This is a genomic window from Methylotuvimicrobium sp. (assembly GCF_050611805.1).
Lineage (GTDB): Bacteria > Pseudomonadota > Gammaproteobacteria > Methylococcales > Methylomonadaceae > Methylotuvimicrobium.
In genome coordinates, this window is the sequence record NZ_JBNGHF010000025.1 from 1 (window position 1) to 57,671 (window position 57,671).

The 57,671-nt window shown below is 48.8% G+C and carries 54 protein-coding genes, 1 pseudogene and 1 riboswitch (1 of these 56 running past the window's edge); of the genes and pseudogenes, 30 read left to right on the top strand and 25 right to left on the bottom strand.

What is annotated here, in order from left to right; genetic code table 11:
* From ACRJJO_RS13060 to ACRJJO_RS13080, 5 genes and pseudogenes are all read left to right on the top strand, one after another.
* Positions 1 to 343: hypothetical protein (locus ACRJJO_RS13060; RefSeq protein WP_431066161.1), on the top strand; the 343-nt coding region annotated here is incomplete at its 5' end.
* A 224-nt stretch (positions 344 to 567) separates the two neighbouring features.
* Positions 568 to 1,784: pseudogene (locus tag ACRJJO_RS13065) on the top strand (transposase); the annotation flags it as partial.
* 530 nt (positions 1,785 to 2,314) lie between these two features.
* Positions 2,315 to 3,907, top strand: coding sequence for an ABC-F family ATPase (locus ACRJJO_RS13070; protein WP_431066162.1), 1,593 nt, complete (start codon positions 2,315 to 2,317; stop codon positions 3,905 to 3,907).
* A gap of 1,165 nt (positions 3,908 to 5,072) precedes the next feature.
* Complete coding sequence (gene yidD, locus ACRJJO_RS13075) at positions 5,073 to 5,327, top strand: membrane protein insertion efficiency factor YidD (protein WP_431066163.1); 255 nt, start codon at positions 5,073 to 5,075, stop codon at positions 5,325 to 5,327.
* Between the two features lie 408 nt (positions 5,328 to 5,735).
* Positions 5,736 to 7,031, top strand: a complete 1,296-nt coding sequence (locus tag ACRJJO_RS13080) for a DUF3754 domain-containing protein (RefSeq protein ID WP_431066164.1) — start codon at positions 5,736 to 5,738, stop codon at positions 7,029 to 7,031.
* Positions 7,032 to 7,232: 201 nt separating this feature from the next.
* Here ACRJJO_RS13080 and ACRJJO_RS13085 read toward each other — a convergent pair whose 3' ends face one another.
* Positions 7,233 to 7,622, bottom strand: coding sequence for a hypothetical protein (locus ACRJJO_RS13085; RefSeq protein ID WP_404357852.1), 390 nt, complete (start codon positions 7,620 to 7,622; stop codon positions 7,233 to 7,235).
* A 379-nt stretch (positions 7,623 to 8,001) separates the two neighbouring features.
* On the opposite strand from ACRJJO_RS13085, the gene ACRJJO_RS13090 reads away from it, so the two are divergent.
* The 13 genes from ACRJJO_RS13090 (at position 8,002) to ACRJJO_RS13150 (ending at position 21,263) form a co-directional block, all read left to right on the top strand.
* Complete coding sequence (locus ACRJJO_RS13090; protein WP_431066200.1) at positions 8,002 to 10,134, top strand: HAD-IIB family hydrolase; 2,133 nt, start codon at positions 8,002 to 8,004, stop codon at positions 10,132 to 10,134.
* 18 nt (positions 10,135 to 10,152) lie between these two features.
* Entirely contained in the window at positions 10,153 to 11,001 is an 849-nt protein-coding gene (locus ACRJJO_RS13095; RefSeq protein ID WP_431066165.1) for an HAD-IIB family hydrolase, read from the top strand.
* Positions 10,994 to 11,881, top strand: coding sequence for a PfkB family carbohydrate kinase (locus ACRJJO_RS13100; RefSeq protein WP_431066166.1), 888 nt, complete (start codon positions 10,994 to 10,996; stop codon positions 11,879 to 11,881). The genes ACRJJO_RS13095 and ACRJJO_RS13100 overlap by 8 nt, the downstream gene beginning before the upstream one ends.
* A 240-nt stretch (positions 11,882 to 12,121) precedes the next feature.
* On the top strand, positions 12,122 to 14,077 hold the full coding sequence (locus ACRJJO_RS13105; RefSeq protein ID WP_431066167.1) for an amylosucrase: 1,956 nt from the start codon (positions 12,122 to 12,124) through the stop codon (positions 14,075 to 14,077).
* Between the two features lie 78 nt (positions 14,078 to 14,155).
* On the top strand, positions 14,156 to 14,818 hold the full coding sequence (locus ACRJJO_RS13110) for an ABC transporter ATP-binding protein (protein WP_431066168.1): 663 nt from the start codon (positions 14,156 to 14,158) through the stop codon (positions 14,816 to 14,818).
* Positions 14,805 to 15,599 carry an ABC transporter permease gene (locus ACRJJO_RS13115; RefSeq protein WP_431066169.1) on the top strand — a complete coding sequence of 265 codons (795 nt, stop codon included), beginning with the start codon at positions 14,805 to 14,807 and terminating at the stop codon, positions 15,597 to 15,599. Before ACRJJO_RS13110 ends, ACRJJO_RS13115 begins: the two co-directional genes overlap by 14 nt.
* Before the next feature lie 209 nt (positions 15,600 to 15,808).
* Complete coding sequence (locus tag ACRJJO_RS13120; protein ID WP_431066170.1) at positions 15,809 to 16,207, top strand: YjfI family protein; 399 nt, start codon at positions 15,809 to 15,811, stop codon at positions 16,205 to 16,207.
* 3 nt (positions 16,208 to 16,210) lie between these two features.
* A complete protein-coding gene (locus ACRJJO_RS13125; RefSeq protein WP_404357838.1) occupies positions 16,211 to 16,894 on the top strand; it encodes a PspA/IM30 family protein in 684 nt (227 codons plus the stop codon).
* Positions 16,895 to 17,268: 374 nt separating this feature from the next.
* Positions 17,269 to 18,315 (top strand): ion channel, encoded by a 1,047-nt coding sequence (locus ACRJJO_RS13130; RefSeq protein ID WP_431066171.1) that lies wholly within the window; start codon positions 17,269 to 17,271, stop codon positions 18,313 to 18,315.
* The gene (locus ACRJJO_RS13135; protein WP_431066172.1) at positions 18,308 to 18,955 is read left to right on the top strand and encodes a YjfK family protein; all 648 of its coding nucleotides are present in this window, start codon (positions 18,308 to 18,310) and stop codon (positions 18,953 to 18,955) included. The genes ACRJJO_RS13130 and ACRJJO_RS13135 overlap by 8 nt, the downstream gene beginning before the upstream one ends.
* A 76-nt stretch (positions 18,956 to 19,031) precedes the next feature.
* The gene (locus ACRJJO_RS13140) at positions 19,032 to 19,448 is read left to right on the top strand and encodes a DUF350 domain-containing protein (protein WP_431066173.1); all 417 of its coding nucleotides are present in this window, start codon (positions 19,032 to 19,034) and stop codon (positions 19,446 to 19,448) included.
* 11 nt (positions 19,449 to 19,459) lie between these two features.
* A complete protein-coding gene (locus ACRJJO_RS13145; protein WP_014147126.1) occupies positions 19,460 to 20,095 on the top strand; it encodes a DUF1190 family protein in 636 nt (211 codons plus the stop codon).
* A gap of 4 nt (positions 20,096 to 20,099) precedes the next feature.
* Positions 20,100 to 21,263, top strand: coding sequence for a glutathionylspermidine synthase family protein (locus ACRJJO_RS13150; RefSeq protein WP_431066174.1), 1,164 nt, complete (start codon positions 20,100 to 20,102; stop codon positions 21,261 to 21,263).
* 184 nt (positions 21,264 to 21,447) lie between these two features.
* Here the strand turns inward: ACRJJO_RS13150 and ACRJJO_RS13155 are convergent, their stop codons facing one another.
* The gene (locus ACRJJO_RS13155) at positions 21,448 to 21,891 is read right to left on the bottom strand and encodes a YtoQ family protein (RefSeq protein ID WP_404357830.1); all 444 of its coding nucleotides are present in this window, start codon (positions 21,889 to 21,891) and stop codon (positions 21,448 to 21,450) included.
* A gap of 346 nt (positions 21,892 to 22,237) precedes the next feature.
* On the opposite strand from ACRJJO_RS13155, the gene ACRJJO_RS13160 reads away from it, so the two are divergent.
* Positions 22,238 to 22,567: a DUF1820 family protein gene (locus tag ACRJJO_RS13160; protein WP_431066175.1), complete on the top strand. Its 330-nt coding sequence runs from the start codon at positions 22,238 to 22,240 to the stop codon at positions 22,565 to 22,567.
* Between the two features lie 663 nt (positions 22,568 to 23,230).
* On the opposite strand, the gene ACRJJO_RS13165 is transcribed toward ACRJJO_RS13160, so the two are convergent.
* The 13 genes from ACRJJO_RS13165 to ACRJJO_RS13225 all read right to left on the bottom strand — a co-directional run bounded on the left by ACRJJO_RS13165 (position 23,231) and on the right by ACRJJO_RS13225 (position 35,361).
* Positions 23,231 to 23,608 carry a ClpXP protease specificity-enhancing factor gene (locus ACRJJO_RS13165; protein ID WP_431066176.1) on the bottom strand — a complete coding sequence of 126 codons (378 nt, stop codon included), beginning with the start codon at positions 23,606 to 23,608 and terminating at the stop codon, positions 23,231 to 23,233.
* Positions 23,605 to 24,210: a glutathione S-transferase N-terminal domain-containing protein gene (locus ACRJJO_RS13170; protein ID WP_431066177.1), complete on the bottom strand. Its 606-nt coding sequence runs from the start codon at positions 24,208 to 24,210 to the stop codon at positions 23,605 to 23,607. Before ACRJJO_RS13170 ends, ACRJJO_RS13165 begins: the two co-directional genes overlap by 4 nt.
* A 641-nt stretch (positions 24,211 to 24,851) precedes the next feature.
* Complete coding sequence (locus tag ACRJJO_RS13175; protein ID WP_404357826.1) at positions 24,852 to 25,574, bottom strand: cytochrome c1; 723 nt, start codon at positions 25,572 to 25,574, stop codon at positions 24,852 to 24,854.
* Positions 25,575 to 25,579: 5 nt separating this feature from the next.
* Positions 25,580 to 26,968, bottom strand: coding sequence for a cytochrome b (locus tag ACRJJO_RS13180; RefSeq protein ID WP_404357824.1), 1,389 nt, complete (start codon positions 26,966 to 26,968; stop codon positions 25,580 to 25,582).
* Positions 26,965 to 27,564 (bottom strand): ubiquinol-cytochrome c reductase iron-sulfur subunit, encoded by a 600-nt coding sequence (gene petA, locus ACRJJO_RS13185; protein ID WP_404357822.1) that lies wholly within the window; start codon positions 27,562 to 27,564, stop codon positions 26,965 to 26,967. The genes ACRJJO_RS13180 and petA overlap by 4 nt, the downstream gene beginning before the upstream one ends.
* A 517-nt stretch (positions 27,565 to 28,081) precedes the next feature.
* A complete protein-coding gene (hisC, locus tag ACRJJO_RS13190) occupies positions 28,082 to 29,179 on the bottom strand; it encodes a histidinol-phosphate transaminase (protein WP_431066178.1) in 1,098 nt (365 codons plus the stop codon).
* A gap of 142 nt (positions 29,180 to 29,321) precedes the next feature.
* Positions 29,322 to 30,629 (bottom strand): histidinol dehydrogenase, encoded by a 1,308-nt coding sequence (gene hisD / locus ACRJJO_RS13195; RefSeq protein ID WP_431066179.1) that lies wholly within the window; start codon positions 30,627 to 30,629, stop codon positions 29,322 to 29,324.
* A 4-nt stretch (positions 30,630 to 30,633) separates the two neighbouring features.
* Positions 30,634 to 31,260, bottom strand: a complete 627-nt coding sequence (hisG, locus tag ACRJJO_RS13200; protein ID WP_431066180.1) for an ATP phosphoribosyltransferase — start codon at positions 31,258 to 31,260, stop codon at positions 30,634 to 30,636.
* 295 nt (positions 31,261 to 31,555) lie between these two features.
* A complete protein-coding gene (gene murA / locus ACRJJO_RS13205) occupies positions 31,556 to 32,821 on the bottom strand; it encodes a UDP-N-acetylglucosamine 1-carboxyvinyltransferase (RefSeq protein ID WP_431066181.1) in 1,266 nt (421 codons plus the stop codon).
* A 33-nt stretch (positions 32,822 to 32,854) separates the two neighbouring features.
* Complete coding sequence (locus ACRJJO_RS13210; RefSeq protein WP_431066182.1) at positions 32,855 to 33,169, bottom strand: STAS domain-containing protein; 315 nt, start codon at positions 33,167 to 33,169, stop codon at positions 32,855 to 32,857.
* 3 nt (positions 33,170 to 33,172) lie between these two features.
* The gene (gene mlaD / locus ACRJJO_RS13215) at positions 33,173 to 33,634 is read right to left on the bottom strand and encodes an outer membrane lipid asymmetry maintenance protein MlaD (RefSeq protein WP_341327563.1); all 462 of its coding nucleotides are present in this window, start codon (positions 33,632 to 33,634) and stop codon (positions 33,173 to 33,175) included.
* A 1-nt stretch (position 33,635) separates the two neighbouring features.
* Entirely contained in the window at positions 33,636 to 34,418 is a 783-nt protein-coding gene (mlaE, locus tag ACRJJO_RS13220; RefSeq protein WP_431066183.1) for a lipid asymmetry maintenance ABC transporter permease subunit MlaE, read from the bottom strand.
* 1 nt (position 34,419) lies between these two features.
* Complete coding sequence (locus tag ACRJJO_RS13225; RefSeq protein ID WP_431066201.1) at positions 34,420 to 35,361, bottom strand: ABC transporter ATP-binding protein; 942 nt, start codon at positions 35,359 to 35,361, stop codon at positions 34,420 to 34,422.
* Positions 35,362 to 36,087: 726 nt separating this feature from the next.
* Between ACRJJO_RS13225 and ACRJJO_RS13230 the strand changes: the two genes are divergently transcribed.
* From ACRJJO_RS13230 to rapZ, 9 genes are all read left to right on the top strand, one after another.
* Positions 36,088 to 37,053 carry a calcium/sodium antiporter gene (locus tag ACRJJO_RS13230; RefSeq protein WP_404357807.1) on the top strand — a complete coding sequence of 322 codons (966 nt, stop codon included), beginning with the start codon at positions 36,088 to 36,090 and terminating at the stop codon, positions 37,051 to 37,053.
* 27 nt (positions 37,054 to 37,080) lie between these two features.
* Positions 37,081 to 38,058 (top strand): KpsF/GutQ family sugar-phosphate isomerase, encoded by a 978-nt coding sequence (locus ACRJJO_RS13235; RefSeq protein WP_431066184.1) that lies wholly within the window; start codon positions 37,081 to 37,083, stop codon positions 38,056 to 38,058.
* 16 nt (positions 38,059 to 38,074) lie between these two features.
* Positions 38,075 to 38,599, top strand: a complete 525-nt coding sequence (gene kdsC / locus ACRJJO_RS13240) for a 3-deoxy-manno-octulosonate-8-phosphatase KdsC (protein WP_431066185.1) — start codon at positions 38,075 to 38,077, stop codon at positions 38,597 to 38,599.
* Positions 38,600 to 38,601: 2 nt separating this feature from the next.
* Positions 38,602 to 39,171, top strand: a complete 570-nt coding sequence (gene lptC / locus ACRJJO_RS13245; protein ID WP_431066186.1) for an LPS export ABC transporter periplasmic protein LptC — start codon at positions 38,602 to 38,604, stop codon at positions 39,169 to 39,171.
* Positions 39,158 to 39,670 carry a lipopolysaccharide transport periplasmic protein LptA gene (gene lptA, locus ACRJJO_RS13250; protein WP_404357799.1) on the top strand — a complete coding sequence of 171 codons (513 nt, stop codon included), beginning with the start codon at positions 39,158 to 39,160 and terminating at the stop codon, positions 39,668 to 39,670. The genes lptC and lptA overlap by 14 nt, the downstream gene beginning before the upstream one ends.
* A 7-nt stretch (positions 39,671 to 39,677) precedes the next feature.
* Positions 39,678 to 40,403, top strand: coding sequence for an LPS export ABC transporter ATP-binding protein (gene lptB, locus ACRJJO_RS13255; RefSeq protein ID WP_404357797.1), 726 nt, complete (start codon positions 39,678 to 39,680; stop codon positions 40,401 to 40,403).
* Positions 40,404 to 40,871: 468 nt separating this feature from the next.
* Positions 40,872 to 42,317, top strand: coding sequence for an RNA polymerase factor sigma-54 (locus tag ACRJJO_RS13260; protein WP_431066187.1), 1,446 nt, complete (start codon positions 40,872 to 40,874; stop codon positions 42,315 to 42,317).
* 40 nt (positions 42,318 to 42,357) lie between these two features.
* Positions 42,358 to 42,648, top strand: a complete 291-nt coding sequence (hpf, locus tag ACRJJO_RS13265) for a ribosome hibernation-promoting factor, HPF/YfiA family (RefSeq protein ID WP_017840886.1) — start codon at positions 42,358 to 42,360, stop codon at positions 42,646 to 42,648.
* 375 nt (positions 42,649 to 43,023) lie between these two features.
* Positions 43,024 to 43,881, top strand: coding sequence for an RNase adapter RapZ (gene rapZ / locus ACRJJO_RS13270; protein ID WP_404357793.1), 858 nt, complete (start codon positions 43,024 to 43,026; stop codon positions 43,879 to 43,881).
* Between the two features lie 61 nt (positions 43,882 to 43,942).
* Here rapZ and ACRJJO_RS13275 read toward each other — a convergent pair whose 3' ends face one another.
* From ACRJJO_RS13275 to ACRJJO_RS13295, 5 genes are all read right to left on the bottom strand, one after another.
* Positions 43,943 to 44,146, bottom strand: a complete 204-nt coding sequence (locus ACRJJO_RS13275; protein WP_125217103.1) for a winged helix-turn-helix domain-containing protein — start codon at positions 44,144 to 44,146, stop codon at positions 43,943 to 43,945.
* Positions 44,147 to 44,165: 19 nt separating this feature from the next.
* Positions 44,166 to 44,432, bottom strand: a complete 267-nt coding sequence (gene minE / locus ACRJJO_RS13280; protein ID WP_125217102.1) for a cell division topological specificity factor MinE — start codon at positions 44,430 to 44,432, stop codon at positions 44,166 to 44,168.
* Complete coding sequence (gene minD / locus ACRJJO_RS13285) at positions 44,432 to 45,244, bottom strand: septum site-determining protein MinD (RefSeq protein WP_046061333.1); 813 nt, start codon at positions 45,242 to 45,244, stop codon at positions 44,432 to 44,434. Before minD ends, minE begins: the two co-directional genes overlap by 1 nt.
* Before the next feature lie 27 nt (positions 45,245 to 45,271).
* Entirely contained in the window at positions 45,272 to 46,015 is a 744-nt protein-coding gene (minC, locus tag ACRJJO_RS13290) for a septum site-determining protein MinC (protein WP_431066188.1), read from the bottom strand.
* Between the two features lie 503 nt (positions 46,016 to 46,518).
* Complete coding sequence (locus ACRJJO_RS13295; RefSeq protein WP_404357788.1) at positions 46,519 to 48,096, bottom strand: inorganic phosphate transporter; 1,578 nt, start codon at positions 48,094 to 48,096, stop codon at positions 46,519 to 46,521.
* 195 nt (positions 48,097 to 48,291) lie between these two features.
* Positions 48,292 to 48,391: riboswitch (TPP riboswitch) on the top strand.
* A 28-nt stretch (positions 48,392 to 48,419) separates the two neighbouring features.
* On the opposite strand from ACRJJO_RS13295, the gene thiC reads away from it, so the two are divergent.
* Entirely contained in the window at positions 48,420 to 50,288 is a 1,869-nt protein-coding gene (thiC, locus tag ACRJJO_RS13300) for a phosphomethylpyrimidine synthase ThiC (protein WP_431066189.1), read from the top strand.
* Between the two features lie 634 nt (positions 50,289 to 50,922).
* The gene (locus ACRJJO_RS13305) at positions 50,923 to 51,348 is read left to right on the top strand and encodes a BLUF domain-containing protein (RefSeq protein ID WP_404357784.1); all 426 of its coding nucleotides are present in this window, start codon (positions 50,923 to 50,925) and stop codon (positions 51,346 to 51,348) included.
* 838 nt (positions 51,349 to 52,186) lie between these two features.
* On the opposite strand, the gene ACRJJO_RS13310 is transcribed toward ACRJJO_RS13305, so the two are convergent.
* The 5 genes from ACRJJO_RS13310 to ACRJJO_RS13330 form a co-directional block, all read right to left on the bottom strand.
* Positions 52,187 to 52,639 (bottom strand): hypothetical protein, encoded by a 453-nt coding sequence (locus ACRJJO_RS13310; RefSeq protein WP_431066190.1) that lies wholly within the window; start codon positions 52,637 to 52,639, stop codon positions 52,187 to 52,189.
* 339 nt (positions 52,640 to 52,978) lie between these two features.
* Entirely contained in the window at positions 52,979 to 54,205 is a 1,227-nt protein-coding gene (locus ACRJJO_RS13315; protein WP_431066191.1) for a type II secretion system F family protein, read from the bottom strand.
* Between the two features lies 1 nt (position 54,206).
* Positions 54,207 to 55,853 carry a GspE/PulE family protein gene (locus ACRJJO_RS13320; RefSeq protein ID WP_431066192.1) on the bottom strand — a complete coding sequence of 549 codons (1,647 nt, stop codon included), beginning with the start codon at positions 55,851 to 55,853 and terminating at the stop codon, positions 54,207 to 54,209.
* A gap of 12 nt (positions 55,854 to 55,865) precedes the next feature.
* Positions 55,866 to 56,564: a hypothetical protein gene (locus tag ACRJJO_RS13325; RefSeq protein WP_431066193.1), complete on the bottom strand. Its 699-nt coding sequence runs from the start codon at positions 56,562 to 56,564 to the stop codon at positions 55,866 to 55,868.
* Positions 56,561 to 57,671, bottom strand: partial view of a hypothetical protein gene (locus tag ACRJJO_RS13330; RefSeq protein WP_431066194.1) — the 3' portion only. 680 nt of this gene lie beyond the right edge of the window; only the last 1,111 of its 1,791 coding nucleotides appear in the window; its start codon lies beyond the right edge, outside the window; its stop codon occupies positions 56,561 to 56,563. The genes ACRJJO_RS13325 and ACRJJO_RS13330 overlap by 4 nt, the downstream gene beginning before the upstream one ends.

A 57,671-nucleotide genomic window follows, 5' to 3' on the forward strand; every position in this document is an offset into this window, starting at 1 on the left:
AGCCCGAGACGCTCTAGCGTCTCGTACCGCTGGAGCGGTACTCAGGCATTCCCACACAGAGCATAGGAACGAGAATGGCCGTGGGACTGAATACTCACAACGTAGGACGCGGGCCGGGCAATGGTTTTCTTACGCATACGATGGGCTTGATAGGCTCGTCGAGAAAATCCGTCCTGACGGGGCTCCAGTTGAGAGTGAATATGATCTCAGCGGGATAAAAACCAAAGTTAGTGAAAATAACCGCAACTGGCTCTATGAGCGCGACAGCCTTGGACGCTTGATAAAATCCATCAATCCATCAGGCAAAACGGTGCAATACGGATATGACGGTAATGACAATTGAACCCGGTTAACCTACCCCGATGGCTTCATCGTAAACTATGACTATGACACGCTAGATCGTCTTGTCACGATAAAACAAGAAGATGTCACTCTTGCCGTATATAGTCAGCAATTCTCAATTTAAAACCTTATCCTCTATAATGTTTGAATTTTCAACCTGCACGGAAGCTTATAGCCAGCCCCTTTCAGCCTTCAACGAAACCGGTACCCTTTACAGCGCGCTCATTGATTGACCAAACCCGCGCCGCATTTAGCACACTACCGGACAGCCGAAAAACGGCCACCAGCAACAACCTGAAATATGCCGTCGAAGATGCTGCGTTAAGCGCTTTTTCCGTGTTTTTCACCCAAAGCCCCTCGTTTTTAGATTACCAAGTGCGCATGCAAAAAACCTATGGAAAAAATAATGCGCAATCGTTGTTTGGCGTGCACCAAATCCCCAGCATGAATCAAGTCCGGAACATTCTCGACCCGATCCCGCCACAAACGGTCTATCCGGTGTTCGCGGAAATTAGCGAGGGGCTGCATCAGAACGGTTATTTAAATCCGTATCGCCGAATCGGCAATACGCTGCTCATCGCACTTGACGGCACCGACTTTTTTGCCTCGGAGAAACTTTCCTGCCCGCATTGCACACGGCAAACTCTGAAAAACGGCAAGACACTGCATCGGCATACTGCCGTAACACCGGTGATTGTGGCGCCCGAACAACCCCAAGTTGTGCCCTTGCCCCCCGAGTTCGTCCACCCGCAAGATGGCCAGGAAAAGCAAGACTGCGAACTGGCGGCGGCCAAGCGTTGGTTGGACGCTTGGGCGCACGCTATTCGTCATGGGGCGCGATGTTGCTCGGCGACGATCTGTATTGTCATCAAGACTTTTGCCAAAGGGCCATCGCGCAGGGTTTTCATCTCCTGCTGGTCTGCAAACCGGATTCCCATCCCGCGTTATACGACTGGCTCGCCGATTTTGAGCATACCGGCCAGGTGCGGGTCGTGGTACACAAACGCTGGAACGGTACTCACACTATCACCCAGCGTTATCGCTACATGCACCATCTACCACTACGCAACAGCGATGATGCCCTGATGCTTAATTGGTGCGAATTGACAGAAACCACCGAGGACGGGAAAGTACTCTACCGCAATGCTTGGGTGACAACCCATGACAACGACGATGAAACGGTCATTAACATCGCGGCTTCAGGCCGGTGCCGTTGGAAAATTGAAAACGAAAACAATAACGTGCTCAAGAACCACGGCTATCATTTCGACCATAACTTCGGCCACGGTCAACAACATTTGGCGAATTTGATGGCCACGCTAGTGCTGCTCGCCTATTTGCTTCATACCACGCTGGATTGGGTCGATACCTATTACCGAGCCGTGGGCGGCTTACTGCCCTCGCGCCGGACTTTTTTTGAACATCTTCGCGCTTTAATGCAGTATTTTCCTTTCAACGACTGGGATCATTTGATGCAGTTTATGCTGAAAGGACTCAACGGCATAATTCCTGGCTCCGGGTAGGGTTTTAAAATGAGTATTGCTGCTACTCCACCTTCTATTTGACACCATGAGAGGGATGGGCATAAGCCCAATTTGGTGCCTATTCTATGATGCGTTTATGGCTTTATTCGTCATCTCGGTTGGGTTGTCGATATCCAGGTTATATGGATGTGAAGCTACGCAGAGTCTCGGTGGCACTGGAATCCGCCACAAATCCGTATGGAACGGATTTGCATTTACCCGAAGGGCTCCGGGCAGGATAGCCCGGAGTGAATCCCTAGCGGAACGACGCGTTCCTTTCTTAAGTTGGCGCTTATGGGCAACCTCGTTATTTCAAGCCGATCGGCTCTTTTTGAAAACTAGACGTTTTTTCGCTCGGATGGGCGTAGTTTTTAATTAACTCTCTTTTACCCTGCTAAACCGGTTAAAATGGGCGGTTTTTTACAACACTTATACATCCGGACAAAAACTTGATTTCAACAGCTAATATCACCATGCAATTCGGGGCAAAACCCCTGTTTGAAAATATTTCCGTCAAATTCGGTGAGGGCAACCGTTACGGCCTGATCGGCGCTAACGGTTGCGGTAAATCGACTCTCATGAAAATTCTAAGCGGCGAATTAGAACCTTCCGCCGGTAACGTCAGTATCGGTCCGAATGAGCGTTTGGGCAATTTGCGGCAGGATCAATTTGCGTTCGAGACATTTACGGTACTGGATACCGTCATCATGGGCCATGAAGAGCTATGGCGCGTTAAACAGGAGCGCGACCGCATTTATTCGCTGCCGGAAATGAGCGAAGAAGAAGGAATGCAAGTTGCCGAGCTGGAAGTAGAATTCGCGGAACTGGACGGGTATACCGCCGAATCCCGTGCCGGCGAATTGCTGCTAGGCTTGGATATTCCTCAGGAACAGCATGCCGGCTTGATGAGTGCCGTGGCGCCCGGCTGGAAATTGCGCGTCTTGTTAGCGCAAGCCTTATTTGCCGATCCCGATATTCTACTGTTGGATGAGCCGACTAATAACCTTGATATCAACACGATTCGCTGGCTGGAAAATATTTTGAACGAGCGCGACTCGACGATGATTATCATTTCGCATGACCGCCATTTTTTGAATAGCGTCTGTACGCACATGGCGGATTTGGATTACGGCGAACTGCGTATTTATCCGGGGAATTACGACGAATACATGACCGCGGTCACCGAAGTGCGAGAACGTCTGTTGGCCGGCAATGCCAAAAAGAAAGCCCAAATTGCCGAATTACAAACCTTTGTCAGCCGGTTTTCGGCCAATGCATCTAAAGCCAAGCAAGCCACTTCACGCGCCAGACAATTAGAAAAAATCAAGCTGGACGAAGTGAAGCCGTCTAGTCGAGTCAATCCCTTCATTCGTTTCGATCAAGATAAAAAGCTGCATCGCTTGGCGTTGGAAGTGGAAGGTTTGAGCAAAGGCTATGGCGCCGACCCCTTGTTCAAAGATCTCAAGCTCATGGTTTCAGTCGGTGAACGCGTCGCGGTGATCGGTCCTAACGGCATAGGTAAAACCACCTTGCTTCGTACTCTAGTGCGAGATTTGATTGCCGATGACGGGGTGATCAAATGGTCGGAAAATTCCAGCGTCGGTTATTATGCGCAAGACCATGCCGGTGACTTTGCCGAAGACATTACGTTGACGGAATGGATGGGCCAATGGCGGCAGCCCGGCGATGACGATCAAACTATTCGCGGCACTTTAGGCCGCTTGTTGTTTTCGCAGGATGATATTCACAAATCGGTCAAAGTGCTGTCCGGCGGCGAAAAAGGCCGGATGCTGTTCGGCAAATTGATTTTGCAAAAAAACAATATAATGGTCATGGACGAACCGACCAATCACTTAGATATGGAATCGATAGAATCGTTGAATACCGCGCTGGAAAACTACCCCGGAACACTGGTTTTCGTCAGCCATGACCGGGAATTCGTGTCCTCATTGGCAACCCGGATCATTGAATTGACTCCGCAGGGTATCGTCGATTTTAACGGCAATTATGAGGATTATTTGGCCAGCCAAAGTTTGAATTAAGGCTGAGGGTACAGTAAACGATAAATTTTCTAAAAGTTACTCAAGCGGAGCGTTTTCAAATATCAATATACTCATCGTAGATGAAAATTCGACCTCGGGGTGCCCGTTAAAGGACGCCGTAAACCCAGCACCTAAATTATCCAAGAAAATTAACCATGGCCAATGGGCTATGGAATTTAGGTGCTGGGTAAATACGTCCATGTAGGCTCTATGCCAGCTCCATGCTGGCAAAGCCTTTATCGAGCACCCCGAGGCCTCCTCCGGCACTGCCGAAATTTGAAGTGCGAAAGGTATAAATCGTAGGTGCTCTTTTTCAGTAAGTAAGAAAGAAGTATGTTTGGCGCTGGGTTATGCTTAAGCGCAATTTGTTTTGATTTTATGCTGTTACCCAAGCTCCAGCTTGGGTAACCTGTTCAGGAAGCTCTAGCTTCCCGATAATCAAGAAAGATTGAAAGAGCGAGCGAGTCGGGGGTGATTGAGAATGCGCGGAGGTTGTGTCGGTCTCAGGAAGCTGGAGCTTCCGGTGTGTCTTTCCCAAGCTGGAGCTTGGGAAAGAGCGTGATGTGGGTTGGCCGTTTTTAGCTTGACGCGCATGGCTTGCGAACCCCGTCCTGCTAAGGATATGCTGATCTTTGGGCTTTAGCTGAAGAAACTTGCTAATCAGGAAATAACTTCTATAAGTGTTAGGCTTTGCTGCGGTTCGGTGACTCGCTTGAAAGGACGCCGTGAACCCAGCACCTAAATTAGCCAAAATAGTTAACCATGGCCAATGGGCTATGGAATTTAGGTGCTGGGTGAATACGTCTATGTAGGCTTGACGGCGGAATCTGATTGCTATGAATGGCGTGTATTAGGGCTCCAACAGTAGGCGTTTTAGGCGATGCAGGGCAGAAAAATGCTCCTGCATTTTCTGCATTCGTTACATCCTTGTAACTCAGCAATTGCCGAGGAGCAAAAATCTGCAAACGCCATGGATGGCGTGAATGCAGATTTTGCAGGAGCAAAAATCTGCCCTGCCGCCGACACCTGTCAATCGAGCCACCGAACACCCTTCCAAAGTTGTCGACGTTATTTCATGCTTGTTCCTAAGTAAGTAAGAAAGAAGTATGTTTGGCGCTGGGTTATGCTTAAGCGCAATTTGTTTTGATTTTTGGAGAATTTGACGATGTTGACTAAAGGGGTGCAATCTTTGTTGCTTGGAATAGTCCGTTTTTACCGGCTTGTCATTTCTCCTCTTTTGCCGCCTTCGTGCCGGTATCAGCCTACCTGTTCCGAATATGCGATAGAAGCGATCACTCGACATGGTCCATTTAAAGGCTTGTGGCTGACGTTAAAAAGACTTGGTCGATGTCATCCGTGGGGCAGTCACGGCTATGACCCGGTTCCGCCCAAAGAGCCGGACACGACTAATAAGTCCTGAATATGCGCTATTTCCGGCGAATCGTTAATCAAACACTCTTCCATGGGTTTTGGCGGCAGACCCTGCTGTGCCGGTATCCTCGTCAAGTCACAGCTCGAATTTCTTAAAAACTAGAAGTTTTTTCGTTCAAAAAAGAGTAGCGCCGGAAGCGGGCGCTTAACAATCTGCTAGCATTAATCCTGATTAGCAAGATGCTTCAACTTGCCGAAGCCGAGTGTCCGGGCAAGGGAAGTCGTAGTCGCAGCCACTCCTTCATGAAGCTCCCTAAAAAAACTCAGGGACTCTGTCAGATTTATTCGTACAAATAAAGTCTGAAAAAGTGGCTTAAAATTGTTGGCCATTTTTGGCTCAGTTTAATTGGCCATTAAGCAGTATTCTTTCGCAGGCTTTATTACAGGAGAAGCGAGGATGTTAGATAAAGAGATGAGCTTTGATCAAGAGAGTATGCTAGAGCATTTCATTCCGGTGGATATAAATGATTTAATCGCCGGATTATTGACCGAGTTGGATTTGCCGGAGGAAGAAAAGCGACTGTTCAAACAGTTTTGTAAAATTTTTCTTGCGCTTTATCACGCCCATTTTTTTACAAAATTGCAAAGTCTGAAACACAATTATTTACCGTTCAGTCCCGATCGCACGACATTGTTGTTGCAAACGCATTCAAACGAAGCATTGCAAGTCATGCAAAACACTTTGATCGAGGAGATCAAGGGCATCATCACCAAGGCCAACTACAGGCCAATTGGTCAAGAAGAACTGAATCAGGCATTATCTGAAACTTCGCCTTACGGTTTGGATTTATCCATCGATTTCGACGATTTCGATGAAATACATTTGTACTATCGGGGATGGGCTAGCCGGACCGAGCAAAAACGCTCTTGGCGGACATTTTTTTTAACGCCCGAAACAATCGAAATTCCAATTTATCGAAGATTATTTTTGGTGCTAAAACTGAAACCGGCAAAGAAAACAGAGGGAACTACGTCGTTTTTCTCTGATCCCAAAGCCTTTATGCTCGATAAATGGCGTCAGCTATTTCAGATGCAAATGTCTCAAGAGGGAGATAATTCGGTTATCTATCTCAAGTTGTTCAAAGACATTCCACGGGCCGATTTGGAAATGTTGTTTCCGAATACCCGCGTGGAAATGCGACGGCTCGATAAGTTTAAGATAGGAGTTGGCGGTGGGGGAGGTGTCATAGGCGGAATTTTTACTGTCGTGTCGAAATTGGCGCGAGCCGCGCATCCTGCTGCGATCCTGTTGGCGGTTGCCAGCTTCATGGGGTTGATGTGGAGGCAAGCCGGAAAAGTGTTGTCAAGCCGTAACCGCTATCTTTCCGTGCTAGCCAAAAGCCTGTATTTTCATAATCTCGACAACAATTTGGGTGTTTTGTCCAATCTGATCGAAATGGCAGAGGAAGAGGAATGCAAAGAAGCCATACTCGCTTATGGATTATTATTGCACAAACAGCATCAGGGCTGTTCGGCGCATCAGTTGGATAGGTTGATCGAAGATCATTTGCAGAAGCTCTATGGCGTCGAAGTCGATTTCGAGATGAGTGATGGCATACGCAAATTGAGCGAAGCGGGCTTGATCGAAGAGACTCTCGATCATTTGATAAAGCCCTGTTCTCTTAACGATGCACTGCTTCGACTGGACCAGGAATGGGATGGTTTGTTTTCTTTTGAAAATTGTTCTGCATGACTTTCTTAACCGATATCGTTTTAAATTTAACAAAGTAAATCATTGCGCGTAGCGCATATACATAATCTTTACCATTCTAATTTCGGAGCTGGGTGAATGTCGATTTTGCAGGAGCAAAAATCGACTGAACACCCCGAAGCCCCATACGCTATACCGAAATTTGATGAGATAGATATACAACGTAACTTGATTGCCTGCGTGTTATTTTTTGGTCATGAAAAAATAATTCGATCGGCATTTAAGAATCATTTTGTCGTTTTCTTTTTCAATTGCGGTGCAAGTTTCCATTCTAGAGCGGCCCGGCGCGGCTTGTTTAACCAATTTGCCGTCTTCGACCGAATAGTTCAATACTGCGCGCAGTGTATCGATCCGGGCGTGAACGTCCGATTCTTGAGACTTTCCTTCCATAGTGCCGTCTTCCCTGAACGACCAAGTAGTATTCAAGCTTCTGGATTTGGTGCCTTCGCGGTCGACCGATTCCTTATCGATTTGCCAGGTGCCGATTAGATCGGCTTGGGTTAACTGAACATCGGCATTCACGGAAAAAGCAAAAAATAGGAGCGTAAAAGTTGAAAATTTAGTGAATTGCATAATAAAACCTTTTAATTGTTTTTAGGAGTCGAGGATTGTAGCACAGAAAAGCCTTTCGTTAAGTATGGTATTTAATAATAACATAGTATTTTCATAGGTTTATACTTGCTTTGCTACTCCCTTCATGCTCAAAAATGGTTATACCCATCGTAGATCAAAATTCGGCACCGGGGCGTCCTGTCGGGCGAGTGACCGTACCCTCAGCAACCCTCGCACTTTCATTTGCCGGGGCGATACCAAGCCTACACGACCGTTATGGTGAAATGCTTTTTCTAGGATAATGGGCAAAGGGTTCAAGGTGATCCGGTGGATGCCGCAAGTTAGTGTCACTTGAGATAGTTGTTCGTGAATGAGAGAATACAATTTATCTCCAGCTGAAATGAGTTCGATCATGACGAGCAAGAAGGTTTCGCATTATATTCTTTTGATCAGTGTTCACGGCCTGATACGCGGACGAGATTTAGAACTGGGACGCGATGCCGATACCGGAGGTCAGACCAAGTATGTCGTGGATTTAGCGAGGGCTTTAGCGTGCCAACCTTCGGTAGGTCGGGTTGATTTAGCAACGCGATTGGTTGATGATTCCGAGGTTGGTGCAGATTATCGCGAAGCGCTTGAGCCGCTGGATAAAAACGCGCAAATCGTCCGGATTCCGGCCGGCCCCGAAGGCTATATCAAGAAAGAGGAGCTTTGGGATTATCTCGATATTTTCGCCGACAATTTGTTGGAGTGGTTACGGCAGCAGCCGCGCATGCCGGATGTGATTCATAGTCATTATGCCGACGCCGGCTATGTGGGCGTGCGGTTGTCGCTTTTGACCGGTATCCCATTGGTGCATACCGGGCATTCACTGGGCAGAGACAAGCTCGGTCGTTTACTTGCTATGGGCTTACCGAATGATTTGATCGAGCAGCGTTATCATATTTCCAAAAGAATCAGCGCCGAAGAGGATGTGCTGGCCAATGCCGAATTGGTCGTGACAAGTACCCGCAACGAGATTGCCGAACAATACGAGCTCTACGACTATTATCAGCCGGAACGCATGGTCGTGATTCCGCCGGGAACCGATCTGGAGCAGTTTCATCCTCCTGAAAACAAGGTAAAAATAGCCTTTGGCAAATCGCTGGAGCCTTTTTTGAATAATCCTAAAAAACCGATGATTCTGGCTTTGTCGCGTCCTGACGAACGCAAGAACATAGTTTCGTTAGTTCATGCTTACGGCGAGTCTCTCGAATTACAGAAATTAGCGAATTTAGTGATCGTAGCCGGCAATCGCGACGATATCCGGGAAATGGACGAAGGCGCGCAAGCGGTGTTGACCGAAATTCTATTATTGGTCGATTACTATGATTTATACGGCCATATTGCGATCCCTAAGCACCACAAACAGGAGGATGTTCCGGATATTTATCGCTTGGCCGCGCAATCGAAAGGCGTGTTCGTCAATCCGGCATTGACCGAGCCGTTCGGTTTAACTTTACTCGAGGCGGCCGCATGCGGATTGCCGCTGGTTGCGACCGAAAACGGCGGCCCGGTCGATATTATCGGTGCTTGCCATAACGGTATTCTCGTCGATCCGCTAGATAGCAGTGCGATAGCGAATGCGTTGCTGGAAATTTTAAGCAGCCCGAAAAAATGGGAAAAATTTTCCGAAAAAGGCCTTAAAAATGTTCGGAAACGCTATTCCTGGAATACGCATGCACAAAAGTATCTTGAGACGATACAGCCATTATTGGAGCATCATCCGGAGTTCCCGAAAGTGGCGCGCGTGCGAGGCGATTTGAGCTATCGCGATCGAGCCGTTTTTTCCGATATCGATCAAAGTTTATTGGGCAGCGCCGAGGGTTTGAAAGCGTTTGCCGCTTATTTGGCCGAGAATCGAAAAAAAGTTTTTTTCGGTGTCGCGACCGGCCGCAGACTCGATTCGGCGATGACTATTTTAAAGAGAAACGGCCTGCCGGTACCGGATGTATTAATCACCAGCTTGGGAACCGAAATTGTCTATTCGCCGCAAATGACGCCGGACAGCGCTTGGGCAAGACATATCGATTATCACTGGAATAGCAAGGCCATACGCCGCATTATCGGGGAATTGCCCGGTTTGACTTTACAGCCCAAAAGCGAGCAAAGCCGATTCAAGATTTCCTATCATTACGATGCCGAGCAGGCACCGACGGTAGAAGAAATTCAGACATTGTTGCGTCAGGAGGAGCAGGCGGTCAATGTGTATATCTCCTTCGGGCAATTTTTCGACATCGTTCCGGTGCGTGCATCGAAAGGTTTGGCCTTGCGTTATTTCGCCCAGCAGTGGAATCTGCCGTTGGAGCGTATTCTAGTCGCCGGCGGTTCCGGCGCCGATGAAGACATGATGCAGGGTAATACCTTAGCGGTTGTCGTCGCTAATCGGCATCGCGAGGAATTGTCGGGTTTACGCGAGCCCGAGAGGATTTATTTTGCGGCGCAACCCTTTGCGCTCGGTATCATCGAGGCAATAGAACATTATGATTTTTAAGCGACTGAGAGCAGAATTATGACCGATCGGCTTTTGCTTTGTACCGACCTTGATCGAACCTTATTGCCGAACGGCAATGTGCCGGAATCGGCGATGGCGAGGGTTTATTTCAAGGCCTTGGCGCGGCATTCCGGGTCCACGCTGGCATATGTGACCGGTAGGCATCAGGCCTTAGTCCAGCAAGCGATAGCCGAATACGATTTGCCGTTGCCGGATTACGTGATCGGCGATGTAGGAACGACGATTTATCAAGTCGTCGATCATGAATGGCAAGAGTGGTCGCAATGGAGTCATGAAATCGAACCGGATTGGGCCGGACGCGAACATGCCGAGATGCATCGTTTGTTCAGCGAATTGTCCGAATTAACGCTACAGGAAGGCGCGAAGCAAAATCGTTTCAAGCTCAGTTATTATGTATCGGCAGCAATCGATCCGAAGCCTTTGTTGACTGAAATGAGAAAACGCTTGGCGTCGCACTCGATTCGGGCAGAGCTCATTTACAGTGTCGACGAAACCACACATACTGGGTTGCTGGATGTTTTACCGGCTTGCGCGACTAAGTTTCATGCAGTCGAGTTTTTAATGAAGCAGCTCGGCTTTTGTTTGGATGACACGGTTTTCGCCGGCGATAGCGGTAACGATCTGCCGGTGTTGACCAGCCCGATTAACTCGGTATTGGTCGCCAATGCGACCGACGAGATACGCAAGCAGGCGCTGCAGTTGGCTCGGGAGCAATCGACCGAGCAGTCCTTGTATTTGGCTGAAGGCGGTTTTCTCGGAATGAACGGCAATTACAGTGCCGGTATTTTAGAAGGCGTTGTGCATTATTTACCCGAAATCAAACACTGGATTATTGGCGATGAATAAAAATCCGATCACTATTTTCGGCGAGGTTTTGTTCGATCATTTTCCCGATGGCAGCCGGGTACTCGGCGGCGCGCCGTTCAATGTCGCCTGGCATTTGCAGGCCTTCCGGCAAGAACCGCATTTTATCAGTCGAGTCGGTCAGGATGCGACCGGAGACTCGGTCATTGCCGCGATGCATAAGTGGGGCATGGATATGTCGGGTTTGCAAAGGGATAGCCGGCATCCTACCGGTGTCGTCGATATCGTCATCGAGCAGGGTGAGCCCGCCTATACGATCGTGCCGGAACAAGCCTACGATTATATTGATGAAGCCGAGCTTCAAGATACGGAGCGTCCCGGTTTGCTTTATCACGGCACGCTGTCCTTGCGTCAGCCGGTTTCAAGGACGGCTTTGGACGTTCTTAAAGACGCACACAAGGGGCGTATCTTCATGGATGTCAATTTGCGTGAACCTTGGTGGCAAAAAGACCAAGTGCTTGAATGGCTCGGTCAAGCCGATTGGGTCAAGCTGAATCATCATGAGTTGGCGGCGCTTTATCCGGTTTCCGGCGATCTTAAGGCCGATATGCGGCGCTTTGTCGAGCTTTACCGATTACAAGGATTGATCGTCACGAGCGGCAAGCAAGGCGCGTTTGCGACTGATCGTCATGGTGAGTCGTGCCGGGTTACGCCGGGCGAAATCGCCCAAGTCATCGATACGGTCGGTGCCGGTGATGCGTTCGCTTCGGTGATGCTACTCGGTCTCAATCTCGATTGGCCGCTGCAAATCACGATGGAGCGAGCGCAAGCGTTTGCTTCCGCCTTGGTCGGGCAAAGAGGTGCGACGGTCAGCGATCCTGTATTTTATGAACCGTTCATAGCAGCTTGGGATCTAGACTAAGCTATCTATACCTTTCGCACTTCAAATTTCGGCAGTGCCTGAGGAGGCACCGGGGTGTGCGACAAAGGCTTTGCCAGCATGGAGCTGGCATAGAGCCTACAGGGATGTATTCACGGCGTCCTTTGACGGGTACCCCGGTGCCGGATTTTGATCCACGATGGGTATATTCTTTAGTCGTTACCGTGCAGAGCCTTAGCGCTACCGGTTTACGAAACTTTACATTTTCTCCGCATACTAACCATGTACGAACAGATTTCGCATTCCTTATTAAATGAAATTTTAGATGATCTCAAGCCGGAAATCCGCAGGCAGGATTTACGGCATTTTTATACGCGTCTCGGTGCGAATTTTTATGCGATTCATAATCTGTTTCATCATCTATACGGCCGCCGCGACGACTTCAAGGAGCAAATGCTCAAGTTGGTCGAAACCTTGGCCCGGCAATATATTCAGCGGCCGGAAGAGTTGGAGAAACTCGATATCGCGCGGGAAAACGATCATAACTGGTTTTTGAATCAAAAATGGGTCGGTATGGCTTTGTACAGTGCCGGGTTTGCCGACGACTTGGCCGGCGTGGCGGATAATACCTCTTATTTTCAAGAGCTCGGCGTCAATTTGGTGCACATCATGCCGATTCTCGAGTGTCCGACCGGACGCAGCGACGGCGGTTATGCGGTCAGTAATTTTCGGCAGATCGATAGCCGTGTCGGCAAATTAGAAGATTTACAGAGGGTTTCAAGCGAGTTCAGAAAACGCGATATTCTGTTGACCTTGGACGTTGTGTTGAATCATACCTCGGACGAGCATGAATGGGCGAAGCGGGCGAAGGCAGGAGAGCAAAAATATCAGGATTATTATTACATCTTCGATAATCGTGAAATTCCCGATATGTTCGAACAAAGCATGCCCGAAATTTTTCCGGAAACCGCTCCGGGAAATTTTACCTGGGACGAAACCCTGCAGAAATGGGTGATGACGGTCTTCAATGATTATCAATGGGATCTCAACTACAGTAACCCTTCGGTATTCATCGAAATGCTCGACGTGATTCTTTTTTGGATCAATCAAGGCGCGGATATTATCCGGCTCGATGCGGTTGCTTTTTTATGGAAGAAGATGGGCACGACCTGTCAAAACGAACGCGAAGCGCATCTGTTGCTGCAGTTGATGAAAGACTGTTGCCAAGTAACCGCGCCGGGATCCTTGTTTATTGCTGAGGCGATCGTCGCGCCGGTCGAGATTACTAAATATTTCGGCGAGGACGCGATTATCGCGAAAGAGTGTGAAATCGCCTATAACGCGACGCTGATGGCCTTGCTTTGGGATGCGTTGGCGACGCGCAATAGCAAATTACTGTATCAGGGTTTGAAAAGCCTGCCCGATAAATTGGAGCGAGCGACTTGGTTGAATTATGTGCGTTGCCATGACGATATCGGCCTAGGTTTCGATGATAACGATGTGCGGCATGTCGGTTATGATCCAGTCGCACATCGTCGCTTTCTGGTCGATTTCTATACAGGGGTTTATGAGGACTCGATCGCGAGCGGCGTGCCGTTCATGCGTAACGACAAAACCGGCGATGCGCGGATTGCCGGGTCGCTGGCTTCGCTGGCCGGCCTTGAGACGGCGCTTCAGTCCGACGACGAGCATGCGATCGATATCGCGCTGAACAAAATCATATTAATGCATAGCGTGATATTTTCATTCGGCGGCCTTCCGCTTCTGTATTACGGCGATGAGATCGCCACCTTCAATGATCACAGTTATCTCGATCAACCCGATAAGGTCAATGACAGCCGCTGGATTCACCGGCCCAAGATCGATTGGGAACGGGCCGAGCAACGTAAAAAACAAGGTACGGTCGAGCATGCCGTATTTAACGCATTGAAAAAAATGATTGCGATTCGCAAGGAAACCACGGCTTTTGCCGACTTCAATAATCGGCAGTTGATCGAGTGCGAAAACCCGCATATTTTTTCGTTTATCCGTTACGATCATAATCGTCCTTCGGAGCAAGTGCTGGTGATTTGTAATTTCAGCGAACAAGCGCAGCGTATCAAGATGGAAAAATTTAATACGGCGGGGTTTGGCATTTACGGACAAATCAGCGATTTATACACCGGCAAGCGTCCGACTGAATTCGACCAGCAACTGGTCATTCAGCCGTGCCAGTTTTATTGGTTGACTGAGTATTGAGTAGAGAATAGTTAGCAGTGAATAGTGAATAGGGCAAGTAGTGAGTTCGGGCGTATGTTCTTTTAAACCATTAACTTAATGAATCCAATCATTCGATTCGATCAAGTATCGGTAGCGGTTCGTGAAAAAACCATCCTATCCAATATTAGTTTTGCCCTGTTCCCCGGCGAAAAAGCAGTTTTATGCGGTAAGTCGGGTTCCGGCAAGAGTAGCGTGTTGAGAGCATTTATCGGGCTTCATGCCGTCGCCTCCGGGGGCGTCTATTTTCAGCAGATGCAGTTGACTCCTGCATCGGTCCATATGATCCGAAGTGCGACGGCCTATATCGGCCAAGAGCCCATACTTGGCGCCGAGACCGTACGCGAAGCTTTATTATTGCCTTTTCAGTTTAAAACCCATCGGAATCAAAGGCCTCCGGATGCTCGGCTGGTTGAAGTATTGAATCGCTTGCATCTGTCGGTCGATATTTTAAAGCGAAAATGTAGCCGAATTTCCGGTGGTGAAAAACAACGGATTGCATTGGCGCGAGGGCTGCTATTAGGTAAAAGCTTGTATTTGTTGGATGAGATTACCAGTGCATTGGATGCGGAAAGCAAACAAGCTGTATTCGATGTGTTTTCCGACCCTCAATTGACGGTGCTTTCGGTCGCTCACGATACTGAGTGGCTGGCGCGCTGCGATCGTATTTTAGAACTGGAAGCGGGCCGCTTGGTTCGGGAAAGAATACATGGAAACGCTTGATATCGAATTGCCGCGAATGGCGCTGCTGTATGGCCTTTGTCTACTGCCTTGGTTATTGTTGCGAATGCTTGGCTTGCTGCTGAGCCGAGATATCGGCATTAGCGTTTTACGGATGAGCGTGCAGTTGGCCTTGGTTGGGTTTTATCTGAAGTGGCTGTTCGAACTCAACAATCCTTGGTTCAATGGCTTATGGATATTGGTGATGCTTTTGGTCGCCGATTTCAGCATTTTACGTCGAGCGGGCCTTAAAGTACGTTATTTTGCGTTGGTCACGTTTATAGCCATTGCTTTCAGTATTCTGTTTTCTGCCGCATTTTTGGTGTTTTGGGTAATTCGGCCGGCGCTTTTTTACGATGCGCGATATGTCGTTCCGTTGGCCGGCATGATTCTAGGCAACTGTCTGCAAGGCAACGTGATCGCATTAGAGCGATTCTATTCGGCATTACGCAAGAACGAGAACGAGTACGCGACTTTTTTGATGCTAGGCGCAACGCGTATGGAGGCAGTTCGGCCATATTTTCGGGATGCGATAAAAGCTGCAATCAATCCGACGATCGCCGGCATGGCGACGATGGGATTGGTTTCTTTGCCCGGCATGATGACCGGACAGATTCTCGGCGGCAGCGAACCCTGGGTAGCCGTAAAATATCAAATCGCAATTATGGTCTGTATTTTCACTAGCACCACACTGGCTACGATCATCAATTTAAAGCTTAGCTTAAAAAGCGCATTCAATGATTTTGATGTGTTGAGAGACGAAGTGATAGATAAACGGTCTTGATGGTCAAGAATCGTTCGGTTTTGGCAGGGGAGGAGCGCCTGTCGAGAACTATAGCTCCTCAATCGTCGAAATTAGATTCGGTCGTATTTCACAAAAAACTGATGATTTTGTTCTACCTTTTATATGTTAAAAACAGGTTTGTGCTATCGTAATCCTTCATCTAGAATTTTGTCAGGCTCTTTTGCCGATGTCATGCTACAGGAGAAACTATGAGTTGGAATCTTATCGAATTGGAACGTCTATTGAATGAAAGCGACGGTTATCAAGTTGCTAGGGAAGAATCTTGTTTGCGTATCACTAATGGCGACGGACTAGATGCTTATCTAGCGGTTAGCGGCGAACAAATCCTGGTCGAGTCCGTATTATTCGCAAAAAAAGAGATTAAAGACTGCGCCTTGCTCAATGAAGATATATTGAGAACTCATCAAGTTTTTCCTTTAACGGCTATTGCTATTACTCATATCGATGATGAAGATTATTATATGGCTTTCGGCGCATTGTCGAGTCAGTCAAAAGAAGAGAGTATTATCATCGAAGTCGATACACTGTTCCAGAATGTGCGTGCATTTTTGGATGCCTACCAAAATCATTTGATTAATGGAGTTTAAGCTATGAGTGTTTGGAATAAATTAGTCACTGCGATCAAGGGCGGCGCTAACGAAGCTGCGGAGGCTGTTGCAGATAGTCAGGCTTTGCGTATATTGGATCAAGAAATTCGGGAAGCGAAAGAAGAACTGCGTAAATCCGACCATGCTTTGACTCAAATCATGGCGAAAAGAAAGCTCGCGGAACAAAAGGTATCCGGTTTACAAACCTCGATTGTCGATTATGAGAGTCACGCGCGCAGGGCGGCCGAGAGCGATAGGCAGTTGGCGCTGGAATGTGCGCAAAAAGTCGTGGAATTACGCGAGCAAATGGACGCAGAGCAGCAATACGTCAATCAATTCAATCAGTCGGAGCAAACGCTGCGTCATAAAATTGCCGAGGCGAAAGCGAATTTACGACGAATGGAACAACAAGTCGACATGGTTAAAGCCACCGAGTCGGTACAAAAAGCCCAAGTTTCGGTTTCTTCTCGGCATTTGGGAGCGAACAGCAAAATGAAAACAGCGGCGGAATCCTTAAAGCGTATTCAGGACCGGCAAAACCAGCGCTCTGCCGAGCTGGAAGCCGCCGAAGAATTGCTTGGCGAGGAAAGCGGCGACGCGCTTGAGGCCAAATTGAAAGCGGCAGGCATCACCGGTTCCAACGCAAATGCCGATAGCGAGCTGGAGCGTATTCTCGGCGGTCGTTGAGCCTAATGAGCTACTCCCTTTATACTCAAAAAATGGCTAAGGATTTCGGGATAAATAAAACCCTGGAGCTGTGGGCTTTGTTGAGGGTTCGGTAACTCGTTTGACAGCACGTCGTAACCTAGCACCTAAATTCCATAGGTCTTTGGCAATGATTCAAAATCATGGCTTATTTAGTATTTAGGTGCTGGATGAATTATCCAAGGCAGTTAACCATAGCCAACTGGCTATGGAATTTAGGTTCTGGGTGATAAGTCCCTGTAGTTTCTATGCGCCCTCACCTAACGCTAGGCGAGGGAGTGGCAAAGCCTTTGCCGAGAGCACCCCGGCGCATCCTCTGGCACCGCAGAAATTTGAAGTGCGAAAGTTATAGTTAGATGATCATCCTTTATAAACTTAAGCGATTTTTTATCCAGCATTGCATTATATTGAGTTGGCAAGGTGCGGCTCTCGCTTTGTTGCTTTATGTGAGCATTAGCTACGCTTTGCTTCTTCTTTGCGGCGAAACGGATTTACTGGCTTTGCCGGACTTTCCGTATTGGTTGATAGTCACCGCATCGACCGTCGGTTACGGCGATTTATCTCCTAAGACACATGGCGGCAAAATGACGGCCGCATTGTTCGTGATTCCGTTCGGCTTGAGCCTGTTTGCGATGTTCTTAGGCCGGATCGCTGTTTTTGCGGCCTACCATTGGAAAAAAGGAGTAAATGGTTTGAAACAATTAAACTGCACCAATCACGTTTTGGTGATCGGCTGGGGCGAAATGCGGACCTTGCACCTCATCAGATTGCTGCTCCGTGAACAATTTGGGGCTTTAGAAACGCATAAGATAGTGCTGTGCGCGAAAGCCGAGATCGAGAACCCGATACCTGATCAAATCGATTTCGTTAAGGTCGATAGTTATAACGATGACGTGCAAATGGATCGAGCATGTCTTGAAAAAGCCTCAACGATCATTATCGATACGCCAGAAGATGATGTCACGATGACGACCGCACTGTATTGTGCAAGTCGTAATAATAGCGCGCACATGATCGCTTATTTCAATGATGAAAAACTCAGTCAATTGCTGAAAACGCATTGCCCGAACATTGAATGCACGCCTTCGGTAGATGTCGAGATGCTGGCTAAATCCGCCATGCATCCCGGCTCCAGCGCGTTGCATCAGGACTTGTTGAATGTTCAGGACGGCATGACGCAGTATTCGATCAAATATCCGGCTCAATCCAAAAGTGTTTTATTAGGCGATTTGTTTTTTCCGCTTAAACAAAAACATGACGCGATTTTGATTGCCGTCGGCGGCGCCAAGGGTAGCGTCATGCTCAACCCACCGTTGACGCACATGATTCATCCGGGCACGATGATTTATTACATTGCCGATGAACGCATCGACGGCCTCGATTGGGAGAAGCTGTGTGTTTAGCAAATGGTTCAAAAAAAACGACGCCGAAGAAACAATTCGGAGCCCTGAAATCATTGGTTTGAGGCTAGGCGGCGCATTTGAGTTGGACGCGCTGCGGCTCAAGCTGATCGAGCCCTTGGTTATTTTTGAAGGCGCCGCCAAAACCCAATTTATTCAGGCGGTCGGTGAAGTCAAATTGGATGACAATAGTACGCTTTTGCGGTTTTACACCGATGACGATAGTTTCGTGCAAGTCCTGTTAAACGGCGGCATGACGGAAAATCATATCGAAGACGTCAAGCTTTGGTATTTTTACGATACCAAGGCCGTTGGCAGCCAAGCCGATTGGGATCGCTTAATCAACACCGATATTAGCCGGCCGGAATATACACTTGAGGGTCACCGATTTCTTAGGGTTTGGGAAGGTGTTGGCAATTCCTCGCCGCCGGTGGCCATGACTGAAACGACTTATACGGAAACCGACGGTACGAGCGAAACCGATCAATTCGTGATGCTCTACGAAAGACCGGTCGATGATACGTTGGATGAATTCGCATTGGTTTCAGGGGAAGAAAAAATAATAAACGGGCGTGCCGACCGTTGCTTGGTTATCGCGACCGGCATCAATTTGCAGTCGGCTGACATCACAATTATCGGTTAAGTTATTCTCTGTTGTATTACCGCCGCCTGGTGCCGATTAGTTCAACCCTTCTTTAAAACAACACTAGGAGTCAACTGTGGACGCTTTGATAAATTCTCTGATGGGCCTCAGCAATTTCGCAATGTATTTTTTCTCTTCATTGACTTTGCTACTGATTTTTAAATTTTTGTATGCATTGATCACGCCTCATGATGAATGGAAATTGGTCAAGGAGGATAAAAACGTAGCGGCCGCGATTGGTTTCATCGGTGCTGTCATCGGCTTTGCGATCGCGATTGCAGGAGCTGCCTCCAATTCTGTTTCGTTGCTGGACTTTTGGTTGTGGTCCGTATTCGCATTAATCGCACAGTTGCTTGCTTTTGCCATCATCCGCTTTATTTTCATGCCTAAAATCGTGCAAAGCATCAATGATAATGAAATCTCCGCGGGCGTGGTCTTAGGCGGTTTTTCGATTGCGGTCGGTATTTTGAATGCGGCCTGCATGACCTACTGAGGAGCGATCACATGAAGCGCACAAAAAGCATCAATTTGGACCGAATGAAAAAAAACGGCCCGCGTTTTTGGCTCAAGCCGGTTGCTTTAGCGGTAGCGGGTGTCATGTTAAATGCATGCTCTGACGAAGAACGCGATGCACGGGTTTATACTAGCTTGGACGTTTGTAAGAGCGAAAATCCACAATATGCCGCTGACTGCGAAGCAGCTTATCGCAAGGCGCAGGAAGAGGCCGCTAAAACCGCGCCTAAGTATGCCTCGCGGCAAGACTGCGAGTCAGAATTCGGACTCAATCGCTGCACGACTTATCCGCATGCATCCGGACAAAATTGGTTTATGCCGGCAATGGCGGGATTTATGTTTGCCAGGGCGTTGGATTTTAATCGCGGCTACCAATCCCAACCGGTTTTTACCTCTTATCGCCGCAGCTCTCCTTTTTACAATAATTGGGTGACCGCCGACGGTCGAAGTTACGGCAGCAATCGCAGCACTAACGTAACCGTCGGTAGCGATGCCTTTCAATCCAAGCCCCCGGTCACCAGAACCATTTCTCGCGGCGGTTTCGGTTCAACGGTTGCGGCTAAATCGTCCTGGAGCGGTTCGAGCTCGACCCGGTCAAGTTCAAGAAGCAGCGGTTGGGGCGGCTAGCGACATGTTTCGTATGCCCATTCGGGAAAGATCGGGTTGGCGAAATTTGGCTCACGAGTACGGATTCCACTTTCATACGCTGTATGGCGAACCTTATTGGGACGAAACGGCTTACTATCGTTTTACTTTGCAGCAAATTGAAAAAGATATCGAAGAACCCAGCGAGGAGCTTCATCAGATGTGTCTCGAAGTCGTCGACCGAGTTGTCGATGATGAACGATTAATGGAAAAGTTTGGTATACCGGGCATATTCTGGGATTTGCTTCAAGCCTCCTGGAAAAATCGTCAACCGAGCCTATATTCGCGGCTCGATTTTTCCTATGACGGCCGCAATCCCGCGAAACTTTACGAAAATAACGCCGACACGCCCACCAGTCTTTATGAATCAGGTTTCTGGCAATGGTTATGGCTTGAAGACAATGTCCGAAACGGAGAGTTGCCACCCGACTGTGATCAATTTAATTCCTTACAGGAAAAACTGGTGCAGCGTTTAGGATCTATTCATGCTTCGACCGACGGCCGCGACTTTTACTTTAGTTGTTGCAAAGACAGCGAGGAAGATCGGGGAACAGTGCAATACCTTCAAGATTGCGCTACAGAAGCGGGTATTCCGAATCGTTTCGTTTATGTCGAGGATATTGGGCAAGGGGAAAGCGGGGCATTTACCGACTTGGAGGATAGAGTCATTGAGCTCATATTCAAGCTTTATCCCTGGGAGTTCATGCTCAGCGAAGACTATGGACCGTTGTTGCTGAAAAGTAGCACGCAATGGCTGGAGCCGCTGTGGAAAGCGATTCTGTCTAATAAAGCGCTGTTGCCGATGTTATGGCAAATGTTTCCCGGCCACCCCAATCTTTTGCCTGCTTTTTTCGAAGATGATGTCGAATGGAGTCCAGGACTGGAGTTAGTCAAAAAGCCGTTATTTTCTAGGGAAGGCGCCAATGTGTCGTTATATAAAGGCGGTAAAAAGCTTTTTGGCACAGAAGGGCCATACGGCAAAGAAGGCTTTATCTTCCAGGCTTATTATCCATTACCCAAATTCGGCGATAATCATACCCTGATCGGTTCCTGGCTGGTTGACGATCAGCCGGCAGGAATTTCGATTCGTGAAGATAAGGCTATCGTCACTCAGGATTTATCTCGTTACTTACCGCATGTGATTCTCTGATTCGACTCCTTTCAAATCAGAGCCTTATTCGATCGGTTAGAAGAAAATAGGGGGCGGAGTTTATGTTGGATTGCGTAATTTAACGCAATCCAACGATTCTTAGGATTCGGTGATAAAAATGTAGGATAGGCCGAACCTGCTACAAATCTCACAGCTCCTGGAAGTTATTTTTCATGAAATCTTGTTATTGCTGTGAGATATATTTAAGGATCTCGATGACCTGGAGAGAATCTTGTGTGACGGCAAGGGCGGTCGCGTCGATTTCTTTCAGGGCGTGGGTCAGTTCGGGGTCATGCATCACGACGATAGGAATCCCCATGCCTATCGCAAGGCCGGCATCGAATGCCGCTTCCCATTGTTTGTATTTTTCTCCGAAACGGACGACGACCAAGTCGGCTTGACCGAGATAATGATTATTACGCAGTGCGTTGATTTTGGCGCTTTTATGATCGCGCCAGAAATTGTTTTCCTCCGGGCCCAAGATTTCAGCACCGATATTTTCACTGATGTTGAGGTCGGTAATCGGCCCGAGCACTTCTATGTCCAGATCGTTGTTTTCGATGCCCTGAATGATTTGGTCGCGCCAATCGGTATGCGTTTCGCCGGATAAATATATTGTATAAGCCATAGGGTTACCTGCTTTGTGTGGTGGGTTTTCGCAAGGGTTTGAGCCTCAAGTGTCGGTTTTTACAATGAAGGACATAAGCGATTTGGTTTTTTATATCTTTCGCACTTCAAATTTCGGTAGTACCCCCGGCTCCGAATATTGATCTACGATGGGTATATATGCTTCCGTTATTCGCTGATATTATTGCTTGCCTTCATCTGCGGTATAAAGATTGAGCAAAACGAATCTACGTCGCCATCCAATAATAACCGGCTTTTTTCGGGATTGCAGCAATATCTTAAATCTAAGCTTTCGCGTTAGAATGGCAAACCATAAATGTTTATTTTAATGTAGGCAAGTATATTCAATGTCGGAAAAACTTATTTATAAAGTCGTGTTTGTCAATCAGGATCAAGTTTACGAGATATACGCTAAAAACGTATACCAAGGAGATCTTTACGGTTTTATCGTTGTCGAGGACTTTGTGTTTGGCGAAAAAAGCGCGATTGTGATCGATCCTGCAGAAGAGAGATTAAGAGTGGAATTCGAGGGTGTCAATCGCTCTTTCATTCCGATGCACGAAATTATCAGAATCGATCAAGTCAAAAAAAAGGGGGTGGCTAAGATCATTGCACAGACGGACTCCGGAAAATCTTCGGGAAAAGTTTCGACGCTGTATTCCCCGGATAAAAAATAACAGCACGAATTTGGTGGGCGGTTAAGTTTTCTGTGCGATGCTCAGAAGGAAGAGAGAGGGGAGGGCTTTTCTTAGGCTATGTTTGCATTAGCAGTTTAAGAGGCTCTCTTGTCTGATATACCCATCGCGTCCTTTCATCTGATTAGCAAGATGCTTCAGCATGCCGAAGCCAAGTTCCGAGTAGGCGGCAGTCATAGTCGCAAAAACTAAAATATGCTGTTACCCAAGCTGGAGCTTGGCAAAGAGCCTACAGGGACGTATCCACGGCATCCTTTGACGAGCACCCCGGTGCCGAATTTTGATCTACGAGGGGTATACTATGAAGGAGGCGATGTCTTATTCTTTACTGTGAAAGTTCGTAGATTTAGGCTCATTATCTAATTTTTCGATATACAACTCTCCGTTCTGGCTATTCCGGTTCCGAAGAGGGTGCGGTTGCTCGACCGACAGGCGTCGGCGGCAGGGACAGCCGCCGTCGAGCCTACAGGGATGTATTAACGGCGACCTGTCGGGTGAGTGACCGCACCCTCCGCCGCCAGAGAACTTTCATTTGCCGGGGTGATGGCCAGGCCTTTATGAACGTTACGTTCTTCATGGTTGTCGACCGGCTACCTCGACTACTTTTATCGCTATCCGTTAAACTTTGAGTATTGAGTGGTTGCTCTATTTAACGACGCGCAATTGCGGCCGAGACGGTTTTTTTTCCGGTGGCGGCTCATCATCGCCCGAGTCTTCTTCGCGGTCGAAAATCATCCCTTTGCCGTTTTCCTTGGCGTAAATTGCCATCACTGCTGGCATAGGCACGAGGATGTGCATGGGTTTGCCGCTGAAACGGGCGTTGAACTCTATGTCTTCATTTCCCAGGGTAAGCCCTTGTATTGCAGGCGGATTAATGTTGAGTACGATTCTACCGTCCTCGACAAAATTACCAGGCAAAACCGTGCCTTCGTATTCGGCGTCGACTAATAGGTGCGGCGTAAGTTCGTTGTCTAAGATCCATTCGTAGATCGAACGGATTAAGTAGGGTTTTAAAGATGTCATTTCGGGATTTCGTTCATTTCTTTTTCGGCGCTGCTTAAGCTGAGTGCGAAAGCCGGTCTGCGGAATAAACGATTGGCGTAGTTTTTTAATCCTTCACCGGTCGTTGCGGTTTCTATGCCGAGAATAGGTAGGCGCCATAAGAGCGGAGCCATCACACAATCAATTAATGAAAATTCGTCGCTCATGAAAAAAGGACGCGCTTCGAATACTGGGGCTGCGGAAAGCAGGCTTTCTTTGAGCAGTTTTTTGGCTCGAGCCGATTTTTTTTCGCCGGAATGAATGATTTCATTCATCAGTTCGTACCAGTCTTGATCGATACGTTTGATGATCATTCGGGCGTTGGCCCTGGAAACTGGATCCATTTGATGGAGAGGGGGGTGTGGGAACCGCTCATCCAGATACTCCATGATGATGCGCGCATCATACAGGACTAGTCCGCGTTCCAGTAAGGTTGGCGAAGTGCCTGTTGGATTGAACTCCAATAAGTCCTCAGGCGGTTGGTTGATGTCATAATATTCAATGTCCGCCGCAATGGCTTTCTCATGAAGAACCAATCGGGCGCCGTGGCTCATCGCGCATGTCGGAGATGAAAAAAGAGTCATAGCGGATTTACGAGTAGTTGGTTGTGCCACGAATCATAACCTCATTAGGATACACGGAGTCTAAAATGGCAATTATATCATGAAAAATTCGACATTTTATTCGCTTATATCCGTTTGCCGCAATTCCCGGCTTAAGAAAATTCGCCGTGTACAAGGAGTGGAGTATGTCTGCCGAGGGTCGATGTAAATCCAGCGATTAAGTTAGTCATGAATTTGAATCATTGCCAATGATCCATGGAATTTACCCCCTTTATGCTCCAAAAATGGCTAACTTTATGAAGGTATGTTATGGGGCTGCCGAGGGTGTTGGCAGTAGTGCAGAAAAGCGTTCCCGTATTTTCTGCCTTAATTACATCCTTGTATCTCAGCAATTGTTGATACGGTTGGCAATAGGTATACCTTTCGCGCTTCAAATTTCGGCAGTGCCGGGGATGAGGCCTCGGGGTGCTAGGTCGATTTTGCTCCTGCAAAATCGACATTCACGCCATCCATGGCGCTCGTAAAGGTTTGTCAGCATGGAGCCGGCATAGAGCCTGCAAGGACGTATTTACGGCGTCCTTTGACGGGCCCCCTGAGGCCGAATTTTCATCTACGATGAGTATAATACGTGTAAAACGTCCCTGTTTTACGAATGGGGGGGATTAATGAATGTCTTTCCAGTACTCGCGTTTCAATAGATAGGCAAGTATGAAAATCATGAAAATGAAAAACAAAACATATTTGCCCATGCTTCGCCGCTCGAGCTGTCCAGGCTCTCCAACATATACGAGGAAATTGACTAGGTCGTTAATCATGCGATCAAAATCTTTTTCCGGAAGTTGTCCGGGAATTTCGGTGACCAGTTTATCGATGACTTGTTGGTCGCCGTCTTTTTTGAAAACCGGTTTTTGTTCGCCTTGTAATTGCCATAAAACGTTCGGCATGCCAACATCCGGAAAAACGACATTATTGACGCCGAGAGGCTTGGATGAGTCGGAATAAAAGCCTTTCAAGTAACTGTAAAGCCAATCCGGTCCGCGTGACCGTGAAATCAGCGATAAGTCGGGCGGCATGATGCCGAACCATTTTTCGGCATCATGAGCGTTCATCGCCGAATTCATTTTGTCATAGATGTTGGCGCCTTCAGGGGCGATATCTTTGAGCACCTTATCTTTTTCAATATCGAAGTCGAGCGCTATCCTGAGGTATCGAATGTGTTTTGCAGAATGGCACCCTAAACAATAGGTCACAAAATGTTTTGCGCCGCGCTGCAAGGAGCTTTTATCGCTGAGGTCGAAATCCGCGCTCTGAAGTTTGACGCCGCCTCCGGCGAAAACGCCGAAAGGCAGCGACAACAGTATCAAGGTATTGAGTAGTCTTTTCATAATTATTAATCCAAGCTGCCTTTAATTCTTTTTAAAAAACGGATGCTAACGGCGGATAACCCTTGGTAATTGAGTTTTCTGCTGAACAGGCCGGATTTGCCCTCGGTTTTCACCGTGACTTCATTGAAAGTTTCAACAAGATCCGGTATTCGATCCTCGAGGCTAGGTTGTTCGGTTAGACGGTCCGGTACAGGCTTGGTTTTTTCCCAGCGGGTGTAAATCGGCATGAGTAGGAAAAAGCCGAAATAAATCGCCGTTAAAACGCGTGCGACGGCGGTAGCGCTGGGCGTTGCAGGTTGTGTGCCCAGATAGCCTAGGCCGATAAAGCTAATTACGAAAAGTAGAAGCGCTTTTTTATAGATGCCTCCGCGATAACGGATGGATCTGACTTCGCTGCGGTCCAACCATGGCAATAGAAACAGCACGACAATGGATCCACCCATCGCAATGACGCCGGCAAACTTATCCGGAACCGCGCGCAGAATCGCGTAGAAGGGGGTGAAATACCAGACCGGAGCGATATGTTCCGGCGTTTTCAATGGATCGGCAGGTATGAAATTGGCGTGTTCGAGGAAGAACCCTCCCAGTTCCGGCATATAAAAAATAACGACTGCAAAAAAGAACATGAAGACCGCGAAGCCGACCAAGTCTTTGACAGTGTAGTAAGGGTGGAATGGAATGCCGTCCAAGGGTATTCCGTTGGCATCCTTGTGTTTTTTGATGTCGATGCCGTCCGGGTTATTCGAGCCGACTTCGTGTAATGCGATGATATGCAGCAATACCAGCAATACCAGAACCAAAGGTACTGCGATGACGTGAAAGGCAAAGAATCGGTTCAGTGTTGCATCGGATACGACATAGTCGCCCCTGATCCACAATGAAAGTTCTTCTCCGACGACAGGGATCGCGCTGAATAGCGAAATGATGACCTGGGCTCCCCAGTAAGACATTTGCCCCCAAGGAAGCAAGTAGCCCATGAACGCTTCGGCCATCAAAGCGACAAACAGCAGCATGCCGAATATCCAGATCAGTTCGCGAGGCTGTTTAAAAGAACCGTATAGTAAGCCCCTAAACATATGTAGATAGATCACGATGAAAAATGCCGAAGCACCGGTCGAGTGCATGTAGCGGATTAACCAGCCCCAATGAACCTCGCGCATGATGTATTCGACCGAGTCAAAGGCCAATTTGGCGTCCGGTTTGTAGTTCATCGTCAGCAGAATGCCGGTAACGAATTGATTGACCAACACCAGCAAGGCGAGCGAGCCGAAAAAATACCAAAAGTTAAAATTCTTGGGCGCATAATAATGCGCCATGTGTTCGTTCCAGAACTTTGTCAGCGGAAAACGATCCAGTACCCAGTTGCCACAGTCAGTCCAGCGGTTCGTTTTCATACGCTTGTCTCCACGGTGTCTTCGCCAATGATGATCTGAGTTTCGCTAATATAGCGATAGGGTGGAATTTCAAGGTTGGTCGGAGCCGGTACACCACGAAAAACCCGACCGGCCAAGTCGAACCAAGAGCCGTGGCAAGGGCAGAAAAAACCGCCTTTCCAGTCGGGTCCCAAGTCGGCCGGTGCGATTTCAGGCCGGAAGGTGGGCGAACAGCCCAAATGCGTGCATAAGCCGACGGCAACAAAAATTTCCGGTTTCAATGCGCGAGTAGGGTTTTTGGTGTACACCGGTTGTATGGATTCTGAAGACTGAGGGTCTCTGAGTTGGTCGTCCAATGTTTTCAGTGTTTCCAGCACTTCCGGCGTGCGGTTAAGAAGCCAAACCGGTTTACCGCGCCAAGCAACACGGATTAGCTGTCCCGGTTCCATTTTACTGATATCGACGGTGACCGGCGCGCCTGCGGCCATAGCTTTTGTGCTGGGTTGCATTTGCGCGAGAAAGGGAACCGCAATATAGCCGGTACCGACAGCTCCTACCACGGTCAGCGCCGAGGTTAGAAACTGGCGCTTGGATTTATCGACGCCTTCAATATTCATTAATTGCACTCCTGGTAAAGGCTAAGCCTCGTATACTTGATTTTTATAGTTTTCGACATGGCAATATACCATTATAGTTAGCGGAATTTGAAGCAGTTATAACAGCAATTCCCGGTTTGAGGCATTTCGCCGTATTCTGGGTACGGGGTATGCCTGTCGATCGCGAGCAACTCCTCCCGCTTAGGTTCGCGTGTTCTCACAGTAGCGTTCATAAAGAAGCTATCATCACTCTAGTAAATGTTAAAGTGCGAGGGGTTGGTTAGGGTGCGGTCACTCGCCCGACAGGACGCCGTGGATACGTCCTTGTAGGCTCGACGGCGGCTATCCCTGCCGCCGACACCTGTCAAGCGAGTCACTGAACCTCCGCAAAGCCTACTACTTGTAGAAGTTATTTTGTGCATATTCCTAACTAAATTATCCTAGATAGTTAACCATAGCCAATGGGCTGAGGAATTTAGGTACTGGGCCTTTGACGGGCGCCCCGGTGCCGAATTTTGATCTACGATGGGTCTATTTGTTACGAAATTCTCAGTTGTTCGAAGCTTGAATATAACGCTTGTAAAAAGGCGTCATTTTCCTCGGGCGTGCCGATTGTAACGCGAAGGCAATCCAGTAGTAAGCCGCCTTGAGGCGACAGGTTTTTGATTAAGATGCCTTTTGTCTTAAGCATTTCGAAGAGCGACGCGGCTTGATCGGGCGGCGTTCTAAATAAAATGAAATTAGCTTCGCTCGGGTAGGTAGTGATGCCTTCGATCGAACGTATTTCGTGCAATACCCGGCTTCTTTCGCTTCGAATTTGTACGGTTTGTTGCTTGAATAAATCGCTGTTGTTCAGCGCGAATTCGGCCGTTATTTGAGTCAGCGTATTGATGTTGTAAGGCAATCTGATTTTGTTCAATTCACCGATAATAGAGGATTCTCCGACGATGTAGCCAAGACGAAGACCGGCCAAACCGAGTTTCGAGAGAGTGCGCATCACCAGCAAGTTACTATATTCGCCGAGTACATCGATAAAGCTTTGGTCGGTGAATGGCGCATAGGCTTCATCAACAACGACCAGTCCTGGGGACGCTTCGATAATTTTTCTAATAGAGGTTTCGCTAAACAGGTTGCCGGTGGGGTTGTTCGGGTAGGCCAGAAAAATAAGCGAAGGCTGGTGTTTGTCGATTGCCTCAAGCATGGCCGGCAAATCCAGGTCGAAATCGCCGGATTGTAGGGGAATGTCGATATAATCGAGCCCGAGGCATCGGCTCAATTGTCGATACATCACGAAGCCTGGCGATGGCGATAGTACCTTTGCGTGTGTCGGCAAGGCCATCAGTAGCAACTGAATGATTTCGTCCGAGCCATTGCCGAGCAGCATCTCTAAGTTCCCGGAAATACTATCGATCTTTTTCAGGGTAGCGCTTAGCCTACGTGCTTCAGGGTCCGGGTAGCGATTAATTTCGGCCTCTTTGATAACGTCGAGCCATTCTTTTATGACCGGTTCCGGCCAGCGATAAGGATTTTCCATTGCGTCGAGTTTGATCAGTCGGCCGGCATCGGCGACTTTATAGGCCGATAGGTCCAGCACTTCTTTACGGAAAATAGAGCTAATAAAATGGGGTTGTGGCATGAGTCAAGTCAACGGTATTCAGAGTGATGGCTGGGGCTTGTCGCAGGTTAATCGATAAAAAATCAAGGCCATGTCGATCTAACGGATTGCACCGGATTCTTATATTATGAATCCGGGGTATTTATATGACAATTCCGAGTCGTTACGATTTGATTCTATATTCCGCCGATCGAGCATGCGCGGTTAAGCTTTCTCCGCGAGCCAAAATCGAGGCGGTTTTGCCTAGCGTATCGGCGCCAGCTTCAGAACAATTGATTAGGCTCGAACGTTTTTGAAAGTCGTAGACGCCGAGCGGCGATGAAAACTTTGCCGTGCCGGATGTCGGTAACACGTGATTAGGTCCCGCACAATAATCTCCTAATGCTTCCGCGGTATAGCGGCCCATGAAAATCGCGCCGGCATTGCGGATTTTCGCACACAGCGAGTCCGGGTCGGCGACCGACAATTCGAGATGTTCCGGTGCGATACGATTGGCGATTTCGGCGGCTTCATCGAGGTCGGCAGTCTTGATGAGTGCGCCACGGCCGGACAGTGAAGCTTTAATGACTTCGGCTCGTTCCATTTCAGGCAATAATTTTAAGATGCTGCGCTCAACGGCGTCTAAATATTCGGCGCTATCGGACAACAAGATCGACTGCGCATTTTCATCGTGCTCGGCTTGTGAAAACAAGTCCATCGCAATCCAGTCCGGGTCCGTATGGCCGTCGCAAATGATTAATATCTCGGACGGTCCCGCGATCATGTCGATGCCGACTTGACCGAATACCATCTTTTTCGCTGTGGCGACATAGATATTGCCGGGGCCGACGATCTTGCAGACGGCCGGGACCGTTTCGGTGCCGTATGCGAGCGCTGCGACCGCTTGCGCGCCGCCAATCGAAAAAGCCCGGTCGACGCCGGCCAGATAAGCTGCTGCCAATACTAGCTGATTGGATTCGCCTAATGGCGTCGGCACGACCATGATTAATTCAGGAACGCCGGCAACTTTAGCCGGTATTGCATTCATCAGTACCGAGGATGGATAAGCGGCTTTGCCGCCCGGAACATAAAGGCCAACTCGGTCCAACGGGGTGATTTTTTGGCCGAGTAGCGTGCCGTCTTCTTCGCTGAATTGCCAGGATGCCATGGTTTGTTTTTCGGCATAAGCGCGAATTCGACGCGCGGCGGTATCGAGAGCTTCGGCTTGCGCACTTGGCAGTTTGTCCCAAGCGGTTTTTAGGGTTTCCTTGTTGATTTCTAGTTCGTTTGCCGCCTGAATGCTGCGTCGGTCGAAGCGATTCGTATAATCGATGACGGCTTGATCGCCCGACTTTTTGACTGCGGCAATGATATCTAAGACTTGCTTTTGAATCTCGAAGTCGTCTTGTTCGTTCCAATCCAGCAAGGATTTCAGACGGCGTTCGAAATCCAAGTCGACGGTATCGAGTCGGTTTATTGAAAAATCGGTCATGGAGTTACCTCTTGGCCAGGGTTTTTTCGAATTGATCGAGCAGGGATTGGATTGCTTGGTGTTTCATCTTCATTGCGGCTTTATTGACGACCAGTCTCGAACTGATATTCATGATCAAGTCGCGCGGCTCGAGTCCGTTGGCTTTTAGGGTATTGCCGGTATCGACCAGGTCGACGATACAGTCGGCGAGACCGACCAGCGGCGCAAGTTCCATCGAGCCGTAAAGTTTGATGATGTCTGCCTGTACGCCCAGTTCGGCGAAATATTTCTTGGCCGTTTTGACATACTTAGTCGCAACGCGCACGCGGCGGGTAATATTCGGCGCGTCTTTATGGGCCGCAGTCATCAGCCGGCAGGTTGCAATATTCAAATCCAATGGCTCGTAAAGGCTTTCAGCTCCGTGTTCGAGCAGGACGTCTTTGCCGGCGATCCCCATGTCGGCCGCGCCGTATTCGACGAAGGTCGGGACATCGGTGGCTCGGATGATCACCAATTGCACATCGTCACGGGTGGTTTGCAAAATCAATTTGCGGCTAATTTTCGGGTCGTCGACCGGACGGATGCCGGCCTCTTCCAGTAAAGGCAGTGCTTCTTCGTAGATTCGGCCTTTCGATACGGCGATTGTTAACATGTTGAAACCTTACTGTGAAAGTTCGTTGATTTGGGTTCTTTATCTAATTTTTCGATAAACGAAGCTCGGCAGAGCAAATGTGGGCTCCGAAGAGGGTGCGGTTGCTCGATCGACAGGCGTCGGCGGCAGGGCAGATTTTTGCTCCTGCAAAATCTGCATTCATGCCATCCATGGCAATCAGTCGCCGCCGTCGAGCCTACATGGACGTATTCACGGCGTCCTGTCGGGCGAGTGACCGCACCCACCACAGTTCGCACTTTCATTTGACGGGGCGACTGCCTGGCCTTCATGAGCGTTAGTTTGGAACACGGCGAATGATCGCGCCGAGTTGTGACAGTTTTTCTTCGATATGGTCGTAGCCGCGGTCGATATGATAGATTCGGTCGACCAGCGTTTCGCCTTCGGCGGCTAATGCGGCCAAGACCAAGCCGGCCGAGGCGCGCAGGTCGGTTGCCATGACCGGGGCTCCGTTTAGTTTGTCGACGCCGGAGCAAATCGCAGTGTTTGATTCCAGTCTGATATTGGCGCCCATGCGTTGCATTTCCTGGATATGCATGTAACGGTTTTCGAAGATCGTTTCGGTCACAATGCCTACGCCTTCGGCAATCGTATTCATCGCGGTGAATTGTGCTTGCATGTCGGTTGGAAATGCCGGATAAGGCGCCGTGCGCACCGATACGGCTTTCGGTCGTTTGCCGTGCATGTCCAATGCAATCCAGTCGGGACCTGTGGTGATTTCTGCGCCGGCTTCCGTTAGCTTCGAGAGAACGGCGTCAAGAATGTCGGTACGGGTGCTTTTTAGTTTAACTTTGCCGCGGGTAATGGCGGCGGCGATCAGATAAGTGCCTGTTTCGATACGGTCCGGCATGATGGTGTAGTGAAGGTCTTTTTTACCCAGTCTATCGACGCCTTCGATTTCAAGGATATCGGTACCGATGCCTTTGATGCGTGCGCCTAGCGCATTCAAAAAGTGCGCAAGGTCGGAAACTTCGGGTTCTCTCGCCGCATTTTCGATAATCGTCGTTCCCTCGGCTAGCGTTGCCGCCATCAATAAGTTTTCGGTGCCGGTCACGGTGACTTGTTCGAGCACTAGTCGGCAGCCTTTTAGACGATCGACTTTGGCATGGATAAAGCCGCCTTCGACTTTTATGTCGGCGCCCATTTTGGCAAGACCGTCCAGGTGTATATCGACCGGACGCGTACCAATCGCACACCCCCCGGGAAGCGAGACATGTGCTTCGCCGAATCTTGACAGCAGGGGGCCGAGCACCAAAATCGATGCGCGCATCGTTCTAACCAGTTCGTAGGGCGCCTCGAAATTGGTAATCGAACGGCTGTCGATTTCGATATTCATTTTTTCATCGACCATCAACTGGACGCCCATGCGGCCTAGCAATTCCATCGTGGTGGTGATGTCATGCAAATGAGGGATATTGCCAAGATTAACCGGTTGGTCCGAAAGCAGTGTGGCGGCCATGATCGGCAGGGCTGCGTTTTTAGCGCCGGAAATGCGCAGTTCTCCGGACAGTTGAACGCCGCCTTTGATCAGTAATTTATCCATGGACTGTGTGTTCTCATATAACAGGTTAATCGCCTATTCGGGCAGGGCGGCGGCAAAGTATTCGGTTGTTTCCAGTCCGCTTAATTTTGCCAGTGTCAAAAGTTGTTTGGGGATGTTTCTGAATTTAAGTTCAACCCGGTTGTCGCGGGCAAATTTAATCCACTCGATCAATAATGCCAAGCCGCCACTGTCAGTGTTTGTTACCTGCGCAAGATCGATGCTTACCGAATGTGCCGACTTTAAAAATGCTAACGATTCGACGGTTTTTTTATCGATGCTGACTAAGGTTAGATCGCCTGCAACAGAAAATATGCCGGGGCTTTGTTGGGTGATATTAATCGCACTCACCGTTTATTCTTCCGCTTTTTGGAACAAGAATCGGCCTATCACTTCCTCCAGTACGATTGCGGATTGCGTGATTTCGATTCGGTCGCCGTTTTTTAGATAATCGAAAGAGCCGCCTGGGTCGAGGTTGATGTATTGTTCACCTAAAAGTCCCGCAGTGTAGATCGTAGCCGAGGAGTCCTCCGGCAAGGTATCGTATTTCGATTCGATGCTCATTTCCACGACCGATTCGTAAGTCTCTTTATCGATATAGATGTTGCTAACGCGACCGATTCTTACGCCCGCGACCGAGACCGGCGATTTTACTTTAAGGCCGCCTGAATTGCTAAAACGTGCGGTGATGACATAGGTATCCGCAGGCATGAAGGATCGAATATTACTGACTTGCAAAGACAGAAAAAATAGGGCGACGATACCGGCCGCGACGAACAGTCCGACCAATGTATCCTGGGTGCGGGTATGCTGCATGCTAAATGTCTCCAAACATCATGGCGGTTAAAATAAAGTCCAGGCCGAGGATGGCGAATGCGGAATTGACCACGGTGCGGGTCGTCGCGCGGCTAACGCCTTCCGCGGTCGGTACGGCATCGTAACCTTCGAATAATGCGATCCAGGTGGCGGCAAAACCGAAGACTATGCTTTTAATGACGCCGTTGACGATATCGTCATAAAAATCCAGGTTCGCTTGCATTTGCGACCAATAAGAGCCGTCATCGACGCCGAGCAGTCCGACGCCGACCATGTGTCCGCCAAGAATGCCGACCATACTGAATAATGCCGCCAACAGGGGCATAGACAGGAAGCCCGCGAAAAAGCGTGGCGAAATAATGCGGTTGACCGGGTCGACCGCCATCATTTCCATGCCGGATAACTGTTCGGTCGCTTTCATCAGGCCGATTTCGGCAGTCAGGGCGGAACCGGCACGCCCGGCGAACAACAATGCGGTAACCACAGGGCCTAGTTCTCTAACCAGTGATGCCGCTACCATGATGCCAAGTGCTTCCTCCGAACCGAAATCCGACAGTATATTGTAACCCTGAAGTCCTAAGACCATGCCGACGAACAGACCGGATATCGTTATGATCAAAAATGTCAGTACGCCGACTGAATGAAGTTGGTTAAGCAGCAGCCTGGGCCTTAGTGCAACATCCACAATACCGGTCAACGTGTGCCCGAGAAAGTAAGTAGCTCGACCGAGTTTGGCGAAATTGGTGCGGGTCGATGAGCCCAATTTTTGTAAAAAATGCAGCATGTTAATCCTCGCGGCGATAGCGCGAACGTCCGCGTTTACGGGAAGGCGTTTTTTTCAATCCCTTAGCGTTCAAGGATTCGTCTGTTTTTTTGGCTTTTTGTTTGACAGCGATTCGAGACGGCGATTGTGAGGAAGCCAGTAAGTCTTCGATGTAGTTCGGTGCGGGGTAATGGAAATGCACGGGACCGTCCGGGTCTCCTTTCATAAATTGCTGAACCCATGCCGATTCCGATGCTTCGATTTCCTTTGGGGTGCCTTGTCCTGCGATTTTTCCGTCGGAAATAACATAGATATAGTCCGCGATTGCCGACGTTTCCGCAACGTCGTGAGAGACGATGATGCTGGTTAATCCCAATGTGGTATTGAGTGATTTGATTAAGTGAACGAGTGCGCCCATCGAAATCGGATCTTGCCCGGTAAACGGTTCGTCGTAGAGGATCATCATCGGATCCAGCGCGATTGCACGGGCGAGCGCCACGCGTCTGGCCATGCCGCCGGAAAGTTCGTTCGGCATTAGGTCTCGGGCGCCGCGCAGACCGACGGCCTGGAGTTTCATTAATACCAAGGTCCGGATCATCGACTCTGTTAAGTGCGTGTGTTCGCGAAGCGGAAACGCGACATTGTCATAGACATTGATATCGGTTAATAATGCACCGCTTTGAAACAGCATGCCTATGCGTTTGCGTAAATGGAATAATTCCTTGCGCCGCAATTGATGAACGTCAAGTCCATCGACAACGATAGAGCCTTGTTCCGGGATAAGTTGTCCGCCAATCAACTTGAGCAGCGTGGTTTTACCCGTGCCGCTAGGGCCCATGATCGCGGTAATTTTGCCGCGCGCGATATCGAGAGAAATATCGTCGAATATTTTTCTGTTGCCGCGCGAAAATGAAAGGTTACGGACGGATATTAAACTGTCGGCCGAGATATCGCTGTTATCCATGCCTGATGATAACCCTGTCGGAAAATCTAAACCGAGTATTTTGGCCGACAAGCTAAGTATAAGTCAACTGATTGAGGGATTTATTAGTGAGTGGTGAGTGGTAAGCAGTGAACAGTGAATAGGGAATAGGGAATAGGGAATAGGGAATAGGGAATAGGGAATGGAGCGGAAAGTGCGATCTCGGGGTAATTATTCACACCCCCCTATCGTTCCCACGCTCCAGCGTGGGAACGCAGTCTGAGACGCTCTAGCGTCTCGTCCCGCTGGAGCGGTACTCAGGCATTCTCACGCAGAGCATCACTGCCATTAAGTTAAGATCCTGGAGTTTTACTCCCCTCTTTGAAAAAGACGACTGCAAGGATGCAGGAGGTAGGGCAATGCAGGAGCAATTGCCGAGGGGCTGGGGGAGATTTTTCTAATAAATCCCCCTCAATCCCCCTTTTTCAAAGGGGGAAGAAGGCTTAACTTAATCGCAGTGACGCAGAGCATGGGAACGAGAATGACTGTGGGACTGCATACTCACATCTCGGGAGGTTATTCGGTCGAGATGCCTCTGTAAACGATTCTCTGCTGCCGGCTTACTGTTTACCGCTTACTTAATAAACGATGAACTGCCTTATAGATAGGCAAATATTTTAGGTTTTATCCTTACAGAGTTGAGCGTGCTAGGGACATCGGCGTCTTAATCGTGTCATAATGCGCCAATTTTGCCCTCTTTAATATCTTATGTGGTGCGATTCTATCGTTTTGATTGCAAGTTTGGCGTTAATGGTGTATTCGGCGGATACATTTGTCGATGGTGCGGCAGCGATTGCACAAAATTGGGGCGTTTCGGCCTTGTTAATCGGTTTGACTGTCGTCGGTTTTGGGACTTCGATTCCCGAGGTGTTGGTTTCAGGTTTAGCATCATGGCAAGGTAATGCGGGCCTTGCCGTCGGCAACGCATTGGGGTCGAATATCGCGAATATCGGGCTAATATTAGGTTGTTGCGCACTAATCATGCCGTTGACTTTTCGGACAAAACTGTTACGTCGGGAGTTGCAGCTCTTATTAATAACAAGTTTATTGTGCTTCGGTCTTGCTTTTGACGGGTTGTCGCGGAGCGACGGCATTATTTTAATGGTCGGACTGGTATGTTTTATTGCTTGGTTGGTTCGAAATGGCCTTGATCAATCAAAAAACGGCGATTTTAACGATACATTGGCAATGCCATTACCGATGTGTTCTATGCGGTTAGCCTGGTTTATTACGATTATCGGTTTGTTGGGGCTGTTAATCAGTTCGAGACTCCTGGTGTGGGCTTCGGTCAATATTGCGAATGCATTAGGTGTCAGCGATTTGGTTATCGGCTTGACGCTAGTCGCTATGGGAACGAGTTTGCCGGAGTTAGCGGCATCGGCGGCGAGCGTATTAAAGCGGCAGACCGATTTGGCGGTCGGCAATGTGATCGGTTCGAATATGTATAATTTGCTAGCTGTCTATTCGTTGCCGGGATTGATTGCCCCAGGACCGGTAAATGAAAGTGTTTTGTCTCGGGATTTTCCGATGATGTTGGCATTGACATTGGCGTTTTTTGTATTCGTATTCGGTTTTTTCAAATCGAGGAGAATCAATCGATGGGAGGGAGTGTTTTTGTTATCAAGCTACGGCGCTTATCAATGGCTAGTATTTAAAAGTACAATCGCAGGTTAGAGTGCATAACAGGTTAGAGCGCATAATATGATGATTCACGAACCCGAATTGCGAAAACTGGCCTTGGCGGTTATTCAGGTCGAGGGCGATGCTGTTACTGCTTTGGCGGAACGGATCGATGACGATTTTATTTTGGCTTGTCGTTTAATGTTTAATTGTAAAGGGCGAGTTGTTGTGACCGGAATGGGCAAATCCGGTCATATTGCGGGTAAAATTGCCGCTACTTTAGCGAGTACCGGGACGCCGGCTTTTTTTGTGCATCCTGGTGAGGCCAGTCATGGCGACCTAGGCATGATAACAGCTCAGGATGTAGTCTTAGCCCTCTCTAACTCGGGCGAAACCGGCGAAGTCATTACCATTTTACCGATCATCAAACGCATCGGCGTGCCGTTGATAGCGATGACCGGCAATCGCGAATCTACATTGGCGAAATTCGCCACGGCGCATATCGATGTTAGCGTTCGTCAAGAGGCCTGTCCTTTAGGGTTGGCGCCGACTTCCAGTACGACCGCAGCGTTGGTGATGGGCGATGCTCTCGCGGTTTCATTGCTGGAGGCAAGAGGATTTACCCGAGATGATTTTGCGTTATCGCATCCAGGGGGAAGTTTAGGGCGGCGTTTGTTGTTGATGGTCAGCGATATCATGCATACCGGCGATGAAATTCCGATTGTTCCGGAAACGGCTTTGATTACAGAGGCCTTGTTGGAAATGACCGAGAAAAAAATGGGCATGACCGTGATTGTCGATCGCTTCGGCAAGAGTGCCGGCATTTTTACCGATGGCGATTTGAGACGATTCTTGGAAAAAAGTCACGATGTGCACGGAACACGTATCGGTGAAGCGATGACTCGAAACTTTACCGCGATCGACGCCGATATTCTAGCTGCCGAAGCGATGCAGATTATGCAGCAAAAAAAAATCAATGCCTTGATCGTTAATGATGAGTCTCACAAGCCGGTCGGTGCATTAAGTATGCATGACTTGATTCATGCCGGAATTGTTTAATACCAGGAGCCGAGAAATGCAAAAAATATTGGCCAAAGCCGCCCGGCTGAAATTATTGATTCTCGATGTCGATGGCGTACTGACTGATGGCCGCTTGTTTTTCGATAATCAAGGCGTTGAATATAAATGTTTTCATGCCCGGGATGGTCACGGAATAAAATTACTGCGTCAAACCGGCGTTGAAGTGGCGGTGATTTCCGGGCGAAAGTCGAATTCGGTGGCTTTGCGGATGAAAAATCTCGGGATAACGCATGTTTATCAAGGGTATGAAAATAAAATCACGGCCTTTGAGGAGCTTGTTCAAGCATTGGCTATCGATCCGGCTGAAGCGGCGCATGTTGGAGATGACTTGCTGGATTTGCCGATCATGTCGCGGGTCGGTTTGGCGATTGCGGTCGAGGACGCGAATTTTGCCGTCAAGCAACGTGCTCATTGGTGTACGACGCTGCCGGGCGGTCAAGGCGCGGTCAGGGAGGTGTGCGATTTGATTATGCAGGCCCAGGGGACTTTTGCTGCCGTTCTTGAAGAGTACCTGTACTAGTTATGCCGGAAAGCAATCTTCGACTCTATATTTATGGTGTATTGCTGGCGATTGTAAGTTGGTGGTTGTTACAGTTGACGGCAGTTGATGAAGAAGTCATAGCGCTCGAGAAGTCTCCTCATACCGTCGATTATTTTAGTACCGGCTATGCTAAATGGGAGATGGATGTTACAGGTCGGCTCAAGAGCAAATTGGTTGCCGATACCTTGACGCACTATAATGACGACGGAACCACGCACCTGCAGAAGCCGGTTATGACTATTATGAACCCGGGCGTCCCGCCTTGGGTGATCCAGTCGGAAACCGGAATTGTTTCGAGCGATAAGAAACTTATTCTGATGAATGGAAAAGCTGTTGTTGCTAGAGAGGCTGGGCCCGGTTCCAGGGCGATGAAAATCAATAGTTCGAATGTGCGTGTTCAGCCGGAGATTAATTACGCGGAAACCGATGAATGGGCTGAGTTGCTTAGTCCTCCGAACAGGACGGAAGGTATAGGGATGAAACTCTATTACAGCACGCCTATCCGGATAGAGTTGTTTTCCAAGGTTAGAGGAAAATATGAGACAAAATAACCATAAAAAAACCTGTTACGGGATCATTTTTTCGATTTTAATCGCTTATAGTTCGTCCGGTTTGGCGTTGAAAAGCGATGCCGACCAGCCGATTTATATCGACTCGAACGCAGCAACCTACGACGATAATGCCGGGGTTAGTATTTACACAGGGAATGTTGTTTCGACCCAGGGTAGTCTTAAGGTTTGGTCTGATAAATTGGTTGTATATTTTAAAGACGGCGATGTCGATAAGTTGGTTGCGACCGGAAAACCGGCCCGTTTTCAGCAAACCCCCGATAACGGCGGTGATATCACCGGTAAGGCGTTGACCGGCGAATATTATCCTAAGCAGAATTTATTAATACTGATCAAGGAGGCGGTGGTTTGGCAAGAGGGCAATACCTATGCAAGCGACATCATTCGTTACGACAGTCGAAACTCAATTGTCAAAGCGGGCGATCAGGAATCCGATGCCAAGCGGGTTCGCGTTATATTAAAACCTAAATCGGAAAAATGATAAAAATATGACAAAACTGTCGGCTCAAGGATTGATTAAACACTACAATAAACGTAATGTCGTCAACGGCGTTTCGTTGAACGTCAATACCGGGGAAATTGTAGGGTTGCTCGGGCCTAACGGTGCAGGTAAAACCACTAGCTTTTATATGCTGGTCGGGTTGATTAAAGCCGATGCCGGCGAAATAATGTTGGACGATCTTTCGATCACGTATTATCCGATGCATATTCGTGCGCAAATGGGTCTTGGTTATTTGCCTCAGGAGCCTTCGGTATTCAGAAAGTTAAGCGTTGCCGATAATTTGCGTGCGGTGCTGCAAATTCGCGCCGACTTGACCAAAGGGCAGGTCGAATTGATGATCGAGGAGCTGCTGGCGGAGTTTCATGTCGAGCATCTACGTAATCAAATTGCCGTCGGCTTATCGGGCGGCGAGCGTCGACGCGTCGAAATTGCTAGGGCTTTGGCCAGCGAGCCGAAATTTATCTTACTGGACGAGCCGTTTGCCGGCGTTGATCCGATTTCGGTTGAGGATATCAAGCAGATTATAATTCATCTAAAGGATAGAGGGATTGGTGTTGTCATAACCGAACATAATGTCAGGGAAACTCTAGGGATTTGCGACCGTGCTTATATTCTCAACGAAGGTAAAGTGATTGCCGAAGGTGACGCGGAGGCTATAGTCCGTAATCAAGAAGTAAGGAAGGTTTATTTGGGTGAGAACTTCAGCCTTTAGCGTTATACTTCAAGCAAGTGCAAAGTCGATTGCAGATATATTTTGAGAGTCGGTCACGACGGTGCTCTCATAGGAGCCCCGGAAACGGAAATATTCCACTTTGTAATTCGAGAATAGTATCCTTGACTTATACCTTTCGCACTTCAAATTTCGGCAGTGCAGGAGGAGGCCTCGGGATGCTCGAGAAAGGCTTTGCCAGCATGGAGCTGGCATAGAGCCTACATGGACGTATTTACCCAGCACCTAAATTCCATAGCCCATTGGCCATGGTTAATTGTCTTGGATAATTCATCCAGCACCTAAATAAGCCATGATTTTGAATCATTGCCAAAGACCTATGGAATTTAGGTGCTGGGTTTACGGCGTCCTTTAACGGGCACCCCGAGGCCGAATTTTCATCTACGATGAGTATAAATTAGCCAAAAGATACCTGCTGATGCATGGATTAATAATGTTCAAACTTATACGATGAAACAGTCACTTCAACTCCGTCTCGGTCAGCAGCTTACGATGACCCCACAGTTGCAGCAAGCGATAAAGCTGCTGCAATTGTCGACGCTCGATTTGCAGCAAGAAATCCAAAACGCGCTGGAATCGAATATGATGTTGGAAGTCGCCGATGAGGAGGCTACAGGCGTTGTCGATCAGGAGTCTCTGGACAAAAAGACCGATTATTCCGATCAGGCAACGAGTGAAGGTTCGCAAACCGATATACCCGACGATTTGCCTATCGATACGTCTTGGGAAGATGTTTTTGAAAATGCCCAGGCAGCTATCAGCGGGGCTGGCGAATCGGTGGAGTTCGAAAGCCAACGCAGTAAGTCGGAAACATTATTGGATCATTTGTTGTGGCAATTGGACGTGGCGCACTTTTCAGACAGAGATCGTGAGATTGCAGAGACGATCATAGATTCTATCAATGAAGATGGGTACTTAGTCAGCTCATTGGAAGATATTTTCCAAGGGCTATTGGAGCAAGTGGAAGATCTAGAGTTTGATGAGGTTGAGGCAGTATTGCATCAAGTGCAAAATTTCGATCCTCCCGGTGTAGCCGCCAGGGATTTAAGCGATTGCCTCTTGCTACAAATACAGCAATTATCCGACGATACTCCTTATAAGAAAGAAGCGGTAGAGCTGGTAAGTCGCTATTTAGGTTTGTTGGCGTCTCAAGATCAGGCTAAATTGATGCGCAAGTTGGGGTTAACCGAGGCTCAACTGAATAGAGTTATTGCGTTAATTAGGACATTGGATCCAAAGCCAGGGACAAGAATTGAAAATACCGACTCCGAATATGTGATTCCCGATGTTTATGTGGTCAAGGTAAATGGTCAGTGGCAAGTCGAACTCAATCCCGATATCGCGCCGAAGCTCAGAATCAATCCGTTTTATTCAAGTATGATCAAGCGCGCGGATAGCAGCAAGGATAATTCTTGCATGAAGGATCACCTGCAGGAAGCTCGTTGGTTTATCAAGAGTTTGCATAGTCGAAACGAAACCTTGTTGCGGGTGGCTCGCTGTATTGTTGGAAAACAGCAGGATTTTTTGGAGCACGGTTCCATTTCGATGAAACCGATGGTGCTTCGCGATGTCGCAGAAGAGTTGCAGTTGCATGAGTCGACGATATCGCGCGTGACTACGCAAAAATACATGCATACGCCGAATGGCATCGTCGAATTTAAATATTTTTTCTCCAGTCATGTATCGACTGCGACGGGCGGTGAGTGCTCTTCTACGGCTATTCGAGCGCTGATTAAAGAGTTGGTCGAGAACGAAAATCAAACAAAACCGCTCAGTGATAGTAAAATAGCCGAATTATTAAAAGAAAAAGGCATTAATGTCGCAAGAAGAACGATTGCCAAATATCGTGAGGCAATGAATATTGCTTCATCCAGTCAACGTAAGCGTCTTTTATAACGCAGAATTTATACCACACCAACAATAAGGAGTTTATTCCATGCAAATCAGTGTATCCGGCCACCACATCGAAGTAACGGAATCGTTAAAAACGTTTGTCGAGTCGAAGTTTGAAAAACTCGAGCGTCATTTTGATCATGTTACCGATGTGCACGTCGTTTTGACGGTCGAAAAACTGAATCAAAAAGCGGAGGCGACAGTTCAAATCAGCGGCGCCAAATTATTCGCCGAGGATACTCAGGAAGATATGTATGTTGCTATCGATAAATTAGTTGATAAATTAGATCGTCAAATCATAAAGCATAAAGAGAAAACCGGCAGTCATCGCTAGTTATACTCATCGTAGATGAAAATTCGGCCTCGGAGTGCCCGTTAAAGGACGCCGTAAACCCAGCACCTAAATTCCATAGGTCTTTGGCAATGATTCAAAATCATGGCTTATTTAGGTGCTGGATGAATTATCCAAGACAATTAACCATGGCCAATGGGCTATGGAATTTAGGTGCTGGGTAAATACGTCCATGTAGGCTCTATGCCAGCTCCATGCTGGCAAAGCCTTTATCGAGCACCCCGGGGCCTTCTCCGGCACTGCCGAAATTTGAAGTGCGAAAGGTATAAAAATTGCCTTCAACGATTTAACAGCGAAGGCGCGGGAAGATATCCGGTGCCTTCGCTACCCACAGAACAGTTCGTTAGAACTTTTATCATGAAATTGCTTATCGTCAGCGGGCTTTCCGGGTCCGGTAAAAGTATTGCGCTAACCACGCTGGAGGATTGCGGGTTTTATTGTATTGATAACTTGCCGGTGACCTTGCTCGAAGACTTTATCAATGATGTCATGTTGGCCGATCGGAAAACCTATGAAAAAACGGCGATCGGCATCGATGCTCGTAATCAAAGCGATAGTTTGTTGAATTTTGCCCGCATCATCAAGTTGATTCGATCAAAGAAGATTGAATGCGAGGTGATGTTCATGCAGGCCGAAGAGGCGGTATTGTTAAAACGGTACAGTGAAACTCGGCGTCGGCACCCTTTGACCGACTATAATTTGCCGCTAAAAGAAGCGCTGGTTATCGAAAAAGAAATTCTCAAGCCGATAGCGCGGCTCGCGGATTTTGTGATCGATACCAGTCGTACGCATTATCATCAGTTACGCGATCTAATCAGGGATCAGGTCGGTGAGCGCAATGCTCGACATATTTCTATTCAATTTCAGTCTTTCGGTTTCAAGCATGGCATTCCGCTCGATGCCGATTTTATTTTCGATGTTAGATGTCTGCCCAATCCTTATTGGGTGCCGGAATTGAGGGGGCTGACCGGTAAGGATCAAGCAATAATCGAGTTTCTTGACCGAGAGCCTAATGTGTTGGAATATTTTCAAGATGTGAGCGCTTTTCTCGGACGCTGGATTCCTCGCTTCGAAGAAGAAGGGCGTAGTTATCTCACTATCGCTATCGGATGTACCGGAGGGCAGCATCGTTCGGTTTATTTGGCCGATTTATTGGCTAAGCAATATAAATCTCAAGCGCTCAATATCATTATTCGGCATAGGGAGCTGCATTAAAAAACCGACAGGTAAGACTGCCGGTTATAGGTACGGTTGCCGATATTTGGCAATTAAATTTTTATTCAATCAGTGAAATGCTTTCGGTACGCCCGTTTTTGAGTTCTATGCTGATTTTATCCTCTCTGGCAAGCCAGCCGAGCGCGCGCTGAACATCATTCTTATTCATCCCGGTTTCGGTCGAGATTTTGCTTACGCTGGTCGCACCGTTATCATTCAAGAATTGCCAGATTTTCCCAGCGGATTGTCCAATCGTATCAGTCATTTTTTTCACCTCATTTAGTTTAAGAAACCTTGTCGTGCTCGTCGGGTAGCACAATATTGAGTTCGAGAATTTCCTGATCGTCGTCTTGTTCGAAATTAACCGATATCGCATCTTGCTCGACGTTGACATACTTTCGAATCACTTCGAGAAGTTCCTTTTGTAACTGTGGGAGATAAGAGGGTTGCGTTTTTGAGGAGCGTTCGTGCGCCACCAAAATTTGCAATCTTTCCTTGGCAATGGATGCCGAGCTTGGCTTAGTAGTTCTAAAGTAATCCAGTAAACTCATTATTTACTCCTGAACAGCTTTCCAAAAAGGCCCTTTTTCTCTTCATCGATAAAGCGGTGCGGCCTGTCTTCGCCTAAGTAACGTGCAACTACATCGTCATAGGCTTGGCCGGCATCGCTTTTTTCGTCCAAAATGACAGGAATGCCCGAGTTTGATGCGTTTAGTACCGATTTGGATTCCGGTATGACGCCTAATAGATGCAGGGACAGGATTTCTTGTACGTCTTCGACACTCAGCATTTCGCCTAATTTTACGCGATCGGGAGAATAACGCGTCAGTAATAAATATTCTTTGATCGGCTCTTCGTTGTTTTCGGCTCGTTTCGATTTGCTGGCCAAAATGCCGAGCATGCGGTCCGAGTCGCGGACCGATGAAACTTCCGGGTTTGTTACGACGAAGGCATCGTCGGCGAAATACATCGCAAGAGTGGCGCCTTTTTCGATGCCGGCTGGCGAGTCGCAAACGACATATTTGAATTCCTTGGCGAGTTCTTCAAGAACCTTGCCGACGCCTTCGATGGTTAAGGCCTCTTTGTCGCGAGTTTGGGAAGCCGGCAAAATATACAGTTGATTGCAGCGCTTGTCGCGGATCAATGCCTGATTAAGTGCTGCCTCGCCATTGATGACATTGACTAAATCATAGACTACGCGGCGCTCGCAGCCCATCACTAAGTCAAGGTTTCTTAAGCCTACGTCGAAATCGATAACCGCAGTTTTATGTCCTTTTTTAGCGAGTCCCATAGCGATGGCTGCACTGGTTGTTGTCTTTCCAACTCCGCCTTTTCCGGATGTTACGACGATGATTCTAGCCAACTGATTGTCCTCCAACGAGACGTGAAATTATAAATCCTGAATGATTAACGCCAAATCATTGAGATAGATTTGGACCGGTTTGTTGCGTACCGACTCATCCAAATCCTCGCTTATTTTATAATTACCGGCAATGGAAATGAGTTCGGCTTGTAAATCAGAGCAAAAAATTCTGGCCTCGGTATTGCCTTGAATGCCCGCCAATGCTCTTCCTCGTAAAGTTCCATAAACATGAATATTACCTTCGGCCATGATCTCGGAGCCTGCGCTGACTTGGGACAGCACGATCAAGTCGCCGTGCGCGTAGATTCGTTGGCCGGAGCGGACCGGATTCGTAACAATCCGGGTAGTGGCCTGTTCCGATGTTTCTGGTTCGGGTTCCGGTTCAGGTATTATTTTTTCGAGTTTTTGAGCGGTATCTTGATGGCTAATGTTTTGCTGGGCTGAAATTTTTGGAATATTTAATGCCAACGCGGCTTCATTCTGGTCATGTAGGCCGCCGCGGATGCCTATCGGAAGAAGCGCTAATCGCCTTAATAATTCGATGCATTCGGCTACGTTCAGGCTAATCGATTGCTTATTCAGTTCCTGTAGGTCGATGAGTATCGGGGAGTTTCTAAAAAACTCAGGCGCTTGATTGATTTTTTGCTGTAGTTGATGCTCGATAACAGTCAGGTCATTCGTATAAGGAATTAGGACAGGCACTGAGAATGTACTGCTCTTAAACTCCAAAGCAGGCTTTTGATAAGGTGTGTGCTGAGGCTCAGTCGACATCCGTACTCTCTGCTGTTAAATCACGGGTTTCGGAAGGGATTTTAACATTGCTTTCACAAAAATGCATTTTTCCAAGAATTTTAATTTTAATTTTATGCAATGTGAACGAGTGCACGGTATATACGCGTTAAAGATCAAAACTCGGCGCCTCCTCAAGCGCAGCCGAAATTTGGAGTATAAAAAGGTTATGTGACGGGAAATTCTGCCCTAGCACCGGCATGCCTTTCAGTCTAGCGAGAAGATTTTGCCTGTCAGTGTAGTTAAGGATTTCGTGAAAAATAACTTCCTTGTGCTATAAGTTTTGTAGCGGGTTCGGTAACTCGCTTGACAGGATGCCGTGAATACGTCCGTGTAGGCTTGGCGGCGGCGACTGATTGCCATGGATGGCATGAATGCAGATTTTGCAGGAGCAAAAATCTGCCCTGCCGCCGACTCCTGTCAATCGAGCAACCGAACCTGCTTGCCTTTCATTAAAAATAAGGAAGTTATTTTATGGCCGAATCCTAAGGAAGCATGATTCCTCTGATCGTAAAAAACAATAAACCACCAAGTATTCCCGATAGAGGAACAGTAACCAACCATGCGGCGGCGATTTTATAGAGATGGGAGCGTTTGACAAGCTCTTGACGATAGACTTTTTTCAGCGATTTGCGTTCTTTTTTAGTGAGTAAGCTGGTGTCGGTGTGTAGTTTGGCTTGTCGTTTAAGCTCCTTGAGCATTTTCCCTTTTTTGGCGATGGATGCTTTTTTAAAGGCATTCAAAAATTCGGCGATTTTTTCAGGGTCGTTATGCTCGTGGTGAGCACGGATTTCCTCCATTCTTTTTGCATTGCTGTGTTTTAAATATTCCCGTAAAAAACCGACGCCGAATACAGCGCCGACTGCAGTATGAGTGGAACTAATGGGAAGACCCATCTGGCTGGCGAATATCACGGTAATGGCAGCCGACATCGCTATGCAAAATGCGCGCATTTTATCGAGTTCGGTAATTTCGCTGCCTACGGTTCGAATCAATTTGGGGCCGTATAGGGCAAGCCCTATCGATAAGCCGGCGGCGCCAAGTATCATAATCCAAAGCGGAATAGAGGCTTTATCGCTGACACCTTGCTGAAAAATCGCATCGTTGATGGCCGCGAGAGGGCCGACTGCGTTGGCGACATCATTGGCGCCATGCGCGAAACTCAATAGTGCGGCTGAAAATATCAAGGGATAAGTGAATAAATTATTCACGCTGGCCTTGCTAGGCTCCAGATTTGCGGAGGCCTTAACAATGCGCGGTTTGACGATAAGAAAAATGATAATGGCGAAAGCGAAGCTTATGGAGACGGCGATCGGGAAATTGATTTTAATGATTTGTTTCAGGCCTTTCATAATCAAATAGGTCGAAAAAGCCCAGGTCATCAATGCGATCAATACCGGGACGACCTTTTGCGCCGCTATTAGCATATTTGGTTGATAAGTGATTTTTCGCTTGACCACGTATAAAAAAGCGGCCGAAAACAAGCCGCCCAAAACCGGCGAAATAACCCAGCTGGCTGCGATTTTTCCCATGACCGGCCAATTGGCGATTTCTATTCCGCCCGCGGCGATTCCGGCGCCTAAGACGCCCCCGACGATAGAATGAGTTGTCGAGACCGGCGCATTGAGCGAGGTCGCCACATTCAACCAAATTGCCGCAGCCAATAGTGCCGCCATCATCAACCAGATAAAAGTATCGGAGTCGCGAATTAGTTGAGGATTAATGATGCCGTCCTTGATGGTCGTAACCACGTCTCCGCCGGCTATTAGCGTGCCGGAAGCCTCGAAAATTGCAGCAATGGCAATGGCGCCGGTCATCGTTAGTGCTTTCGATCCGACCGCGGGGCCGACATTATTGGCCACATCGTTTGCGCCGATGTTCAATGCCATGTAACTACCGAAAACAGCGGCGATAACCAGCATTAAGTGTCCTTCGACGTGTTCCTTATTGATTAAATAGAGAACCACCAAAAGTATAAAAGCAAGACCTAGGCTAAGGCGAATCAAGTCTTTACGAGCCGACGAACTGGCTTTGTTGATCTGATTGAGGTCGTTAAGATCCATGTAATATTTTTGTAACTAAAGAAAGCGCGCATTTTATCCTATTGATTGAGTCATTGCTGCTTTTCCAGGTGGATTTAATCGCCGTAGTCAGGAAAGATGTCATTCGGACCCTATAAAATACAGGGAATTTCTTTTCTAGCGTGGGTGTTTTCAGACTTGCAATCTTGATAATTATCCTTTAGTTTAGACACCATACCGTAAGGCTAGGGGTGCTCCGATGCGAATCGGGGCTGAGAAAAACCCTTTGAACCTGACTCCGGCTAATACCGGCGTAGGGAAGCCAACTTCCCTGCGCCTCGTTGATAATATTCCAGGAGAAAAGCGTGAGTGCAGTCCGCCAAGAAATTCCTTCAACTACTGTCAGTAGTGTCAAAATCGATCCTTATCCCGCATCGGAAAAAGTCTATGTACAAGGCAGTCGGCCTGATATCAAAGTGCCGATGCGCAAGATTACGTTATCCGATACTCCCGCGCATTTCGGTGCTGAAAAAAATACCCCCCTTTACGTTTACGATACCTCAGGTATTTATACCGACCCTGACGTCGCGGTCGATTTAAGAAAAGGCCTGCCGGTGGTGCGTTCCGCTTGGATTGAAGAGCGTGGCGATACCGAGTTGTTGTCCGGCCCGACATCAAAATTCGGACATGAAAGATTGCATGATCCCGAAACCGCGCATTTGCGTTTCGAGCTAATTCGCCAGCCAAGACGTGCCAAGGCCGGTGCGAATGTTTCGCAAATGCATTATGCGAGAAAAGGCATCATAACGCCGGAGATGGAGTACATCGCGATTCGCGAAAACCAAAAAATGGAAGAAATGCGCGATCTGTGGAAAGGTCAGCATCCCGGGCAATCTTTCGGTGCATCGATTCCCGATGTGATTACGCCGGAATTTGTACGTGACGAAGTGGCGCGCGGTCGGGCGATCATTCCTGCCAATATCAACCACCCCGAATTGGAGCCGATGATTATCGGACGCAATTTCCTGGTCAAAATCAATGGCAACCTCGGTAATTCGGCGGTAACTTCCTCGATAGAAGAAGAGGTCGAAAAAATGCTTTGGGGCATTCGCTGGGGCGGCGACACGATCATGGATTTATCGACCGGTAAGAACATCCATGAAACCCGCGAATGGATCTTGCGTAACTCGCCGGTGCCGATCGGTACCGTGCCGATTTACCAGGCGCTGGAAAAAGTCGACGGCAAGGCAGAGGAACTGACTTGGGAAATATACCGCGACACGTTGATCGAGCAAGCCGAGCAGGGCGTCGATTATTTCACGATACATGCCGGCGTGCGTTTGCAGCATGTCCCGTTGACCGCCAAACGTATGACCGGAATTGTGTCGCGCGGCGGCTCGATCATGGCTAAATGGTGCTTGGCGCATCATACCGAAAGCTTCCTCTATACCAACTTCGAGGAAATCTGCGAAATTATGAAAGCCTACGATGTTTCCTTTTCGTTAGGTGACGGTTTACGCCCCGGGTCAATATACGACGCTAACGACGAAGCGCAGTTCGCCGAATTGGAAACTTTGGGCGAATTAACCAAGATCGCATGGAAGCATGACGTGCAGACGATGATCGAAGGGCCGGGTCATGTGCCGTTGCACATGGTCAAGATCAACATGGAAAAGCAGCTTGAAGACTGTCATGAAGCGCCATTCTATACCTTAGGTCCGCTAACGACTGATATCGCTCCTGGCTACGACCATATAACCTCGGCGATTGGTGCCGCGAACATTGGTTGGTACGGTTGCGCGATGCTATGTTACGTTACGCAAAAAGAACATTTGGGTTTGCCTAACAAACAGGATGTCCGCGAAGGTATCGTGACTTACAAGATTGCCGCGCACGCCGCCGATTTAGCTAAAGGTCATCCGGGCGCTCAAGCACGCGACAATGCAATGTCGAAAGCCCGCTTCGAATTCCGCTGGGAAGACCAATTCAACATCGGCCTCGATCCCGAGCGCGCACGGGAGTTTCATGACGAAACGCTGCCGAAACAGTCGGCTAAGATTGCCCATTTCTGTTCGATGTGCGGACCGCATTTTTGTTCGATGAAAATCAGCCAGGATGTGCGCGACTACGCGGCTCAAAAAGGGGTGAAAGAAGAAGAAGCCCTATTGATGGGAATGGAAGAAAAATCCAAGGAATTTCTTGAAGAAGGCGCGGCCATCTATCACGAAGTTTAAGCATCTATAGTTAAGCGCATGCATTCCAAGGAAGGAAGCGTGGGCTAAAATCGTTTAAGTAACTTTACCGACCTTGCCTCGGCAGCCAATGAATGGGTTCCCATGGAGGACCGCCCATCGTTATGCTCATCTCTTTGAGGTACATCGTTGGCCATCCAGCACGATGGCAAAATCACGCAAACTCTGGAGTGCCGTAGGGTACGCTATGCGTACCATGGTAATCCCCAATCTTAAAACAAGTCCTTATGGTTTGATATGGGTAGTTAACGGCATTGAGGTACGAGAAGCGTACCCAACAATTTTTCTCGTTCTCATAGTACAGGTAGCATTTGTGGGAGCGATCCCCTGATAGCGATTTCGGAGCCGAGAGCGTTAAGCAACAATAATAGGGTATCGAAGACTCATTGGTTAAGATTGCATAAGGGTAATAAATGACTTATGCATAATAATGAGCGGTCCTCCGTGGGAATGCATACCGAGCTCTTTCAGACAACAAAGGTATGAAGCCCACAGAAGACCGTGGGCGGTTATGTCAATCATCCATACTTGAATTAAGGGAATGCCTGGCAATGAGAAGAGTCCTGGGGTAAACTCGCCGCATGTTTGATATGTTAAGTTGTTGCGAGAATTGTTAATGCCGCTTTATTGTTTGGTTTATACCAGCGTTTCAAGTCAGGAAATGTCCGATGACGATTTGAAAGCCTTGCTAAAAAAATCAAGAGAAAAAAATAAAAAATTAAATATTACCGGCATGCTGCTTCACCTTGATCCTTTCTTTATTCAAATATTGGAAGGCGAGGAAAAAGTCGTGCTGGACTCGTTTAACCGCATTAAAGAAGATTCAAGGCACCATAAGGTATCGGTTATTTACAAGAAGCAAATTAAAGAGCGTGCTTTTTCAGATTGGACGATGGGCTTTAATAAAGTTAGCGATGAAGAGTTAGAGAGCCTTGACGGCTGTTTCGACTTTTGGGAACAATCAGCGCCTAATTTCTTGGCAGGGGCGTCCGGCGAAATTGAGCGATTGTTGGAAATGTTCAAAAATGAAACCTTGTTCTAGTGGATCTATCGCGACCGTGAACCCAGCCCTAAATTACCAAAATGGTTAGCTATAGCCAATGGGTTATAGAATTTAGGCGCTAGGTGAATACTTCCATGTAAGCCCTCTGTCAGCATCCATGCTGCTTGTCTTGCTGCATCAATTCCCGGGCGCGGTCGTTCTTGATGACGGCGGTGTCGAGCGCATCCTCGTTCCCACGGTCCGCCGTTCATCGTTATGCACAAGTATCAGTAAACTTGCTATACCATTCGCACTTCAAATTTCGGCAGTGCCAGAGGAGGTGCCTGGGTGTCCGATAAAGGCTTTGCCAGCATGGAGCTGGCATAGAGCCTACAGGGACGTATTCACGGCGTCCTTTAGCGGACGCCCAGGCACCGAATTTTGATCTACGACGGGTATAAACAGAGGTCATCGTATAACTGGAAACGGTGCTGTTTGATAAATCCGCGGATATTGGATATCAGTGGCTCCGAGATCGCGATCTGGGGAGGATCGCTCCCACAGAGCATCCAGCCCCTTGTGGGAGCGACGCCTTCGTCGTCCCTCACCTAACGCTAGGTGAGGGAAAGTCGGTTACGTTAAGCAACAATAAAGGGTATCGAGGTCACATTTGCCAAGACGGCTTTTGCCCAAGCTCTGCTTGGGCATGAAGTCTTGGAAGCTCCAGCTTCCCGAAGCCGGCAAGCAGAGCTTGCGAGACGGGTTTCCCAAACAGAGTTTGGGAAACAGCGTAAGATGTGTATAACGATGAACGGTCCGCTGTGGGAATGCATACTGATCTTGCATAGGCATTCAAAGTATCGATCCCAACGGGGGGGCGTGGAAATACGTCCAACAATTATCTTAAAACTCGTATCGAACCGAGCATACCCGTCTCGACCGTCACGCTGAGCCGAGTGATTTTATCGATGCGAATCGCATTGTTGGGCTGCGACGGATCGATATTGAACTCGTCTCCTTCGCGTACCATGAAAGTTCCGACGCCGACGACTTCGAGCAAGGCGATAAACTCGTCTTCCTGATTCAGCAAGCCTCGCAATTTCATATTGGGGATACGCATCGATTCGCCGGAAGGGACGAACCCGAACGCACCATTCGCGTGTCCTGTCTGTGCTCCGACGGTTTCATACATCAACGCGCTGGGGGTAAATGGGTCCCGCACCCATTGTTGATTCGTGTAGGCGGGTGGGTTTGATTGATAAGAGAGCTGGCGATTGTCAGCCCAACTGCTTACCGAGTATATCAACCCGATGCCCAACGACAAACTGCAAATACGATATATTCTGTACATAATCATTTTCTTAAGTATACTCATCGTAGATGAAAATTCGGCCTCGAGGTGCCCGTCAAAGGACGCCGTGAATACGTCCATGTAGGCTCTATGCCAGCTCCATGCTGGCAAAGCCTTTACCGAGCACCCCGAGGCCTCCTCCGGCACTGCCGAAATTTGAAGTGCGAAAGGTATAATCTGGAAGTTCATAAATCCAGTAAGTTATTTTTCACGAAATTCTTAGGCTATGTTTGCGTTAATAGTTATCCGGAACTCCGGGGTCCAGAGATGCCATGTATGGCGAGGGATTTTTGGGCCCGTTAACTTAATAGCAGTGACGCGTTCCATGTATTAGTACCGTCAGCGCCCGCCCGATACGAGCGAAAACAACGCCTGAAAAAACGCGTAATAAACGAATCCGACCATGCCGCCGATTACCAGTATCATCGCCGGTTCGAGCATCGCAGAAAGCCGCTTGATCGCGATCTCCATCAGCTTTTCGTAATAAACGGCCAGTTCATGTAATACGTGATCGATGCTACCGCTTCTCTCGCCGACCGCGATCATCTGCACCACCAGCGGAGGTATTTTCGGATGATCGAGGCTGCTGGAAACATCGCGCCCTTCGAGTATCTTCGCGGACGTTTCCCGCAATTTATCCGAATAGACCCGGTTGCCGATTAAATTGGCCGTGATTTTTGTCGCATCGAACACCGTCACGCCGCTACGCAGCAAAATTGACAGCGCCCAAGACATCTGAGCCATCGAACCGTTTACTAACAAGTTCCCCACTACCGGCAACCGCAACAGAATTTGGTCAACCCATAATCGACCGAACCGGGTCTGGTACAGCAGCAATAGGACGGCAATCGAAACGATCAGAGTGCTGACGATGAACAATCCGTTAGCCCGAACGCTATCTGAAATATCGATCAACAATTGCGTCGATGGCGGTAATACTTTTCCCTTTCCTAACAAAAACTTGGCGAATTTCGGGATGATCTTGACGACCATGAAAGTGCCGACGCCGATCGCCGCCAGGATCACGACGATCGGATAAATCATTGCATTGATCATTTGCGCACGTAGCGCCGCTTTTTTATCCAAATGGACCGCAAGCCTGTCCATGATCGCATCGAGGTCGCCGGTGCTCTCGCCGGCGACGACCAAATTCACCGCCATGTCCGGAAAAACCGCCGGATGCTTTCCCATTGCCGACGACAATGACTGTCCGGCTTCGATATCCTTCAACATCAAACGAATGGTCAGGTTGAGCCGGGGACTGGTCAATTGCGCCTTTGCGAGCTCGAGCGCCTGAGCGACCGGTAGACCCGCGCGTAGCATGAATGACATCTGCCGGAAGAAAAAAATCAACGATGCATTGCTTACCGAACGCTGAGAAGCCAGCCAATCCGAAAAATTTTCTTGTCCCAAAAAACCGGAACGGCCCCGTCCTTGTTTCAACTCCATCACGCGCAAACCGCGTTGCCGTAAAATCATCGCCGCCGATGGACCATCGTCCGCCTGCAATTTTCCGGAAATTTCGTTTCCGCCCGCATCGAGCGCCACGTAAGAAAACTGCGGCATATCAGCTCAGCTCCATTGTCTCGTGTGTTTTATGAACGGCCACGTCACGCAATTCGTCCAATGTCGTCAGCCCCATAAGAACCTTCCGACAGCCGTCTTCCCACATAAACTTCAAGCGCTCGCCGGCGCCGGCTTCCAAAGCTTCTTCATCGGCGCCGCGCGCGACCATGCGCGCCAGTTTTTCATCGAACCACAGGGTTTCGAACAAACCCAAACGCCCCCTGAAACCCGAACCCTGGCATACCGCACAGCCGACCGGCTCGAATAGCTCGAGACTTTCGTCTTCGGCACCCAGCTCGAGCAATTCGTCACGACTCGCGATCCGCGGCTTGCGGCAATGCATGCATAGACGCCGAACCAGGCGCTGTGCGATTACCGCCGTCATCGTAGAACCGATCAAAAACGGTTCGCAGCCGATATCGATCAGCCGCGTCACGGCACTAATTGCATTGTTCGTGTGCAGTGTCGAAAACACCATGTGCCCGGTCATTGCCGCCTTGACCGCGACATCGGCCGTTTCATGATCGCGTATCTCGCCGACCATCAGCACGTCGGGGTCGTGTCGTAAAAACGAGCGCAAGGCATCGGCAAAGCCGATCTTCGGTCCCGTTTGAATTTGCGAGATGCCGTTGATCACATATTCGATCGGATTCTCGACCGTCATGATGTTAATGTCCGGGCTGTTGATCTCTTGCAACGCGGCGCACAAGGTCGTCGACTTACCGCTTCCGGTCGGGCCGGTCAGCAAGATCATGCCGTAGGGTTTATGAATCGCCGTTCGAAATTGGTGTAAATCGTCGTCCAACATGCCCAGCTCGGTCAACGACAATCCGCCCGACTCCTGTGCGAGCAGACGCATCGTGACGCGTTCGCCCAAGCGAGTAGGCGCCGTCGCGACTCGGATGTTGAACGCCTTGTCGATCGGCGGCGCCAGATGATACGAAAATCCGCCGTCCTGTGGCATGCGTTGTTCGGCGATGTCGAGCCCGGATAAAACTTTCACGCGAGATACCAATGCGGGGGCAACGGCGCCGTTTGCATCGACAGGATAATCCCGCAGCTTGCCGTCGACGCGTAAACGTACGCGTAACCCTGTCGTCTCGGTCAACAAGTGGATATCAGATGCCCGGTTGTAATAAGCCTCGCGCACTATCGTATCGAGTAGGGCGACTAAATCGGCGTCGTCCGCAGTCGCTCCCGAGGCCGTTTCGACGCCTTTGCCGGCCAAAGCCTGTGTAATTTTGAGTTGCAACAACGGCAAATCGGCCATGACAACCGGCAGCGCGAGACCGAGCAAACGCTGAACCGAATCGAGCATGCCTCGATCGCCCGGATCGGCGACGGCAAGCATCGTTCGGTCGTTGTCGACAACCGGGAGAATCAGTTTGCGTCGCACCAAACTCGGTGGAATTTTCTTCAACAGTTGTCCGTCAATGGGCAGCGTATTCAAATCGATGTAAGGCACGCCGCGTTGTTCGGCCACCGCACGATATAGCGCCGACAGCGGAAAACGGTAATAAGCCTGCACGGCACCGAGTACCGGAACACGCTGCCGGCGGGCATCAATACGCAGGCGTTCGAGTACCGGCGGATCGATCAAACCGCTACGCATGCCCGCATCGAGTAACTGTTCGTCTGTCAATGCCACAAATTGTCCTTCCTACAAAGCCAACAGCAATTCGCACACCAGGGTTTGCGGATAACCGGTAGGCGCGAGAGTCGGCAGTTTTTCGATCTTCAAACGTAAAACCGTGACTTGATAAGGCAGTTTGTCGAGCCCGTGTATGAATTTTCTGATCGACACGAACGAGCCCTCCAGCTCGATGCGTTGTATTGGCCGATGAAACATCGTTCCGGGTGACATTCTATCGATCCAACTGCTCGTCTCGGGCAAAATGACCGGGGTTGTTTGTTTCGATTCGACAGCCCGGCTTTTTCTATTTTTTTTATTGTTCTTTTTACTCGCGACGCCGACTCGTTTCGCTGCCACTTTAAACGCTTCATTGACGCGAATCCGCACCTGAGAATCCCGGGCAAGCCGAGAGATGCTGACGATCATTTCCTGCGAGTCGAACGGAGCCAACCGAGTTTCCAAGGCCTCGAACTGAGCGCGAACAAGTTCGATCGCCCGCTCCCGGTCTTCGAGTTGTTCGATTAGCTTATCGGCGTCTTCGACCGGCTCATCGGGAATTCTAGCCTTCAGCAAGCGGCTTTGGGTCGCTTCCGCGCTTTTTTGCATGGCGGCGATGGTTTGGTTGGTCGGCCAAAAACGGAATACGCCATATCCGCCGCCGACGATGACGACGATCGACAACGCTATCAGCAGTTGTTCGCGATTGTTCAAACGGGGTATTTTCACGACCTGCCCGCCTTCTCTTGAAGCTGCGAGATGCGATCTGCCTGTACCAATTTGACCAACCGCATCGAGACGGCGAAACCGTCGAGATTGAGCGGACCGGGCCGGCTCGTCACATGCGCGTCCCGGACCTCCAATTGCCAGGGCGCGATCGCTTCCTTCATTTTTTGAATAAATGTTTGCGCCGCCGATTCGGAAATCGCCCATGCATCGAGATGAAAGCTTTCCACTTCGACACGCTTGTCTTGCGCTTCGGAAGGCGAGATGGGCGCGGGAACCGTATTGCCGCTTTTCGACGTTTCGTCGATGGCGACAACGATCACCTCGTCGGTTACCGCAGTCTGCAGCACGCCCAAAACGCCTTGAACAAGAGCGGTTCGTTGAGGAGCAGCGTTGCTGTAAAAATCCAACATCGCTTCGAGACGCGCCAAATCGGCTTTTTTCTGAGCCAATGCTTGTTTCCGTTTCCCGATCTCCTGGATTTGGGCATTAATGCGTTTCGTCGCCTCGTCGACGACATTCCAGCGCGCATCGACATCTTGCTTGTGTGTTTCCACCGAATTCTTGCGAATCATCAGCGAGACTTCGGATACCCCGATCGACAACAGCAACACCATTGCCAACGCTGCCCCGCGGACTTCGATTCGCTGCGGCAGCGGCGGCAGCGGCCCGCCGTCCCGCACGCCGACGCAGCGTTCGTCACCGGCGATGCCGAACGCGTGCCGCGCCGCACCGACCATGCCAGGAGAACAAGCCGTACCGATGGCCGGATCGGTGATGACCTCAACCTCGATTTCGAGCATCTGCCGCATCTCCTGCGCCAAAGCATGCGCGTCGTCGTGCCAGCACGCCAACCATACCGGTTCGTTCGGCGCACCATGCAAGGCATGATAATTTTCCAGACAAATTTCAAGCGGCGTCTTCGTAACGTTCAAATACTGACGTTGCTCGGCGATGCGCCCGGCATGCAGCCTCATACCGTAAGTCATGCCACGGTGCGACTCCAGAATCAACTCCGAAGACGGGTTTTTCGGCAGCAGTGTCGTGCTGCAACCGGTCAGTGGATACAGCGCCTTCAGTTTCAAGCCTTGACGGTCAAACACGTCGATC

Bases quoted from the DNA above. Each gene is read 5' to 3' on its own strand.
- ACRJJO_RS13115 (WP_431066169.1), top strand. From the start codon at position 14,805: ATGGAAACGCTTGATATCGAATTGCCGCGAATGGCGCTGCTGTATGGC.
- ACRJJO_RS13110 (WP_431066168.1), top strand. From the start codon at position 14,156: ATGAATCCAATCATTCGATTCGATCAAGTATCGGTAGCGGTTCGTGAA.
- ACRJJO_RS13080 (WP_431066164.1), top strand. From the start codon at position 5,736: ATGTTAGATAAAGAGATGAGCTTTGATCAAGAGAGTATGCTAGAGCAT.
- ACRJJO_RS13175 (WP_404357826.1), bottom strand. From the start codon at position 25,574: ATGAAAAGACTACTCAATACCTTGATACTGTTGTCGCTGCCTTTCGGC.
- ACRJJO_RS13315 (WP_431066191.1), bottom strand. From the start codon at position 54,205: ATGCCGCAGTTTTCTTACGTGGCGCTCGATGCGGGCGGAAACGAAATT.
- hisC (WP_431066178.1), bottom strand. From the start codon at position 29,179: ATGCCACAACCCCATTTTATTAGCTCTATTTTCCGTAAAGAAGTGCTG.
- ACRJJO_RS13155 (WP_404357830.1), bottom strand. From the start codon at position 21,891: ATGGCTTATACAATATATTTATCCGGCGAAACGCATACCGATTGGCGC.
- ACRJJO_RS13165 (WP_431066176.1), bottom strand. From the start codon at position 23,608: ATGACATCTTTAAAACCCTACTTAATCCGTTCGATCTACGAATGGATC.
- ACRJJO_RS13235 (WP_431066184.1), top strand. From the start codon at position 37,081: ATGATGATTCACGAACCCGAATTGCGAAAACTGGCCTTGGCGGTTATT.
- ACRJJO_RS13145 (WP_014147126.1), top strand. From the start codon at position 19,460: ATGAAGCGCACAAAAAGCATCAATTTGGACCGAATGAAAAAAAACGGC.
- ACRJJO_RS13085 (WP_404357852.1), bottom strand. From the start codon at position 7,622: ATGCAATTCACTAAATTTTCAACTTTTACGCTCCTATTTTTTGCTTTT.
- ACRJJO_RS13225 (WP_431066201.1), bottom strand. From the start codon at position 35,361: ATGGATAACAGCGATATCTCGGCCGACAGTTTAATATCCGTCCGTAAC.
- minC (WP_431066188.1), bottom strand. From the start codon at position 46,015: ATGTCGACTGAGCCTCAGCACACACCTTATCAAAAGCCTGCTTTGGAG.
- murA (WP_431066181.1), bottom strand. From the start codon at position 32,821: ATGGATAAATTACTGATCAAAGGCGGCGTTCAACTGTCCGGAGAACTG.
- ACRJJO_RS13275 (WP_125217103.1), bottom strand. From the start codon at position 44,146: ATGACTGATACGATTGGACAATCCGCTGGGAAAATCTGGCAATTCTTG.
- ACRJJO_RS13260 (WP_431066187.1), top strand. From the start codon at position 40,872: ATGAAACAGTCACTTCAACTCCGTCTCGGTCAGCAGCTTACGATGACC.
- ACRJJO_RS13120 (WP_431066170.1), top strand. From the start codon at position 15,809: ATGAGTTGGAATCTTATCGAATTGGAACGTCTATTGAATGAAAGCGAC.
- ACRJJO_RS13230 (WP_404357807.1), top strand. From the start codon at position 36,088: ATGTGGTGCGATTCTATCGTTTTGATTGCAAGTTTGGCGTTAATGGTG.
- ACRJJO_RS13095 (WP_431066165.1), top strand. From the start codon at position 10,153: ATGACCGATCGGCTTTTGCTTTGTACCGACCTTGATCGAACCTTATTG.
- kdsC (WP_431066185.1), top strand. From the start codon at position 38,075: ATGCAAAAAATATTGGCCAAAGCCGCCCGGCTGAAATTATTGATTCTC.
- ACRJJO_RS13170 (WP_431066177.1), bottom strand. From the start codon at position 24,210: ATGACTCTTTTTTCATCTCCGACATGCGCGATGAGCCACGGCGCCCGA.
- ACRJJO_RS13310 (WP_431066190.1), bottom strand. From the start codon at position 52,639: ATGTACAGAATATATCGTATTTGCAGTTTGTCGTTGGGCATCGGGTTG.
- hpf (WP_017840886.1), top strand. From the start codon at position 42,358: ATGCAAATCAGTGTATCCGGCCACCACATCGAAGTAACGGAATCGTTA.
- hisG (WP_431066180.1), bottom strand. From the start codon at position 31,260: ATGTTAACAATCGCCGTATCGAAAGGCCGAATCTACGAAGAAGCACTG.
- hisD (WP_431066179.1), bottom strand. From the start codon at position 30,629: ATGACCGATTTTTCAATAAACCGACTCGATACCGTCGACTTGGATTTC.
- ACRJJO_RS13090 (WP_431066200.1), top strand. From the start codon at position 8,002: ATGAGTTCGATCATGACGAGCAAGAAGGTTTCGCATTATATTCTTTTG.
- ACRJJO_RS13305 (WP_404357784.1), top strand. From the start codon at position 50,923: ATGCCGCTTTATTGTTTGGTTTATACCAGCGTTTCAAGTCAGGAAATG.
- ACRJJO_RS13295 (WP_404357788.1), bottom strand. From the start codon at position 48,096: ATGGATCTTAACGACCTCAATCAGATCAACAAAGCCAGTTCGTCGGCT.
- rapZ (WP_404357793.1), top strand. From the start codon at position 43,024: ATGAAATTGCTTATCGTCAGCGGGCTTTCCGGGTCCGGTAAAAGTATT.
- petA (WP_404357822.1), bottom strand. From the start codon at position 27,564: ATGAATATTGAAGGCGTCGATAAATCCAAGCGCCAGTTTCTAACCTCG.
- ACRJJO_RS13160 (WP_431066175.1), top strand. From the start codon at position 22,238: ATGTCGGAAAAACTTATTTATAAAGTCGTGTTTGTCAATCAGGATCAA.
- lptC (WP_431066186.1), top strand. From the start codon at position 38,602: ATGCCGGAAAGCAATCTTCGACTCTATATTTATGGTGTATTGCTGGCG.
- ACRJJO_RS13125 (WP_404357838.1), top strand. From the start codon at position 16,211: ATGAGTGTTTGGAATAAATTAGTCACTGCGATCAAGGGCGGCGCTAAC.
- minE (WP_125217102.1), bottom strand. From the start codon at position 44,432: ATGAGTTTACTGGATTACTTTAGAACTACTAAGCCAAGCTCGGCATCC.
- ACRJJO_RS13180 (WP_404357824.1), bottom strand. From the start codon at position 26,968: ATGAAAACGAACCGCTGGACTGACTGTGGCAACTGGGTACTGGATCGT.
- ACRJJO_RS13130 (WP_431066171.1), top strand. From the start codon at position 17,269: ATGATCATCCTTTATAAACTTAAGCGATTTTTTATCCAGCATTGCATT.
- ACRJJO_RS13150 (WP_431066174.1), top strand. From the start codon at position 20,100: ATGTTTCGTATGCCCATTCGGGAAAGATCGGGTTGGCGAAATTTGGCT.
- ACRJJO_RS13100 (WP_431066166.1), top strand. From the start codon at position 10,994: ATGAATAAAAATCCGATCACTATTTTCGGCGAGGTTTTGTTCGATCAT.
- ACRJJO_RS13105 (WP_431066167.1), top strand. From the start codon at position 12,122: ATGTACGAACAGATTTCGCATTCCTTATTAAATGAAATTTTAGATGAT.
- lptA (WP_404357799.1), top strand. From the start codon at position 39,158: ATGAGACAAAATAACCATAAAAAAACCTGTTACGGGATCATTTTTTCG.
- mlaE (WP_431066183.1), bottom strand. From the start codon at position 34,418: ATGCTGCATTTTTTACAAAAATTGGGCTCATCGACCCGCACCAATTTC.
- yidD (WP_431066163.1), top strand. From the start codon at position 5,073: ATGTTGACTAAAGGGGTGCAATCTTTGTTGCTTGGAATAGTCCGTTTT.
- lptB (WP_404357797.1), top strand. From the start codon at position 39,678: ATGACAAAACTGTCGGCTCAAGGATTGATTAAACACTACAATAAACGT.
- mlaD (WP_341327563.1), bottom strand. From the start codon at position 33,634: ATGCAGCATACCCGCACCCAGGATACATTGGTCGGACTGTTCGTCGCG.